Here is a 57,671-nt window from a genome sequence, read left to right on the forward strand (position 1 = left end):
CACTGAGGCAGCCACAACTCCACCCAGCCGATGCCGAACCGCTTGGCCCATTCCAGCAGGACCTCAAGACGATCCTCCTCAAACTCCGTCTCCGACAGTGCGATCCGGGTAAAGTCCATCATGACTCGCCTTCCGGGCTGACCGGCCGCACCGATCCGCGCTCGACGATCGTCGTGGGCACGACCATCTTGACCGCTTGGTCGCGATCCTCGATGATCGCCTCGACCAGCGCCCGTGCGGCCAGGTGGCCCATCGCCGTCTTGCTCACACCGGTGGTGGTCAACGCGCAATCGAACCGCCCTTGCGGATCGAAGTCCTGGCCGCCCATCACGCCCACGTCGTCCGGCACGCTCAACCCGGCCTCGCGAAACGCCCGGATAGCGCCCATCGCCAGGAAATCGTTCTCCGCCAGCAGACACGAAAACGGCAATGCACGCCGGTCGTGCCGGCCCAGATACTCACGGATCGCCCGTTCGCCGTTTTCGATATCGCCGCCGTCGGCCTCGATGACGCACGCGGCAACGTCAGCCGGTAGGTTGGCCCGATAGCCTTCCAGCCGGCCCAGGCTGTGCTGCGAACCGTTCTGATCGCAAAGATAGGCGATCCGGCAATGGCCGAGCTGATGCAGATACGCCATCGCCGCGGTGGCCTCCGCCCGGCCGTCGATCAGCACGCTGGTGACTTCGGGCGAATGCTCAAAGTTCACGCACACAAGCCGCACCCCGAAGTCGACCAGCCGACCGACGTAATCGAACGGCAACTCGCCCAGCAGGATTAACCCATCCACCTTCCGCTGCGAAACCACCCGCGGCAGGCTAAGCCGATCCACCAACTCCTCCTGCGGCAGGGAAAACAGCACATGGAAATCGTGGCGGGCCAACTCCTCGACAATCCCACTATAAATGCTGGCGTAGAAGGGGTTATTCAGAAAAAACCGCACCCGCTGGCGAAGCACCAACCCGATGGTCCGGGCGAGCGCTCGTTCCCGCCGCTGGGCCGGCACATACCCAAGCGACCGGCCGACCTCCAGAATCCGCTCCGCGGTGTCCGGCGAAATCCCCCGCGCCTCCGCCTGTCCCGACAGCGCCGCCGACACCGCCGCTGGCGAAACTCCCGCCGCCTCCGCAATTTGTTTCTGCGTTACCTTTACCACATTTCACCCGGACAGTGCAAGCCTGAAGATTAGCTGAAGTTTAGCATGGTCGCCTTGGGCTGTAAAGGGCGATGCGAAAAATGTCTTGCGATTTGGAATGTAATACTGTAATATCATACACTATGACAGGAGTGATGCCGGGCAAAAGAGTTCCGCTGCACCGCCAGGTGGCGTCGAGGCTTGAGCAGCGGATTCGCTGTGGGGTCTATCCGGGCGGCGGGTTGCTGCCGTCGCTTCGGACGCTGGCGGGGGAGTTTGGGGTCAGCCTGAACGTGGTCCAGCGGGCGGTCTATCAGTTGTCGGAGAAGGGGGTGCTGGTTCCGCACCAGGGCAGGGGGTTGGCGGTGGCCGATCCGGAGCGGTGCCGGCGGACGGCGATCACGTTCGGGTTCATTCAGCCGTTTTCGTCCCGTGAGGCCTTCGAACAGCAGGTGTTCCTGTACGCGGAGGAGGCGTTCACCAATCGCGACAACCTGATGATTATCCGCTCGTCGCAGGGCGACCCGGTGCAGGAGCGTCGGATCGCTGAGCACCTGGCCAATAACGGCGTGCAGGGGATCTTGCTGTGGCCGGTGGCTGACAATCCCAACGGCGGTTTTTTTCAGGAGCTTTCGCGGCGTGTTCCGGTGGTGCAGGTGGACCGGCTGCTGGATGGGGCGCAACTGCCGGCGGTGGTGCTGGATTTCTACGAGGCGGGCCGGTCGATCTGCCGGCACCTGTTCGAGGTGTTGGGCCGTCGCAAGGTGCTGGTGGCGATGGACACGCAGAAGATCAGCCCGAACCGAGATCTGGCGTGGGGATTCGCGGAGGAGGCGCGGGAATTGGGCCGGACGGGCGACCTGACCGTGCGGAACTGGCCGATCATTGAGCTGATCCGCCGGCTGAACGCAGCGGACTTTTCCCAGGTCGACGGCCGCCGGCAGGTGGTGCGCGAGCATCTGATCGGCGAAGGGTACGACGCGCTGTTCTGCATGCATGAGGAGTTTCTCGATTACGTGGTGGTCGAGACGGGCCTGTACGATGAGTTCGCCGACCTGCAACTGGCGTCGATGACCGACCCGATCGTCAACACGCGGACGCGTCGCTACAACGAATCGAACGTGGTGCGGTGGGTGATGGATTTTCCGGGGATGATCTCGACCGCCGCCGACCTGCTTCAGGAGTGGGTGCTGAAGCGCTCATGCGAGCGGGGCGTGGTGAGAATTGGGATGAAACGGAGAGAATAGGGGGAACTGTTGATTGCCGATTGCTGATTGTTGATTTGGGAAAGAGCACAGATATGAATCATCGGGTTCGAGTCTTCGACAATTCGACATCGTTTACGCTGATCGAGCTGCTGGTGGTCGTGGCGATCATCGCGGTGCTGGTGTCGATGTTGCTGCCGGCGCTGAACTCGGCGAGGGAGGCGGCCCAGACGCTGACGTGTCAGGGGATCCTCAAGAACTTCGGCGTGGCCAACGAGATGTACGCCGATGAATGCAGCGATTGGTTGGTGCCGGCCAAGTACGCGAACCGCGAGACGGGAGAGATATGGGCGACGTGGCACAAGAACACGCTGTTCCGGCGTCTCCTGGGTATGGCTCCGGGCACGTACAACTTTCCGGGCGGGCTGATCTGCCCGATGGCTACAGAGACTTTGAAGAATCCCGTCGGTCCAAACGAGTACAATACCTGTTGGGGAGCCAACATCTCGGGCTGCCCGGACTGGGACACGTTCTGGAATGCTTCGGCCTATTACACGCTCGCGCATCAACGTTCCCAGGTTGTCAGGCCGGATATGAAGATATTCTTCGGCGATGCGAACGATTGGGTCCTGCATTCCTGGTGGTCGGATGAGGAACTGCCGGTGGGGCCTTCCCCGGCCTATCGACACAGCGGCAACTTCAATGTCTGCTTCTTCGACGGGCACGTCGGATGGCTGGACCGCTATCGGGCGGGGCGTCTTCATAACGGCGCCTACAACATCTACTGGGACCCCTTTGCCGAATAGCCGGCGCGAACGAGTGTTTTCCTGAAGGGAGTGTTGTCGTGATTCAGCGGATGCTCTTTGTCCTGACGTTGTGTTTTCTTGTCGGAAGCCAGGCTCCGGTGTTTGGCCTGGCCGACGTCGGAGTTCGTCCCGGCGACGTGGTCTATCAGGCTGCCTTTGACGGTGAGAAGGTTGCGGCCGGATGGGAAGGGCCGGGCACGCTGGAGGAGACGCAGGAGAGAGGTCCTGCCCTGAGCATCAGCCGACCCGCGGGTCCGGCTGCGGATGCGGTGGTTTCGCAACTGTCGATTCCCTGCGAGAAGTACCGCGGATGCCTGCTGATGATGACCGCGATGGTCAAGGGCGAGAATGTGACGGTCGGGGTACCGACGGTCAAGAACAAGCTGACGAGCGAAACGATCAAAACGAGTTATCACGCGGTCAAGTTCATGGTGACGGTGGGCGGCGAGACTTACCAAGCCGCGGTGGCCGTGGGCGTGGACTCGCCCCGAGACGACCAGGGCTACCAGGACGACCAAGCGGGCAAGACGGGCGGAGCATTCGACTGGAAGCCGGCCGCCGTTCGCGCGTTTGTTCCGTGGGATGCCGAGCGGATGACGATCGCGCTGGGGCTTGAGGCCGGCGTGAGTGGGAAGGTGTGGTTCGACGACGTGGAGATCCGCGTTCGGCAGGTCGATGCGTTCCCGAAGGGAAAAGTGGCGATGGGACCGTGGAAGTTCCCGCAGCTGCGCGGCACGATGATCGATCCGCGAGGATTGAGTGAAGAGGACTACAAGGTGCTGGGCGGGGAGTGGAAAGCGAACCTGGTGCGGTGGTGTTTCCACGGCGGGCCCGGCTATGCCTCGTCGGCGGATGACGCGGCCTACGACCAGTGGCTCGACGGCGAGATCGCGCGGTTGGACGGCATGCTGCCGGTTCTGCGGAAGTACGGGATCCATGCGGCGATCGCCATGTTCGGCGCGCCCGGCAACGGCGCGGGCTGGTCGGGCAGTCCGCTTTACACCAATCCCGCGTGCCAGCAGAAGCTCATCGAGGTGTGGCGGAAGCTCGCGAAGCACTACAAGGGGGTCGAGGGCATCTATGGATACGACCCGGTCAACGAGCCGTGCGACATTCTGGGGATCGACAACGTCGGATACGACACGGTTCCAGCGGACGTGTACAACTGGTGGGAACTGGCGGATCGGATCGCGCGAGCCATCCGGGGGATCGACTCGGAGCGATTGATTTTGATCGAACCGTCGCCGTGCACGCCTTACGGGTTCCATCGGTACATTCCCCTGAACGTTCCGAACGTCGTGTACAGCCCGCACATGTACATGCCGTACCAATACACCCATCAGCACATTTTCCCGTTCTTTGCCGATACGCTTGGTTATCCCGGATTCGAGTGGGGCGGCCTGATCTGGGACCGGAAGCGCATCCGGGCCGAGCTTGGGCACGTGATCGATTTCCAGCGGAAATGGGGCGCGCGAATCTACGTGGGCGAGTTCAGCGCCGTCCGCTGGGCGCCGGGCGCCTTTGAGTATATCCGGGACGTGATCGACGTGTGTGAGGAGAACGGCTGGGACTGGACGTACCACGCGTTCCGCGAGGCGCAATACTGGGATCCGGAACTCAACGAGGACAAGGACAATCCGGCGAAGGCGTTGACCGAGCGGCAGAAACTGCTGCGGGAGTGGTTCGGAAAGAATGGCGCGGATGAATGATAGCGAGAAGCCAGAATAGAGGCAACGGACCTCACACGACGCCGGGAATGCCGTGGTCGTTGCGGACGGCGATCTGGAAGGGGTGGCAGGTGAGCTTCCTGAGACCGGGATCGGACTGCGGGCCGCAGCCGCAGACGTAGTTGGTGGCGGTGCAGCCGAGTTGATCCTTCATGGCTGACCACATCTTGAAGTTCTCGGTCGAGAGTGAGACGGGCACGTCGCGGTCGTGCTTGCGGATTTCGGCCAGGTGATGCTCGTAGATCCGCTGGCGGGCCTGTTGCGGGAACGGCTTGGTCATGGTGTCTTCGGTTTCCGACTGGCCGGCGCGGGCGGCGTCGAGGAATTCGGGATCGATCAGGTCGGCGGGTACGCTGCGGACCATCGCGTCGTAGGTGTGCCACATGAACACGCATAGGCTGATCACATCCGGGCGGGTGTGTTTGAAGATCAGTTCGGCGGTATAGGCGGCATCGTCGCGCCAGCCGCGGAAGGGGATGATCGGCTTGAACTTGTAGCGGACCGGGTATCCGGCTTCCTGGGCGATGCGGGCGGCTTCGATGCGCTGTTCGGTGGTGCCGGTGTCCGGTTCGATCAGGCGGCTTTGGGTGGGGCCGGAGATGCTCCAGACGATGATGGTCTTGCCGTTATGCTTGAGGCTGCGCATCCAGCGGGTGTTCCAGGTTTTGGTGTGGATGATGAGGTAGCGGTCTTCGAGGGTGCCGAAGAATTCGATCAGTTCGCCGAGGACGCCGAGTTCGGGCTCCAGGCCGGGCGGGTCGGCGTCGTCGTCGAGCAGGTAGGTGGTCTGCCACGGGTGGCGGCGGATCAGTTCGGCCAGGTGGCGGCAGTAGTCCTCGACGTTGACCATGGCCACGAGCAGGCCGCCGAGGCCGCAGTATTGGCACTTGTGAAGGCAGCCTTCCTGCAGGTGAATGCGCCAGCAGGGGCGGCAGACCTTGTCGTGGCGGTGGGCGTCGGTCGCCAGGTTGGCGTCGAACCAGACGAACGCGGCGTCGCCGAGCAAGGCGTCGGTGGGTTTATCCCAGCCGGCCTTGATGAGCTGCTTGCGGCGCGCATCGACGCTTTCGCGGCTGTCGAATCGAAAGGTGTTGAAGAGCAGGATGGGGTCGCGGACGTCCTGGAGAGTACCCATCGGTCTTCGGCCGGCGAAGAGGTTCCGATTCCGGACCATATCGGGCAGGTCGCGGTCGGTGTAGGTGACGATCGGCTGCGGTTCGCGGAGGGCGGCAACGACGCGTTCGACGCGGGCGCGGTAAGTCGGAGTCGACATGACGGATTCGTGGGCATAGACGGCTGGAGGAGCGATGTCATACATGGGAATGGTCCTGTATTTGGGCTTACAGACGAGCCTATCGGCAGGCGGCGGCGGAGTCAAGGTGACAGAGACGACGGCCGCTACTGAGGCGGCTGGGGTGTGAGTTGGATTTCGTTGGGGTCGAAGCCTCGGGCCGCCAGGTCGTCGATGAGGGCTTGGAGGAACTGGTCATCGACCGTGGGCGTGCGGGAGAGGATAAAGAGGGTCGAGCGTCGTGGATCGGAGACGACCGCGTACTGATAGTTCTCCTGATCGAGTTCGATAATCCAGTAGTGGGCCTCGAAGAGGCAGACCGGGAACTGGTTGAACCGGACGGCGAGTCGGGAGTTGGAATTGGGGTCGGTGGTTCGGGCGACGCCGGCGATGGTGGTTTCAGGCCCGTCGAAGTCGCCGACGCGGGCCCGGTTGATCAGGTCCACCCGGCCGTCCTCGCGCAGCGTGTACTGGGCGGTGGTGGCCACCAGGTCCTGATTGAAGAAGGTCGGGTAGCTGGCGATCTCGTACCAGAGCCCTTCGTAGCGCTCCAGATCGACGAAATCGACCGTCTCGGGCGGTGTGACGCAGCCCGAAAGGCCGATCACGAAGACCAGCGAAACCACGACCAGAGACCGCGAAAGCTTGGGCCGACAAAGCGACATGACGCATCCCCCTACACAATGACCTTCGGCCGTCGGTGATCCGTAACGGCTGACATCATATTAGCATCAGGGCACTACCTCGTCCAGCGGGTTGCGAGTTTACCAGTTCATCGGCGGCATCGGCGGGCACTCGGGCGTCCAGGTGCCCAGGCCCTCGCCGCGGAGGTCGGCCATGGCGGCTGTGGGTTCGGCCTCGTAGAGTTTCCAGATCACGCGCAGGCCCTCGATGCTGCTGATCGGGTCGGTGAACGGCTGAGTGTCGTTCTCGATGCAGTCGAGGAAGTGGTTCATCTGTCGCGACATGGGTTTGCCGGGCGGAGTTTCGAACAGGACGGTCTGCTCGCCGCGGACGTGGGCGATGAGCTTGCCGGTGATGATGTCGGCTTCGAGCATGCCCTCGGTGCAGTGGGCATGGAAGGAATAGACGAGGCGGCTGCCGCGTGCGCCCCACGTGCCGAAGTGGTAGCCCATGATCCCGTTTTCGAATTCGATCACGGCGTTGCTGGTGCCTTCCTTTTCCATCCAAGGGGTGCCGCGGTTGGTGCCGAGATGGACGCCGCGGACCGGCCGGCCGAGATACCACAGGAGGATGTCGATGTAGTGGCAGCCGTGGCTGAAGAACTGGCCGCCGCCGAGACGTTTGGCTTCGAGCGCCCAGTGGGGCGCTTTGGATTCGGTGTGCTGTTCGGTCCAGATCGAGACCTGGAAGACCTCGCCGTATTCGCGGTTGTCGATGGCCTCCTTCATCCGGCGGACGAGCGGATGGTAGCGCATGCAATAGGCCACCATGAGCTTTCGGTCGGCAGCCGCGGCGGCGTCGATCATCTGCCGGCACTCGTCCTCGGAGTTGGCCATCGGTTTTTCGACCAGCACGTGCTTGCCCGCGCTCAGGAAGTGCAGCGTGGCCTCGGCGTGCAGGTCGTGAGGCAGCGAGATCAGCACGGCGTCGACCTGGTCGTCGACGCGGCGGTAGTCGGTCTCGACGCAAGCGCCCGGCACCATGGCCGCGACGGCTTCGGCACGATCGGGGAGGATATCGACCACGCAGGTCACCTCCATCCGGTCGGCCAGGTCGAGAATGTTCTCGGCGTGGACCTTGGCGATCCCGCCGCAGCCGATCCATCCCATCCGAATCCTGCCCATGGTCCGTCCTTTCGTGAATAATGGACAAAACAGGCGTCATCCGCCGTGTTCAATTGTGTCATTCTACCCGAAATGGTACGAACAAGGGGCGAAAACGCCAATGGACGCAAAAGGCAAAAAGATGGATAAAGGCTGCGCCTGTTCGCGACGGGACCTCAGCGGGTTGCCGCTCGGACGTCATTGCCGAGGTATTCGAACAGCGTGATCGTTCCCCACCGCCGGACCGGGCGGTAGGCCTCCATACTGGCGCCCAGAAACGTCGGCGGCAGCGAACTGTCTCCCGCCAGGACATAGCGAACGGCGCCGTCGGCGACCATCTCGCGGAATTGCGCATAGTCCACCACCCCTCGTTCGTAGACGATCGTGCACAGGTCGAGCTGCGGCGCGACGCAGACGTCCGGGAGCAGCACCAAGCCGCCGACGTCCAAACAGAGCACCCGCCACTCCGGATGGCCGGCCAGGCGTTGACGGATCCACTCGACGGCTGGAAGTCGCGCTTCGTAGCGCAACGGCGCGGCGACGGTCAGGGAACCGGGCGCCGTGACGGCGATGACCCGTCGGCCGCCCAGCAGCATGGCCGAGGCCGGCAATGACAGGAGCAGGTACAACGGCACGATGTTGGTCGCCATCAACCAGGCGCGGTTGCGTCGGCCGGCTCGTCTCGCGGCGTTCCACCAGAGGCCGACGACGAAAGCCCCGACGATCAGAAACAGGTTGTAGTAGTTTTCCGCCGAACCGAGCTTTAGCGCGGTAAGGGACGCAAACGCCAGCAGTACGACCAGGCTGACGGCCAGCACGGCGTCGTCTCGACGGCGTCTCGGTTTGAGCCACACCAGGGCCGACCAGAGGATCAGGGCGATGGGGAACGCGTGGGCAGAAAGCACCGGCCCGTAGCAGTGCTTGATCGCCTTGGCGAGGTCGACACCGTTGTCCAGACCGTCGATCGCGTTGGCTTTCACCTCGCCACCGAGGAATGTTGTGGTCAGGTGCCACGCGATGCCGGCGATGATGAGCGTGGTTATGACCGCGGTGGCAAGCAACCGCCACCGCCGAAGCCAGAGGATGGACGCGAAGAGGATCATCGTGGCCTGCACCCCGTTCTGCTTGGCGGCGAGGGCCAAGACGGCTGCCACCGCCGCCGCCACCGCCCATGCGTGGGCGGTCCGGTCGCCAGCGGTGGCCATAGCGAGTGTCGCCCCGATGGACGCGAGGATGAGCAGATCGGTCAAGGCGTCGGGCCGGGCCAGGAAGTACCACGGGGCGGAGACGACCACGGCGAACGCGCAGACAGCCAGGGCGGGCCCTGCAGGCATGCGCAGCCGCATCATCGTCCACAGAAGGGCGACAAGGGCCAAGCCACAGATCAGGGACACGCATCGTGCAACCGCGGCGACCGTCGAACCATCCAGTGGCGAGACGTCCAGTATCCGCAGGACTCCGGCGGTCAGGACGTAATAGAGCGGTGAGTATTGCGTCATGTCGAAGGGCGGCGCGTCCGGTGGCGTGTAGATCGGCTGGCCCATCGACAGCGTCTGGACGGTGTGGATCACGTTGTGTTCGACGCCCTGGATGTAAATCAGACCGCTAAAGGCCAGATAGACTCCGATGGCCAGAACGGCCGCCGCGGCGGTCAGCGCCGCGGCGAGTCCGAGGGTCGGTATGGACTTCGGCCACTGGAGGGACAGCGGGAGGCTGGAACATTGATCGGCAAACGTCCGCAACGGTCACACCCCTGGCTCATCCGGTTGCTGCTTCGGCTGCGGCTGCGGCGTGGACCGTGCAGAGTGATCCCGGTTCAACCGCATAATCCTTTCCCATACCAGGACCATCGGCTCCAGTTTTCCACCGGCTCTCCAAGCCCTCCATGGCGAAGACCCGCAGCGGTTGGGTGAACAGGTGGAAATCCCGCGCGGGCAGAAAGCCCATACGGTTCTGATTGTGCAGCATCAGAAATACCGCCGCTCCGGCCATGCCCAGCGTCTGGAACAGCAGCACCGCGGTCAGCCCGAACGCGGCGGTTGCCCAACCGGCGATGGCCAGGTCGGTAAAGAGGCGAATGCCGACGACCGCGCACGCCGCGACGACCATCAACGCCGCTGCCGCTCCGCAGGCGACGAGCAGGCGAACACCCACGATGGGCGCGTAGACCGACATCGCGCTCATCCCGTGGATCAGCAGCGAGACGAAGTTCATCTTCGACCGCCCCGAGAGCCGGTTGCCGCGGCGGGTGGGAATGGTGTCATAGGGGAGTCTCGCCATCACCACGCCGGCGGCGAAGTGGTTCCATATCTCGGAGACGACGACCACCCGGTCCAGCAGCGGCGAGGGAATGACGCTGAAGTTGCCGAAGTCCTGCCAGCAGCCGGTCAGCAGGCGATGGCTCCACTTGTAGCACCAGTAGCAGAAGCGAAAGAACGGACCCTCGGATCGCCGCACGCGCTGGGCGAAGACGATCTGGCGTCGGTTGCGGCGATGAAGCGCCTCGATCAGTCGCGGCACGTCGGTCGGCTGGTCTTCGCCGTCGGCGTCCATGACCAGCACGTCGCGGTTCGGGAAGTTCTTCTGGACGTAGGCCAATCCAATCGCGATGGCCCGCTGGTGGCCGAGGTTGCGCCGCAGCGGCAGGATCATGATCCGCCGCAGCGCCTTGAGTTGGATCGGAGGAAAACCGAGCGGCGCCGGTTGGCACGACGCGTCATCCACGACCAGCACGTCCGCTTCGATGCCGGGTTCGGCCAGCGCCTCGTCCAACTGGACGATAAGGCGGCCTGCCGCCTGCCAGTCGTTGAACACCGGCATGAGGATCACCAGCCGGCTGTCGGTGGGAACATCCCAATCCGCGTGTTCCAGGGCTTTGGAAATCATGGCGTGATTCCTCTATCCGGCTTTGACCGCCGCATCCGGGCGATGCAGCGTGTTGGCGATCAGCGTCTTCGCTCCGCTGGCCATGGTCATCAGATCTTCCAGGCCGCGGACCGACATGATCCGTCGAAGCAGCGTTTTCGGCCGGAAGTAGTATTGCTGATAGGCGCTGCGGTGGAGGGCCAGAAGCTCGCTCTCGGTCATACCGTCCGGCACGTAGATCGGACGATCCAGGAAGTTGAATTCCGGAAGGACCTGGCGCTTCCAGTAGTCGGGATCGAATTGCCCGCTCTGTTGGGCGCGGCGGTAGTCGAGCGAACCCGGCAGGGGGACGAACAGCGTGAACGACGCCAGTTCGACGTCGAGCTTCTTGGCGAAGGCGATCGTCCTGCGGACGTGGTCGGCGGTTTCGCCCGGCAGGCCCAGCATGAAGTACCCGCGGATTCGGATGCCCGCCTCTTTGGTCATGCGCACCACGTCGACCATCTGTTCGATCGTGGTATGCTTGCGAACCCGGTCGAGGATCTCCTGTGAGCCGCTCTCGAAGCCGTACGCGATGTACGTGCAGCCGGCGTCGCGCAGCGCCTGCAGGACCTCGCGCGTGATGCAGTCGACGCGGGCTTCGACCGACCAGGAGTGATCGAACCCTCGGGATCGAAGACGGTCGCACGTCTCGATGGCCACCTCCGGATCGGCTGGGAAGTTGTCATCCCAGACGGCTACGTCACGCGCCCCGTAGCGGTCGCGGAGTTCGAAGAATTCATCGACGATCCGCCCGGGCCCAAAGTAGCGGACGCGGGTGCCGAAGGTCACGCGCGAGCAGAAGGTGCACAGGCCCGGGCAACCGCGGCTGGCGAGCATGGAGTGCGACGGCTGATGGCTCGAGCGCGCGATGCTGGTGTGATACCGGTCCATGGGCAGCAGGTCTCGGGCCGGCAAATCGAGTTGGTCCAGCGGGTGGATAAGCTCACGGCGGCCGGTGGCGACCGTCCGGTCGCCCGACCGATACGCGATGCCCTTGACTCCGGGCAGGTTCGGCCGGCCGGTCGCCAGCTCCTCGACGAGCTGGCACATCGTCAGTTCACCCTCGCCCACCACGGCGACGTCGGCCCCGCAGGCCAGCAGCGAGTCCGGCAAAGCCGTCACGTGAGGGCCGCCGACCACGATCGGGGCGGAGCACCCGCTCGCTTTGATCGCCCCGATCAGCTCGATGGCGCGGATGGCGTAGGCGCTGACCACGGACATGCCGATCACGTCGAAGCGTTTGGCCTCCTCGCACAGCGTCTCGACGGGCTGAGGGTCGGCAATCCCGTCGATGATCCGGCACCGGTGGCCGGCCCGTCGCAGATGGGCGGCGATGTAGGCCAGCCCGAGGGGGGGAATCAGGCTGGCGGAACTGCCCGATCCGCGGACGAATAGTTCTTTCGGCGTCAGTGGCGGGACCATCAGCAGTACGTTAGCCATTGACGCCTCCGCATTCTGTAGTTATCGGACGTAATAGTCATGTGAACATTCCCATTATCGTCAGACTCGGGAGGCACGCTTGAGACTTTGCTGCCCTCCCTCCGGTCGGCTGGAGGTTCGAAGTCCGCCGCCGTCGTGGAGGTTCGGGCGAATACTGGACGAAACCGGTCTATGGCCGGAAACATCCGATTGTGACAATCCAGCGTATACGGTAGCATACAGATGTTGTGGATTGCATGCGTGGAGTCAGATGGAGATGGATAAAGACTGCGCTGCTGTGGAAAACGTCATTGCCCTGGCGGAACGGTCCGCGGCGCTGCCGCTGGTGTATGTGGGAACCGGCAGCGGCTGGGCGACCGCCCCGGCGCCGTACCTGGAACTCGTCTACATGTTCGAGGGCGAGTGTTCGGCGCTGCGGATGGGGCCGGAAGTCTTCGCGTTTCCGAATGGGCATGTGGGGCTGCTGAGCGTGCATCACGGCAACTACGCGGTCGGCCCGCAGCGGTTTCGCGGATGGTGCGTGTTTCTGGACGTCGCGGAATCGCCGGAGTTCGCGGGCTGCCGGGAGACGCCGCTATTTGGCACCTGGCCGGTCGAGCATCCGCAGCGGATGGTGGCGGCGTTCGAGCACCTGGCGACGGAGTGCGGGCGCAGCGGGCGGGTCTCGCCGGGCTATCCGCCGCGGGCGGAGTTCGCCGGCGGGCGAGGTCGGAACGCGGACCGGCCGGCGGAAGTGTTTATGAAGGCAGCGTTCCTGCACCTAACCGCGTGCGTGCTCGAGGAGGCCGGCGGACCTTCGTCGCACGCCCCGTTGCCGGAGGCGGTGCGCGAGGCGATGCGGTTCGTCGAGCTCAACTATCGCAGGCCGGACGTGGACCTGGCCCGGATCGCCCGGGCGGTGCATCTGAGCCCGGACCATCTTGGACGGCTCTACCGGAAAGCGACGGGCCGGTCGCCCGTGCGCTATCTGCGGCAGGTGCGGATAGACCGGAGCTGCTTCCTGCTGCGGCAGACCACAACGCGGATCGAGGCGATCGCGCGGGAGGTTGGCTTCGAGGACCCGTATCATTTCTCGCGGGTCTTTCGGGCCGAACGGGGAATTTGCCCGCGCGAGTACCGCCGGCGCGAGAGCGGCCGCGAATAGTCGGCGGATCGGCTACCGCGATTCGGCGAATTCGCGCAGGGCCTTCTCGACCGGCTCCATCTCCAAGCGGCACGTGCCGTCCGGCTGATAGCGCAGGTACGTACAGGTCTCATAGAACACGAACGCGCAGAACCGTTCGTCGTCGCGGACGCGGCGAAGCTCGCCGGCCAGATCGTTCCAGTGGACGTAGCGGTTGACCGTCAGCGGAATATTGCGGCTGCGGCAGCGGTCGATGATTTCTCTGGTGACGTCATCGTTGTAGAGGCACTCGAAGGGGCAGGAGAAGAAGCGTGGAATGGCCTCATCCAGCAGGCCTTCGTCGATCCATCGCCGCCACTGGAAGTCAAGGTTGAACGGGTAGGCCAGCCATCGTCCGGCGGGCGGGTTCGGCCGGAGAAAATCGACCTGGAAGTTGATCCGCATCCGCTTGCCCGCAGCGGCGAGTTTGGCCTTGGCCTTTCGGTAGAATTCGGTCCACGCATCGCCGCGGACGGCCGCGACGGCGGCCGGTGAGATCCCGCCGCGACGCCGGCATTCGGCCAGAACCACGTCATTGTAGCCGTAGTCGTGCGGGAAGTCGGTGTGGGTGCTGTGGTTCTCATCCCGAAAATCGACGCCGTCAACCCCGGCGGCGATGATCTCGTCGAGGCATCGGAGCCAGAACTCCTGAACGGCGGGCTCGGTCTCGCACAGGGCGCCGGGCAGGTAGTCGTTGCGCCCGCGGGCGAAGGCGATCAGGCCCGTCTTGCCCGAGGCGTTCGAGACATCGAGGGTGATGGTTCTCCGGCCGTAGCCATGGTCGAATCCCAAACCCCAGTTGCGGAAATCGGATTCCTCCGAGAAGTAGATGGCGTGGCCGGGGGCGAAGACGCAGGGGATCTCGCCGCCGTCGGCGTCCAGCGGCCGGAGGATGTCGTCGCCGCTGTTGGTGAAATCGCCCGTCTCGTCCTCGAAGTCCGTGGTGACCAGGATGTACTTGTCGGTCAGCGAGAAACCCGAAAGCGTCAGCACGCGGACCGGATCGCCCTTCCGCGTGAGGACATTATTCTGGATGTCCACCACCTCGTGCGACGACGGTTCGACGCTCTCCTGGAGGTCGAATTTGACGCGGAGCGGCTTGTACCGGTAGTTGTCCGGGCTGGTCCAGATCTGCAGATGCTCAGCGGTGATGCGGGTTGGAGTGTCGTCCTTCTTGATCAGTCGGATGGCGCAGACCGGTCGGGTCGCCACGTTGGCGGGCAGATCGTCGGTGCGGCGTTTGATCCGCAGGTGGGGATTCTGCACGACGAAGGGATCGAACCAGCAGAGTCGGCCGCCGATCTGGTCGACCAGGCCGAATTCCGCCGCCTCGGGCGAACCTTCGGGCAGGGCTGCGGCTGGGCCGGTCTCGTAGGGCTTGTAGTAGGCGTAGATCTCCAAGCCGTGGCGATGGGCGGCTTCGGCGGCGACCTTCAGCGGATTGCCCAATCCCTGATAGGTCCGAGTGATGTTGTGCCAGTCCGCAAAGGGTCCCCCCGTCTTGCCGGGTCCGCGATAGCCCCCGCGTGCGTCGGCATAGTAGCCCCAACTGACCCGCCGGATGCCACGCGCCTTGAGCAAAGCCATCATCGAGTCGAGATGAGCGGCGGTGAGGGGAAACGGTGTGACGATCGCGTCGTCCAGGAAATCCACCAACGCTTCCAGTCGAAAATCGCGGGACATGATCGCGGTCCTTTCATTCGGCGGGCATCATCGCCGCAGCCGGCGCGGAATGATTATGATTGAGCAATCTGCCGTTGGCAACCGTCTTTCCCGCGGAATTCACTCTTTCTAAGTCTTTGTTTACTAACGCATTAAGGCAATTACCGGCTGGGACTTGCATTTTTGGGGGCTGACTGTCACAATAAATACAATTCTGATACAGGAGCGATGCGGGATGCTGACGACATCCGGAGATCGAACGGCGGCGCTGCGGCGGTATGTCCAGCGGCGTCTGGTGGGGCTGCGGGAGGGTGAGGCGCTGCCCTCGGTGCGGTCGATCATGCGAGTGTGCGGGGCCAGCCAGGCCAAGGTGGACCAGATACTCGGGGAATTCAGCGCCGCCGGCTTGATCGAGCGGGTGCCGCGGCGCGGGCTCTTCAAGAGCGGCAAGGCCGGGACGACGTTGCCCTCGCCGGTGATCGACCTGATCTACTGCGGTGTGCCGGAGGGCCGGGCGCTGCGCGAGGTCAGCTTCCATTCGGAACTCGTGGACCGGCTGGCCCGTCGGGCGACCCAGCGGGGCCAGGCCATCCGCGTGCATGAATTTCACATCGGCAGTTCCTACGAGGGTCTCGGCGAGTTGTCTGGCCGGCCGGAGATGATGTGCTGCATCATCGTGGGCGAAAATCATCCGGAGATCGTCCGGGCGGCTGAGACGCACCACGTGGCGTGGGTGAGCCTGTTTCCCGAGCGGAGCCTGACCGGCCGCCAGACGATCCTGATCGACGCCGAAGCCGTGGTGCGGCTGCAGTTGGAGCACCTCTGGTCGTTGGGCCACGAGCGGATCGCGTATTTGCACGTGGTGGACGAGCGGGTGATGCACCGGGACCACGTGCTGCGGCGTGAGGCGTTCTACAAGTTGATGGCCGAGCGGGGACTGACGGTGCGCGACGGCTGGGTGGCCTACGGCGACTACTTCGAGACGCCGTTCAAGCGGGCTTTCGCGGCGGTGCTGGACGGCGAGGACCAGCCGACCGCGGCAATCGTTTCCGACCCGCATCTGCCGTGGGCCTACGCGGTGCTCCGCGAGCGTGGCCTGGCGGCCGGTCGGGATTTCTCACTGGTGGGCACCGACGATCTGGCGTTGGCCGGCCATATCGATCCGCCCGCGACCACCGTGCGGGTCTGCCGCACCAAAGCCGTCGAGATGGCGATGGAAATGCTCGACGAGGTGGCCGCCGGAACGGCGATCGATGAGCCGCGCTACCTGCCGGTGGAACTGGTGATCAGAGGATCGACGGGGGAGTTGTTGATTGCCGATTGCTGATTGCTGATTTGGGAAAACGGACATGAGCCGCCGAACTGCCTCTTCCGCAAATCCGAAATTCGAAATCCGAAATCCGAAATCGTTTACGTTGATCGAGCTGTTGGTGGTGGTGGCGATCATCGCCGTGCTGGTCTCGATCCTGCTGCCGGCCCTCGCGGCGGCGCGGGAGCAGTCGCGGGCGGTGGCGTGCATGAGCAATCTGCGGCAGGTGGGCGTGGCCACGCAGAGCTATCTGTACGAGAATTCCGACTGGTTCCCAGCGGGCGGAATGACGGGAAACGCCAATCTCTGGAAGGTGCTGCTCTCGAAGTACCTGGCGGCGACGGCCAAGAAGCTCAACAGCCCGTGGATGGGCGATAACTGGACGCCGGTGTACGCGTGCCCGTCGGTGCCGGGTCCGACTGGGAGCTATGGGTATCATCAGAACGACTACAAGATCGCCTATCACGGCAGTCAAGGTTCGAACTACGGCATCGCGGGCTATTCGGGCGCGATGCCGGTGTCCGAACGGCTGGCGTCGATCCAGCGTCCGCTGGGTCTGGTGGCGTGGGTGGCCGACGGCGAACCGACCTCATCGGACTCGTTTATTTACATCCAGTGGCTGCCGGAGTACCCGGTGTTCTACCGGCACATTTCGACGCGGCATCGCGGCGAAACGAACATACTGTGGGTCGATTGGCACGTGGCGCCGGTGTATCCGACGCCGCGAGATTTCTTCATCTGGTAGATACGGAATCGGAGTCGTATTCGATGCGGCGGAGAATAGTGATTGCGGCGATTGGCGCCCTGTTGGTTCTGTGCGGCCGCGCGACGGCGGGGCAATTCCGATTCTGGATCGCAGCCCAGCGGGATTGGGCGAAGAATACGGGATTCTGCCTGGCCTTCGAGGACGCCTCCGCGGAAGGGCCCTGCCGGCTTGACGACGGCATGCGGTTCGTGCTGGCGGTCGCGGACGGCGGGCGGTGGAACTACGCGTTTTACGACGGCCGGCTCGAAGCCGATCACACCTACCAGGTGAAAGCGACGATCGGGCCGAAGAGCTTCGGATTCTGGATCGACAGCCAGTGCGCCAAGGAGATCGAGGCGGGGTTCGCTCCGACGAACGACTCATTGCTGATCAACCACCGCCCGCAGGGCTACACGGACGAGGCCGACTACATTTTCGTGCCGATCGCGATGACGGTCACGCACAACGAAACGGTCTTCAGAGATATAGAGTTCCCTTCAGCCGAGCGCACGGTTCCGGAGTTTCTGGTGGCCGACTACCTGCCCTCGGAGAGCCTGAGCCTTCCGCTGGAACTCGCGGCGGACGACACGCTGGTGATCGAGTCTCGCATCAAGATCATCCGCCGCCCGTCGCTCGCCGACCATGCCCCTTACGTCGACGCCTACGGCCAGTGGCGGCACGATGACTGGCCGGGCAAGGTCCGATCGGACGAGGACCTGCGAAACCGGATCGCTGAGGAGGAGAAGGTTCTGGCCGACTGGCCCGCGCCGAGCGGCTACGACAAATACGGCGGCTGCGTCGAGGCCGGATGGAAGCAGGAGGCTACGGGCTTCTTCCGTGTCGTTCGGCGAGACGGGTTCTATTGGCTGATCTCGCCGGAGGGCCATCCGTGCTTTTACGTCGGTCTCTGCGGCGTGGGCTTGGATGCGGACACACGCTGGCCGCCGACGTCGGTGACCGGACGGGAATCGTTCTTCGAATGGCTGCCGCCGCGGGAGGGGCCGTTCGCCGAAGCGTGGATGCCGAACGCCTGGGGACACGAAGGGGTGGATTTCTTCCTGCCGATTACCGCCAATCTGATCCGCAAGTACGGTGAGCCGTGGCGGACGAGGAAAAACGAGATTACGTTCCGTCGGATGAAGGCGTGGGGTTTCAGCGGCGGCGGCAAATGGGCGCGGCAGAACCCGGACCCGATCGCGTTCTCGTGGATGGTGGTGCTGAACCGGGCAGGCATTCCGGTGCTGGTGCGCCACCCGGACGTCTTCGATCCGAATGTGTGCGAGGTCTTCGAAAAGCATTTGGCCCAGCAGTGCGAGCAGTATCGCGAGAATCCGTGGATCATCGGCCTGTCGCTGGGCAACGAGGATGAGGAACTGATCCATAAGGGCGACGTCGAGAAGATCCTGGCCATGGCGGCGGATGTGCCGGCCAAGCGCGCCTTGGTGGACCACGCCCTGACAACGTTGTACGGAAGCGACATGAGCAAGCTGGCTGAGGCGTGGAAGGTTCAAAACGCTGCGAGCATCGAGACGCTCTACGCCGCTGAACCGTCGGTCTCGCCCGGCGACGCCGAAACCTTGCGCCAGTTCTACGCCGACCGCTACTACGCGTTCGTCTACCAGACGATCAAGAAGCACGATCCGAACCACCTGTACTGCGGATTCTGGATTCCCGGATGGCGGGCGATCTGGGGATACTCAGCCGACTGGAAGATCATCTCGCGGCATTGCGACTTGATCGGCTACGACCACTACGCCCACGACTTCGCCCACGAGACGCTGGTGAAGATGATGGCCGAGACGGACAAGCCTGTGCTGTGCGGCGAATTCGGCTACGCGCCATCCTACGACGCCCGCCGCGGTTTCGCCGTGCGGACGAACTGGGGCGAGGTCCGGACCGACGAACAGGCGGGCCGCGAGTATCAGCGGTGGATGGCGCTGGCGGCTGAAAACCCGCACTGCGTCGGCGCATTTCTGTTCTGTCATCACGACCAGTCATGCCTCGGCCGCTCACACGGAAAGGAGCTCGCCCTGCAGTACGGCGAAGCCTACGCGTGGGGTCTGGTCGACGTGACCGACACGCCCAAATGGGACTACGTCCGGCGCGTCCGCGAGGCGAACCTGACGGCGACCGCCCAGCGTTTGGCCGCGACGAAGGCGGCTGCGGGAAACAAGTAGCGAAGAGGCAAACGCCGCGGCGGCCCGGTGCGTCTCACACCTCATCCGGCGACGTGGGTCCAGGCGGGGAAGACCTCGGAGAGCCCCTCGGTAATCAACTGGGCGGCGACCGCGGCCAGGATCAGGCCGTAGACCCGGGTGAGCACCCGTGGAATCGTCTCGCCGAGCATCTGATAGATCGGATGGGCGAACAGCAGGGTCAGGAGCGTTATGAACATGACGACGCCGAGACCGACGACGAGCATCGCCTGGTCGAGCCACGTCTGGGCGTTGGAACCGTAGATGATGACGGTGGAAATCGAACCGGGCCCGGCGATCATGGGAATCGACAGCGGAACCACCACCTCGCGGAAACGGACCTTGGCCTGCTGGTAGGCGGAGCCCTCCTTGTCCTGCGTCTCGGGATCGATGAAGATGAGCCGGCCGTAGAGCATATTGATCCCGACGATCAGGATGACGATGCCGCCGCCGATGCGAAAACTGGGCAGGTCGATGCCGAACGCGTCCAACATCGGCTGACCGCCCAGAAGAAAGATCAGCAGAATGGCGGTTCCGGTCGCGATGATCAGCAGGGCAAGCGTCCAGCGGACCTTGCGCTGCTCAAAGTCGGCGGCTTGGAACCAGACCGGGATCTTGCTGAGCGGATTGACGATCGCCAGCAGCGCGACAAAGAAGTTGATGGCAAAGGTCCAATGCATGTGACTGTCTCCGGCTAACTTACCCGATTCCTTCAAGCGCCGCATCGACGCTTGTTTGTTATTCTCGGACCCGACCTGCGGGATTTCAAGGCTTGCCGACGGAAGTCAATCGGCCACAATAGCATGCTTCGTACCGCGGTGGCGCGGGATATGTGGTAGAGAGCCTTTTCCAGACAAGACTCGTGCAGGAGACATCAGGTGAAAGACGCCGTTTCGTTCGATGATTTCGTCAGGCTGGACATCCGGATCGGCCGGATCGTCTCGGCTGAGAAGGTCGAGGGCGCCGACAAGCTCATCCGGCTGCGGGTCGATCTGGGAGATCACACGCGGCAGATCGTGGCCGGGATGGCCGAGTTCTTTTCGCCCTCGCACCTGGAGGGCAAGCTCGTGCCGGTGCTGGTGAACCTGGCCCCCAGAACGTTTCGCGGCCTGGCCTCGGAGGGCATGATCCTGGCCGCCGACGTGGCCGGCTGCCCGATCCTGCTGCATCCGGAATCCGACGTGCCCCCCGGCAGCATCGTCCGCTGAGCGTCCTTCCAACGGCCGGCACGATCTGGTATCCTCGCGAAGTACGCTTCCGCAGCGGCTTGTTCAGGAGGATTGCAGTGACTGACAAACCCGTGGCCTTGGTGACCGGCGGGTCTCGCGGCATCGGCTGCGGCATCGCCGAGATGCTCGGTTCGATCGGTTACCGCGTCGCCGTCAATTACCGTCGCTCAGCCGACGAGGCGAGGCAACTGGTCGATCGGATCGTCGCCGCCGGCGGCGAGGCGGCTGCGTTCCAAGCCGACATCGGTCTGGACGCGGACCGGCAACGGCTGGTCGAGGAGCTCCGTTCGCGGTTCGGGCGGATCGACCTGCTGGTCAACAACGCCGGCCAGGCCCCATCGGTGCGGGCTGACATCCTCGAAGCATCGCAGGAGAGCTTCGACCGGCTGATCGAGACGAACCTCAAGGGCCCCTACTTCCTGACCCAGGCGGTGGCGAACTGGATGCTGGAGCTGAAGGGCCGCATCGGCAGCTACCGGCCGAAGATCGTCTTCGTCACGAGCATCTCAGCCGAGGCGGCTTCGATCAACCGCGGCGACTACTGCATCAGCAAAGCGGGCCTTTCGATGGCGGCCCGGCTGTTCGCGGTCCGCCTGGCCGCCGAAGACATCGGCGTCTTTGAGATCCGACCAGGTATCATCGAAACGGACATGACAGCCGGCGTGAAGGACAAATACAACGCCCTGATCGCCGACGGCTTGGTCCCTCAACAGCGATGGGGCACGCCGCGGGACATCGCCCAAGCGATCCGCGCGATCGCTCAGGACCTCCTGCCATTCTCAACCGGCGCCGTGATCAACGTCGACGGCGGCCTGACCCTGCCGCGACTGTAGGCACTTCATGTACACTTTCTCAAATGGCTCAGGCTGGTAGTCGCACCGGCGGACGGAAATCCGTTCGGTTCGGAAGAAATGAGAGTGGTTTGGATCGAAGCGGGTGGCGAAGATACAGCCGCGCAGGTCCTGGTTCTCCGGGACATAGCGCCACGGCCGACCATCGGGATCGGTGAGCTTTTCGTGGATCGGTTTGCCTTGGTCGGATCGGACCAGCGCCGAGCCGCGACTGCCGCCGCCGGCCTGCAGGTAGGCCAGGATGTTCTGAAGGTACGCGATGGCGGTCAGCAGCAGGTTCTCCGCCCGGAACGCGTCGCGGGCCGCTTCGGCGCTGTCGCCTCGCCAGCCGTCGGTCCGGGCCTGGCGGTAGAGCCCGCTCAACTCGTCCAGCGTCCGCTCGACCTGCCCCCGTTCGCGCATCACGCGGGCGGCGCGGTCCATCGCCAGTTGCACCCGCCCGATCACTTCCCGGCCCGAAAGCTTGCCGTCGAGTTTCCGGCTATAGCGGCCACTCAACTCCTGCGAATCGATTGCCGCCGATCCGCCGTCCTTCATCTGCCGCAGCCTATCGAAGATCGCCCGCGCCGCGCGGTGCGCGCCGACCTGGCCGGCGTTGAGGGCCGATCCGCCGGGCCGGCGGACGCCGTGCGTGCCCGCCAACTCGCCCACCACGTACAGGTCCGGCAGGTCGCTTTGCCAGTCGAGATCGACCTGAATGCCGCCGTTGTTGTGCTGGGCGCAGGCGGCGATCTCCAGCGGCTCGACTCGCAGATCGACGCCATGCTCGCGGTAGAACTCCACCGCGGGCGGATTGATCGCCGCCAGCCGTTCGTACGGCGTCTCGTGTGTCGCGCTTCGCGACTGGAGATAGTCGCGGGCCTCAGGCTGGAGCGCTTCGATGGCGAAGCGTCCGGCGTCGCTGCGCGGATTGGCTCGGAAATCGAGGAAGACCCGCCGGCCGGCAAGCTGCTCGCGATAGACAGCCAGGTCCACCAGCGACGAGGCGTCCGGCAGGTGGTCCACGTCGAACGGCCACTGGTAGCCCTTCAGGAAAATCAGCGACGCCTGGCGCTCGATCCGCGGCAGGCAGTCGTTGAGGAAATCGCGTTCGGCACCATGCTCGTCCACGCTGAAGAGTCGCGGGATCGCCTGGAGGTAACTGCCCGAAACGTTCCATCGCGGCCTGACCGACGCCAATCCAAACTGCCACTCCGAAAGATTCACGCCCGCCGCGCCACGGGCCAGCAGCAGCCCGTGAACGCTGAAGATGCCGGGCGGATAGACGCGCGTGGCAAACAGCATACCCGGTCCGCCGGTGGCCACGACGACGAACCGCGAGTCGATGGCAACCAGCCTCGTCTCGCCGCTGCGGGCGGCGTTCAGGTCGAAAAAGACGCCAACCCACCGATCGCCACGGCGCTCCAGGTCCACCAGTTCAAGGCCATCGCGCCGAGGCACACCGAGCCGCTCGGCCTTGGCCTCCAGCGCTTCGCTCATGTACCGGCTGGTCAGCGGACCGGCCGACGTCGCGCTCTGATAGGGGTCGTTGTCGGTCTGGTACCCAGCGAACGCCCCGAACGCATCGTGCGGAAATGGCACGCCAAGATCGACCAGGTGATAGAACTCCCGCAGCGAACCGACGGCTTCGACCAAAGCCGTATCGTGATGGCAGCACCCGCCTCGCGTCAACGTCGCCGCCCACTCGACCGCCGCAACGGCTGCCGTCGGCGAGGTGCCCAGCTTGTAGTACGTCTGCTTGTCCGACCCGCTGCAACGCGACGTGCCCCAGGCAAAACTGTTGCTGACCCACAACACCCGCTTGGCAAGATCCTCTTCGCCATCCTGCCGCAGCCGCTCGGCCAGACGCACCACCGCATTCCCGCCAGCCGCGCCGGCCCCGATCACCAGCACCGACGCCGAACCCGCCAGATCCACCTTCAAGTTCACCAGCCTCTGCTCCTGAATGCCTCTTTAAGGCTCGTCGTAGCCGCCCTTGCAGAACGGGTTGCACCGAAGAATCCGGTAAAGCCCCTTGAGTGCCCCTCGCCACGGACCGTACTTGCGCACGGCCGTCACGAAATAGTCGCTGCAGGTGGGCACGAACCGGCACTGGCCGCCCAGAAGCGGGCTCAGGGTGGCCTTGTAGACCCGCACCAGTCCGATCAGCAGCCGTGAAACGGCCCGGTCCATCCAATTCATCGCCGTGCCTTCAAGCAACGCTCAACTACTTTTCAACTCGTGCGGCGGCGTCTTTTAAAATCCGGGCCACCTGATCCACGGACTCCGGCACGCTCCGCGGCACACAGACGATGTCCATCGCGCCCAGCTCGTGCTGGCTGAGCCGGAACGCCTCGCGGATCATCCGCTTGACCCGATTGCGGACGACCGCCCCGCCCAGCCGCTTGGGGGCTGAGATCCCCAGACGCGGATGACCCAGACGGTTGGGCTGCAGGATCACCACCATCGGCCCGAGCTTGACCCGCCGTCCGGTCCGGTAGACCTCGGCGAACTCCCGTTCGGCCCGGATGCGCATCCGAGGTCCAAACCTGTATCGCCGTCCGGTTTCCGTCATCGACTTGCAGCCTATAATCTCCGTGCGTATTATATAACATTGGATTAGTCTTTGGCTTGTGAAACCATGACACAGGAGCAGGAAAAACCGACCGCGGTGGACGAAGCGCGTCCACAGACCCACACGCCCCCTCCCTACAAGGTGATTCTCCACAACGACGACGTCAACTACATGGAGTATGTGGTCGAGACGATCGCCAAACTCACGCCGCTTTCAACCGAAGAGGCGGTCATCAAGGCGCTCGAAGCCCACAACGCCGGCTTGGCCGTGCTGCTGGTCTGTCACAAGGAGCGGGCGGAACTGTACCAGGAGCAGTTCCAGTCGGCCAGCCTGACCGTGACGATCGAACCCGACTGATCCGCAACAGTACCTTCCACCGCATTCTTTGACTCCAGGGAAGTGAATCTGAGTACGAACGGCTTCGTAATCGGCGGGCAAAAAAACACTTGGGAAAGACTTTTACTCTCTCTCCCAAGTGCTCTCGAACTACTCTCTCTCCCAGACTGAAGACCTATGTTACAGGAAAAGGCAGGCCCTGTCAAGGGGGAAAATCGCCGCGGCCCAACGAGTTCGAACTCCACTTTAACGCACGTTCGATTAAACACTTGCGCAAAAAAACCGGCCCCGAACGTGGGTCCGGGGCCGGTTTTTTCTTCGCAAACGTCGGCTGAGTCCTACTTGGCCGCGGCTTTCGCCTCGCGAACCACGTCCTCGACGCTCAGGCCGCAGTAGGCCAGCAGGTCTTCCGGACTCTTGCCCGACTTGGGCACCCGCTCGACGAACATCGACTTGACCTTGATATTGCCGACCGCAGCGGCGATCTCCGCCACGTTCGAGGCCAGCCCGCCGATGTAGTTGTCCTCGAGGGTCAGGATCTTGCCGCCGGAAGCCTTGGCCGCCGCCAGGATCGGCTCGGACTGCAGCGGGAAGCTGTAAGCATCGACCAGACCGGCCTTTACACCCTGCTCCTTGAGCTTGCCGAGCGCGGCGCGGGCCACGTGGACCATATAGCCGGTGGCCACGATGGTCAGGTCCGAACCCTCATCGAGCACCTTGGCTCCGCCGATCTCGAAGGTCTCAGCCGGCTTATAGAGCAGCACGGTGTCCGGCCGCATCGTCCGGATGTAGACCATGCCCGGATAATCAGCGGCCATCTGCACCATCTTGTAGGCGCTGACCGCGTCGCTGGGGTTGAAGATCACCGCCAGCGGCTTGCCGTTTTCCTTGGCGCTGCTCAGGGAGCGGAAGAACGTCATGTCCACCAAGCCCATCTGGCTGGGACCGTCAGCGGCCAGTGAGATACCGATGTGCGACCCGGCGATCTTGATGTTCGCACGGGTAATCAGCGCCATCTCGATCTGATCGTAGGCCCGGACCAGGAACTTCCCGAAGCTGGACGCGAAGGGGATCGCACCGCCCGCCGCCATACCCGCCGCCACCGAAATCAGGTTCTGCTCGGCGATCTTGCCCTCGAAGAAGCGGTCCGGGAAGACCTTAGTCAGGTAGTTGGCGAAGGTCGAGTTGCTCACGTCGCCGTCGATGGCCACCACGCGGTCGTCGAGCTTGGCCAGTTCGCGAAGGGCCAGACCGTAGGCCCGGCGGCTGGCGATCTTCTTCTTGGCCTGCCAGCTCTTGAGGAAACCGTCGCCCTGGAGGAGCTGGTCGAAGTCCGGGTCGCCCAGCTTGCCGGTCGCGCCCTTGAACTGCGGCTGGGCGGCCTGGGGCTTGGCGGGCCTAAACTGCTCGCTCTTGACCTCGGCGGGAACCCCGAGCTTGGCCCGCATGGCGTCCAGATCGCCGTAGACTTTCTCCAACTTGTCTTCCGGCAAGGGCTTGCCGTGATTGGACTTGTCCTTGAGCTCGTCGGTGCCCCAGCCCTTGACCGTCGCAGCCAGGATCACGTACGGGGTCTTGGTCTTACCGACCTCGGCGAGGGCCTCATCGAGCTGTTCGACGTTATGGCCATCCACCGTGGCTACCTGCCAGCCGAACGCCTTGAACTTGGCGGCGAGGGTGGACTGGGACTGCTGGGGTGATACGTAGTCGGCCTGGCCCTGGCCGTTGCAGTTGACGATGGCGCAGAGGTTGGTGATCTTCTGATCGACGATGAAATCGGCGGCCTCCCAGATCTGCCCTTCGCGGGACTCGCCGTCGCCGCAGATCACGTAGATCTTCTTGTCGAGCTTGGCCAGCCGGGCGGCCAGAGCCAATCCGGCCCCCGCCGAAAGCCCCTGCCCCAGCGAGCCGGTGGCGGCGTCGAAGAAGGGGAACCCCTCAGCGGGGTTGGGATGGCCGTCCAGGACGCTGTCGATCTCGCGGAGCGTATCGACGTCGCCGATCACCAGTTCGCGGGCCGCCGACTTGGACTTGCCCACCACGCCCGCCAGGTCGGCGTAGGCGGCGTAGACGATCGGCACCGCGTGGCCCTCGGAGAGCACCAGGCGGTCGCTGGCCGGGTTCCACGGGTCCTTCGGATCGTAGCGCATGTGCTTGTACATCAATAGGCTGACGATGTGGGCCAGGCTCAAAGCCGAACTGGGGTGTCCGGATTCGGCCTTGGTGGTCATCCGCGCCGATAACTTGCCGATTTCGATTGCACGATCGTGCACGAGGGTCTTGAGGTCCATGCATCAACTCCTATCACTTGGCTTGAATACTGCCGGAATACAAATCGCTTCGCATCCACTCGATTGGGCCGCGACGGCCGCGGCCGCTGAGCCGACTAAGTATAAGGAAGACCCCTCTTTCGCACAAGCGTCGGAAGGAAAATTCACGGGCCGACGACTGCTCGGGAATGAGGCATGGCGGGTGGAATTCCCAGGCAACACGATGCATGGAGCACCACCGAATCCTACGGATTCTCGCCGGCGCGCCGGAGGACCTCGCAAAAGAGGGCGTCGGAAAGATGGAAACCCGCCATATTCCGCAGGTTCTCCAACTCCTTCTGCAGTGAGGAAATACGCCGCTCCCGATAGGCTCTCAGAAGAACCCCAACGGTGCCGGTCATCCTCAACCCCAGTGACTTGGCCGCTTGGCGTCCTTCTCGTTCGTCCAGGAGGACCCAGGGCGCGGATGTCTGGCAGGCCAAAGCGATGGCTTCCGCCTCTCCCTCATCCAGATCGCGGATCAGGGACTGGACGAGACATCTGTCTGCGACGTCTTGAACCCGGATCCACTTGTCTTGGAAGGCCGACGCCACTTCAGGGACGCCCGGCAGGTCCTGGTCCAGTCGCAATTCAGAGACGACGGCGGGAGGGACAATGATCTGAGAGAACTGGTGACGCAGCAGGGACAGGCGTCCGATGATGGCCAGGTTCAGGATGGGCGAGGTGTTACTCACCGCCGGCATAGGTCAGATCGTCCTCCAGTTCCTCCGAGCCATAGTGCCTGGAAATACCCCGTTTGCCCACAAGGCTGCCGAATTCCACCTTGCCCATTCCGGCCATCTCCCTTGCCTTGCCGAAGGACAGAAAGCCATGTGCATAGAGAGTCAGTGCAAGCTCCACCAGAAGCTCTTCCTCAATCCGGTCTTCCGGCAGACGAATGGCCTGAGCGACCCTGTCCGGGATGTTGATCTGAATGCCCATACTCCAATCTCCAGCCTCTTTGATAAGTATACCTCAAATCCATCAAAAAAGGCAAGATAGGGTGTTTTCCGTTCCCATGACCTCACGTGGTTTCTCCTTGACCCTCTGCGGCTGGGGCGGTATTAACGACGGGAAGTAACTCCAGGCTCCGGGAACGCTTTTCCGGGCGAGCAGATAGGGAACACGCATGATCGTCGATTGTCACGCCCACATCTGGGAGGCCACCAGCCAGCTCGGCCGCTGCGCCGAACCGGCGCGGACCCGGATCTATGCCTCGGCGGGCAAGTCCGCGGGCAGCCATGATTTGCAGATCGCCAGCGCGCCGGTCGACGTGTGTTTCGTGCTGGGCTTTCGCTCGCGGGCGCTGGGCGTCGATATTCCCAACAAGTTCATCGCCGACTGCGCCTGCCAGTACCAGGACAAGGTGATGGGCTTCGGTTCGGTGGACCCGGTGCATGACAATGTGCCCGCCGAAGCCGATCGCATCCGACGCCAGTTGCACCTGGCGGGTTTCGTGGTCAGCCCAGCCGGGCAGGGCTTCCACCCGACCAGCACCGATGCCATGAAGCTCTACGACTACGCCGCCGACCACCGGATGCCCGTGATCGTCCACCAGGGCCCGCCGTTCGGCACGCCGTTCTGTGAGTTTTCCAACCCGGTGCTCTGGTCGAGCGTGTGTCGTGAGTACCGGGACCTGCGGTTCGTGTTCACCGACATGGGATGGCCGTGGACCGACCAGAGCCTGCTGATGGCGGCTGAGTACGAAAACGTGTATATCGATCTGGCCGGACTGGTGCATCGGCCGTGGGTGGCCTACGACCTGCTCGTCAAGTGCTACCAGATGGGCTTGGTTCACAAGCTGCTGCTGGCCAGCGACTACCCAGCCGCCGGAGCGGCCGCCGCCATTGAGGCGATCTACAGCATCAACCAACTGGTGGGCTCGACCAACTTCCCCTCGATCCCCCGCCAGAAGCTTCGCGACATCGTCGAGTCGAACACGTTGGAGAAGCTCGGCTTGGAGAACAAGTGGCCTGGACATGTGCAAAAGAGGTAGCATGGTGTTGAATCCCGGCAATCGGCACAGGGGCGGCGCCGCCAGGGTGCTGGCGGTGATTCTGATCGGGCTGTTGCTGCCGCTCGGCGCGGGCTGCCAGCAACACTACGGACGGCTGACGGTGGTCAGCTACCGCGACCCCGGCCGGCCCACCACCTATTATCAGAGCTTCCCGGACGCCTGGTTCAGCCAGCTTCCTTCCGGCGACTACCAGATCCTGCTGGCCAGCAGCGAGCCGATCAACTCGCTGGACCGCGACGTCCTCGAGCAGACGATGTTCATCCGGGTGTTCTGGACGCCGATTCCGGGCAAGACGTTCGCCGAGTCCTCGCAGATCAACGCGGGCATCGACTATCGGATTCGCGTGGCCGACCCGGCTGACGCACCGGTCGTCTCCCAGCGGCCCAAGACGATGATCTGCTACAAGGGCAGCGGGTTCGTCAGCTTCTCGCCCGACCCTTCCGGCCGGGGCCTGAAAGCGACGCTCGAACACGCGGTGCTGCGGCCGGCGGAGGAATCCGACGAGCCGGCCCTGGGCCGGCTCATCGTCAAGGGGCAGTTCCGGGCCCGCAAGGCGGAGGGACAGATCGCCGACTATCGAATTCGCGCCGCTGAGGCGTGTGACTGATCTTGTTCTTTATCAGGCGCATTTGACCTGTTACAATGTTGGGGCAGTGAAACCGAGGGTGTAGGTTAAGGAGACGGCCATGGCCAATAGTGGATCGGAGAAGAACAACGGTTTTTCCCTGGGTGGGATCAACTGGTCGGAAGCGTTTCCGTTCACCAACTTGTTCCGGACCTTCCGCCTGGCCATCCATCCCAGCAAGCTGTTCCTGGCCCTGCTGGCGGTCCTGGTCTGCTACATCGGCGGGCGGTTTCTCGACGGGCTGGCGGGCTGGGTCTCCGACTCCCACGTGGTGGTCACGGAGCGGACGGATATTCCGTATCAGCCGGCCGATGAAATCATGCAGTTCATTCAGGCTCCGACGGCTGGGGCGTTCTGGCAGTGGCGAGATCAGGCGATCGCGGAGAATCAGCGTACCGTGGCCGGTATGCTCAACCGCGACCTGAACATCAAATCGGATGAGGCGCTGGAACTGGCCAAGGAGAATAGAGCGGTCGATCGCCTGTGGGACCGGCTCAAGGAACAGCGGGCGGACGCCGCCGAGTTGCTGGAAAAACGCGTGGAAGGGGCGCGGCGGGCCCTGGCCGACCAGGAGGAAGCGGGCCAGCTCGAACGGGCGGCGAGCTATCTGCGGATCGCCCTCTGGAGTTCGCCGCGGATCGCGTCGAAAGCGGTGGTCGGGATGACCCCGCAGGAGGCCGTCCAGGCCGTGGTGGTGGCAGACCCGGAGGCGGCGAATGCGACCGAAGAGCAGAACGATGCCCGCGAAGACCGTCAGACAATCCTCCAAGCCGTCCAGTTGGCTGACGACTACGCCAAGGCCGAGGCCCTCGAAGGGCTCGGGGTGTTCCAAGCGGCCCTATCGTACGGCATTCTGATGTTCAACTCGGCCATCGATTCGGTGCTGGCCCTCGAACCGTTCTACAACGCGGACTTCCGGGGCTTCGAGCAGACGCCGACCGAACCGCCGGGCTTGGTCCGGACGCTCCGACTGGCCGCACAGGGTCTGGTCTGGTTCGCGTGGGTGCACAAGGTCTACTTCATTATCTACGGTCTGTTCTGCCTGCTGGTCTGGGCGCTGGCGGGCGGGGCGATCTGCCGGATCGCGGCCCTGCACGCGACCCGGGACGAGAAGATTCCGCTTTCGGAGGCGGTGGCGTTCGCGGGCGGCAAATTCGCGAACTTCTTCGCCGCCCCGCTGGTGCCGGTGCTCTTTATCCTCGGCTGCTGCGTGTTCCTGCTGGTCGGCGGGCTGGTGGGGGCGATCCCGGTGATCGGCGAGATCATCGTGGGCATCCTGTTCGTGCTGGCCCTGCTGCTGGCGTTCGTGCTGGCGCTGCTGGTCGTCGGCGCGGTCGGCGGGGTCGGCCTGATGTATCCGGTGATCGCGGTGGAAGGGTCCGACGCGTTCGACGCGTTCAGCCGGTCGTACAGCTACGTGTACCATCGCCCGTGGCGGACGATCTTCTACTACATCGTGGCGGCGATCTACGGCACGTTGTGCTTCGTGTTCGTCAAGCTGTTCGTGGGGCTGATCTTCATCGCCGCCTCGTCGGTGGTGGGGACGACCATGAACCTGGATTCGGCGTCGCTGGCCTCGCCGCTGGGCAAGCTGGAGGCGATCTGGTACTCGCCGTCGCTGGCCGGTCCGTTCTTCGGGCAGTTCTTCGTATTCCCGCTGGGCTCGTTCGAGTGGATCGGGGGCGTCTTCATCGCGTTCTGGGTCTATCTGCTGGTCGGGCTGGTGATCGGCTTCGCCATCAGTTTCCTGTTCTGTGCCCTGACCATCATGTACCTGCTGCTTCGGCAGAAGGTGGACGCGACGGACCTGGAAGAGGTGTACGTGGAAGAGTTCGAATCCGAGCCGGTGGGTGCCGAGGCGCCGCCCGCGACGCCGGGCGAACCCGAAGCAGCCCCGGAGGCGCCGAAGGCGGAAAACCTGAAGATCGAGGGACCCGAGACCGAGACGCCCAAGACCGAACAGGAGCCCCAGGCCCCGCAGCAACCGGAAGAGAAGTCCGACGATGAAGGCCTCCAGAAAGGCGAATGACGCTTTGGAAGGTGATCGAAGACAAGGCTAGAATAGTAGTGGCAAACGAGCGGTGGGTGGCCTCGGCGAACGCGAGCCACCCACCGAGTGCTTTGGCGGTAGCGTAATCAGCTATGGCGCAGGGATTTAAGGAAACACTTGGCGGCCGGTTCATCGTCCTGGACGGACCCGATGGCTGCGGCAAATCGACCCAACAGCGGCTCTTGTCCGAGGCCCTGGTGCGCGAAGGGCTGGAAGTTTCGTGCATGCGCGATCCGGGCACGACGACAGCGGGCGAGAGCATCCGACAAATACTGCTTTCGGGCGACCACGGGTCGCTGGATCCGCGGTGCGAACTGCTGCTGTTCATGGCGGCCAGGGCCCAGATGATCGCTGAGTGCATCCGCCCAGCCCTGGCGGCGGGGCGGGTGGTGCTGGGCGACCGGTTCGTCTCAGCCAGTTGCGCCTACCAAGGGGCCAGCGGCTTGGACCCGGCCCAGATTGTACAGATCGGTCACTTTGCCATTGGGGGCCGCTGGCCGGACCTGACAATCGTCCTGGATGTCCCAGCCGAGCTGGGCATGGAGCGAATCCGCAAGACCGAAAAGGCGGCGGCCCTCGACGCGATGGAGCGGCGGCCCCTCGATTTCCACCGGCGGGTCCGCGAAATATTCCTGAATCTGGGGAGAGTCTATCCCGCCCCGGTGGCCGTAATTGATGCAACAGTTGCACCAGAGGTGGTTCACCAGCGGATCCTGGAGGTGCTTGATCGTGTCGATCACTGAGGTCAAGCATCAGGACCAGGCGATCGAGGCCCTGCAGCTCGGGCTGCAGTGCGACCGGCTGGCCCACGGGTACATCTTTGCCGGACCGGCCGGCGTGGGCAAGCGCACCGCCGCCCGTGAGTTTGCCAAAATCCTGTTGTGCCTTGACTTGCAGAAACTCGACGCGCCAGCCGAGCGGCAATCCCCCTACGGTCCCAAGCAGTGGTTCGACAGCTGCGGCCGATGCCAGAGCTGCCGCCTGGTGGATGCGGGCACCCACCCGGACTACCACCCGATCTATAAGGAACTGGTCACCCTGTTACCGGGCAAGGAGCGCCACAAGGCAACCGAACTGGGAATTGACGTGATTCGCGAGGCCCTGATCGAAAAGGTGGCGCTGCATCCGAACCTCGGCAATTCCAAGGTCTTCATCGTGCATGAGGCCCATCGCCTGAGCCGCTCAGCCCAGAATGCGATGCTCAAGACATTGGAAGAGCCTCCAAGTGGTACTTATATTATCCTGATAACGGAGCGATTGAGTTCGCTGTTGCCGACGATTCAGTCGCGGGCTCAAGCGGTCCAGTTCCGTCTACTGCCGGATGGTTTCGTACGATCCCGGCTGGCGGAGGCGGGAGCTGAGCCGCGCGACCAGCGGTTTTTCGCCCATCTGGCGCCGGGTCAGTTGGGTCTGGCGTTGGAATTATGGGAGTTGGGGGTATATGATCTAAATGAGCGGCTTGGAAAGGACCTTGCCTCGCTTGACCTTACGGGGTCGGACAATCTGGCCCAGTGGATTGTGGACCAGGGTAAGGAGCTTTGCGAGCGGGCCAAGTCCCGCACGCCGCCGGAGACGATGGCCGGTCCGTCCGAAAGCGAATTGGGGCGCACCGCCTTACGTCGGATGTTCGGGCTGATCGCCGGTTTTTACCGGGACGCCCTGAGGCAGAAGCTGGGCTTCGACAACGAGTCGTTGATCAACGTCGGGCAGCAGGAGTTTGTTGACCGCTTGGCCGGAAGGATGAGCGTGGAGCAGTTGCAGGACAAGATCGAGAGCATCCGCGAGGCCCAGGGGCAACTGGACGCGAACGTCAACCAGAACTTGCTGGTCTCCAACCTTCTGGCCCGCCTGTCCGGATAACTACGAGGAAACCACCATGCCCGAGGCCAACGAGGAACAACGCCCCGCCGATCAGAACCCCGCGTCCGGATCGGAGGGCTCCGCTCCCGAGGCATCGCCGTCCGCTCCCGCGCCGTCGGCCCGCATATCGCCTGCTCCGGAGCCGCCCGGGCCGAGTCGCCGGCCGCGGCGGATGATCGTCCGCTACGGCTACCTGGGGTTTGTCGGAGAGTTCGAGTACGACGGGGACGACTGGCTCAGCCCGCAGAAGGCTGTGTTGGTCGAGACCGACCGGGGTCTGGAACTGGGCTACTTTGTCGGCTACATCGACTCGGAGAAGGGGGCCTTTGTCCTCAATCCGCGGGACGTACAGAAGTACCTCAAGAACAGCGGCGACGACTACCTGCGGTCTCGGACGGGCAAAGTTCTCCGTGCGGCGACCGCCCAGGACCTGCGCGAGCAGGAGCACATCAAGGCGGACACCCGCTCGAAGATGAACTACTGCCAGCAGTCGGCGGAGCAGTTGAATCTGCGGATGAAGATCGTGTGCGTCGAGCACCTTTTCGGCGGCGAGCGGATCATCTTCTACTTCACCGCCGACGGCCGGGTCGATTTTCGCGAGCTGGTTCGCGACCTGGCCCGCGAGTACCAGACGCGGATCGAGCTTCGGCAGATCGGGGCGCGGGACGAGGCGCGGCTGCTGGCCGATTACGAGATCTGCGGGCGGCAGTGCTGCTGCAAGAACTTCCTGAAGATTCTTCGTCCGGTGAACATGAAGATGGCGAAGCTGCAGAAGGCGACGCTGGACCCGTCGAAGGTTTCCGGTCGCTGCGGTCGGCTTCGCTGCTGCCTGGCCTACGAGCACAAGTGCTACGAGGAGTTGGCCTCGCAGCTTCCGCGGATCGGCTCGTGGGTACAGACGACGGCTGGGGTCGGACGGGTGCGCGACCGGCAGATTCTGACGCAACTGGTGCAGGTCTCGCTGTCGGACGGGCGTCTGGTGGCGTTTCCCGCCGACGAAGTCAGCCCGTCGCGGCCTCCGAGCCATCGGCCGGAAGAGCCGGTCGTGGAGGAGGAGGCGGGCGATCCGTCCGAGGCGGCGGCGGACGGTCCCGATGAGGGGGAACTCGGTTCGCTCTCGGAGGTGTCCGACCGTCAGGGCGACGGGACCTCTTCCGAGCAGGATCCGTCCAAAGCGCGGCGGGGCCGGCGCGGGCGGCGGAGGCGCCGCTAGCCATGGACGCGACCAGGCCGGAAAAAGCACTGGAACAACTGGCCCGCGAGAGCGGGCGGTATCCCGTCGAGGCCTTTCACTTCATTCGGGAAGCGCTGCAGTTCACCGTCGATCGGCTGTACGGCCAGGAGATCACCGAGCAGCGGCACGTGACGGGGCGGGATTTGTGCTGGGGCATCCGCGACTACGCGATCCAGTGCTGGGGTCTGATGGCGCCGTCGGTCCTGCGAAGGTGGAACATCGCCCGCACCGAGGATTTCGGGCGGCTGGTGTTCACCATGGTCGAGGCCGGCTGGATGGCCAAGAGCGACGAGGACACGCCCGAGGACTTCGCCAACATCTACGACTTCCGCTCCGCCTTCGCCACGCCGCTGAAGCTCGAAGAGAAGAAGATGAAGATGACCTGAGGCGATCCTCCCGCTGGGCCGCGCGATCCCCTTCTTCTTACCAAGCCGATTGACTTTCCAGCCGTGGGTGCTATCGTACTGCCTTTACATCGGGACGAGGTGTGTTGACGGTTGATTTGTTGGAGACGGGCGATGGCCAAGGTGCATGCGAACTGGCATGAGGACGTTTTTTTCGGGATTCACTACGATCTGCACGCATCGGCGGACGATACGGTGCTGGGCAAGGAGTTGACGGCCGAGCACCTGCGCGAGCGGCTGGACCGCGTGCGGCCCGACTGGATCCAGTGCGACTGCAAGGGTCACGCGGGCTATACGAGCTGGCCGACGCAGGTGGGTTCGACCTCGCCCGGCGTGGTCAAGGACGCGCTGCGGATCACCCGTGACGTGACGAAGGAACTGGGCATCCGGCTTGGCATGCACTATTCGGGCGTCTGGGACACTCGCGCCGTCGAGTTGCATCCGGAGTGGGGCCGGATCGACGCGAAGGGCGAGCGCAGCCCGCACATGACCTGCCGGATGAGCGGGTACACCGACGAACTGCTGATCCCGCAGATGCTGGAACTCGTCGAGAAGTACGACGTGGACGGGTTCTGGGTGGACGGCGAGAACTGGGCATCCGCGCCGTGCTGGTGCGAGAAGTGCCAAGCCGAGTTCACCCGCCGCACCGGCATCAAGGACATTCCCGCCGAGGCGGGCCAGGCCAACTGGGATGCGTGGCTGGCCTTTCACCGGGACCTGTTTATCGAGCACGTGACCCGTTACGCCGAAGCCGTGCATGCGAAGAAGCCCGAGTGCCTGATCTGCAGCAACTGGATGTACACGGTGCGCCAGCCCGAGCCGGTCCGGTGCCCGGTGGACTATCTCTCGGGCGACTACGACTGGCGATGGGGCGTGTACCGGGCGGCGGTCGAGGGACGGGTGCTCGACTCGCGCGGGCTGCCGTGGGATCTGATGGCGTGGGGATTCACGAAGGGCGGCGAGATGGACGGCACGCCGCCGTGGGTCGAGAAGACGGCCACGCACCTGTGCCAGGAGGTCTGCGAGGTGGTGGCGTTGGGCGGGGCGGTGATGGTCTACAACCTGCCGCAGCGGACCGGTTGGCTGACCGGCTGGCACCAGGACCTTCTCGGCGAGGTCGCCCGTTTCTGCCGGGCGAGGCAGGACGTGTGCTTCAAGTCGCACACGCGGTCGGAGGCGGCGGTGCTGCATCTGGCCGACCACTACTACGCCCACAACGACCCGCTGTACAACTACGGCGAGGCGGTCCGCCCGATCGAAGGGGCGCTGCACGTGCTGCTCGAGACTCAGCGGTCGACGGACATCCTGCTTCAGGAGCACCTGGATCGGCTCGACCGCTACAAGCTGGTGGTGGTGCCGGAACAGACGCGGCTGTCGAAAGAGACCCTTGCGGCCCTCGAGACGTTCGCCCGCAACGGCGGCTTTGTGATCGCCAGCGGCGACCATCTGGCCCGCGAGTGTTCGGAGCTTGTCGGCGTAGTGGCGGACGGTGATCCGCTTCGACGCGAGAGCAGCCGTAAGAAAGACTCGATCTTCTATCTGCCGGTTGACGGCCGGGCGGTCGGAACGGGCGGCCCGTGGAAGCCGGTCAGACCGGCCAAAGGAACCGAGGTGCTCTGCTGCCTGATGGAGGAGCAGGAATCGGAGAAGGACACGACGGACTGGCCCGCCGTCACCCGCCGCAAGGTCGGCCGCGGTGCGGTCATTGCCATTCACGGGCCGGTCTTCCGCGACTACTTTGTGGGCCACTATCCGCTGTTGCGGCGGTTTGTGGCGAAGCTGATCGACGGCCAGCCGATTGACTGGACGGTGACGGCGCAAGGGCCGTCGTGGCTGGAGATCGTGGTGCGGGAGAAGGACGAGCGGCTGCTGGTGAACCTGGTCAACCGCGGTGCGGGTGAGACGCTGTATCCGAATCGGTTGATCATCGAGCAGCTTCCGGCGATTCCGAACGTGACGATCCGCATTCGGCGGGAGAGCCCGCCGCGGCAGGTCGATCTGGCGCCGGACCACATGCCGGTCGAGTGGCGGTTCGCGGACGGCGTGTTGACGGTCGAGGTGCCGCTGGTCCACATTCACAACATTCTGGTCGTCCAGTAGACCGGGAGGATCGACGGTTGCCGGCGGACGCAGGCCAATTGGCTGAGGAGTTGATCGGTCGTTTGCGGGAAGCACCGGGCCGGTATCTGCTCGGGCTGACCGGCATTCCGGGCAGCGGCAAGAGCACGCTGGCCGCCCGGCTGCAGGACGCGATTGCCGAGCGATTGGGCCCGGACCGGTCGGCGGTGGTGGCGATGGATGGCTTTCACTGGCCCAATCGGGTGCTTGAGATGAGGAACCTGGTCGGCCGGAAGGGATCGCCGCCGACGTTTGACGCCGCCGCGTTCGCCGAGTTGCTGCGGCGGCTGCGCGAGGTTCCGCCACAGACGGTCATGGCTCCGGTCTATGATCGGCGGCTCCACGCACCGGTCAGCGACGCGATCGAGATCGGCCCGCGGGTCGAGCTGGTGATTGTCGAGGGCAACTATCTGCTGTTGTCCGAGGGACCGTGGGCGGCGATCCGAGGGCTGCTCGACCAGGTGTGGTTCATCGATATCCCGCTGGAGATGTCCATGCAGCGGGTCCGCGACCGTCACATCGCGGGCGGCATGGCCCCTGACGCCGCGGATGCCAAGGTGGCGGCCAACGACCGGCTGAACGCCGAGTTAATTCTCTCGACGCGGTCCCTGGCGGACGAAACGATAACTGCTGATGTATAACAAGAAGTGATAGTTGATCATGGACTTTCGGCAGGCTTTATGGTCTTGACTTTTTCAGCTTATCGGACTATTAGATTCTGCATTGTTGTGGATAAGCGGATAGGGACACTGATTAGGGGATCAGAGTCGGCATGATGGAAAAAGCGATCAGTTCAAAACAGGTATTTCGGTTCATTTTGTTTCTGTACGGGTGCTGGCTGGCCTTCCTGGCCTCGCTGGTGATGTTGCGGCATCTGGGGTACTAGGCTTTTTCGGCGAGGCGGCAGGGAGATCTTCCATGACGCGGTACAACTGGAACCGGCTGATCAATCTGGTTCTGGCGGTGCTGGTGGTGGGGATCACGTTTAGCGGGGTGGTCATGAAGGTGGTTCTTCCGCCGGGCAGGGGCGGGCGGCACCTTGGCGGTGGTCGCGGACAGGGGTGGGGACGCGCGATGCTCGAAGGCGGCGAGCCGGAAGGGCCGCTGACGCTATGGGGTCTGGGGCGGCACGATTGGGGCGAGATTCACTTGTGGCTGGCGACGGTGATGATCGTGTTGGTGGTGGTGCACATCTGGCTGCACTGGGGCTGGGTCAAGCGGGCGTATTTCGGATCGCCGTGTCCGCCGCAGGATGAGGTCGAGTCGTCCGGTTCCGATGAACCGTGCCCGGCCGATCGCTCGGCGTCCGAGTGAGGCTATTCGTACCGCAGGGCTTCGACCGGGTCGAGGCGCGAGGCCTTGTAGGCCGGGTAGATCCCGCTGACGATCCCGGTGATGATCGCGACGCTCAGGGCGGTGGTGATGACGGTGCTGGGCGTGTAGGGGCTGAACAGCCCGCGCGAGAGGTCCTCGATCGCCTTGCCCAGGCCGATTCCCAGGAGCACGCCGATCGCGCCGCCGATCAGGCTGATCGAGCTGCTCTCGGCGAGGAACTGGGAAAGGATGTCCGTCCGTTTGGCTCCGACGGCCATGCGGACGCCGATTTCGCGGGTCCGCTCGGTGACCGAGACCAGCATGATGTTCATGATGCCGATGCCGCCGACCACCATGCTGATGCCCGCGATGCTGTAGAAGACGATGCCGAGGATGTCGGCGTAGTCCTTGACGCCTTCGAGGAGCTGCTCCTGGCTGAAGAGTCCGAAGTCGGCCTTTTCGCCGGGTTTGATCTTGTGGCGCTTGCGGAGGAGTTTGGTGACCTGCCCGCGTCCCTCCTCGGTCAGGTCGGTGCTGCGGGTCTGGACCGAGATGGAGTGGACGCTTCGGTAGCCGAACAGGCGTTTCATGGCGGTGCTCAGCGGGACCACGACCTGCTCGTCGACGCGGGTAAAGCCCAGCGTGCCCTTCTTCTCCATCACGCCGACCACGGTGAAGGGCTTGCCCTTGATCTTGACCAACATGCCGACCGGTTCGGCGCGGCCGAAGAGTTCCTCCGCGACCTTGTGACCGAGCACCACCACGTAGGCTTCGGACTGGACGTCGCTGCGGCTGATGAACCGCCCGGCCCGGACGGTGTAGTTGCGGATGGATGAGTATTCCGGCGTCGTGCCGAGCACGCTGCACGCCATGTTGCGCGAGAAGTATTTGACGGAGGCCGCTCCGAGGACCTCAGGGGCGGCGCGGAGGACGGCGTTGCACTGGCGGACGATGGCGTCGGAGTCGGCGATGTGGAGGGTTTCGACGTCGCCGGTCGCCCGTCCACCGTTGCGGGCGGCGCCGGGAAAGACGATCAGGACGTTGGAGCCGAAGCTGCTGGCGGTTTCAAGGATTTCCTTGGTCGCGCCCTTGAGGATGGACATGGCGGCGACGACCGCGGCCACGCCGATAATCACGCCGAGCGTCGCCAGCAACGAGCGGAGCAGGTTGGTCCGGAGGGCCCGGATCGCAGCCAGGATGATTCTGAGATAGAACATGGTCACCTGTTATTCAAATCGAAGGCGGGCAGCGCCCACCCAACATTGCTTTCCGCATCCTATTCGGTCTTGGCGGCGGTCTGTCGGACCAGGGCGGCGGTTTCCTCCATGGCGGCTTGGCGCTCGCGCGGATCGGTGGGACCGTCGTGGACGATCTTGCCATCCCGCATCTGCACGATCCGCTGGGCCTGGACGGCGACGTCGTGCTCATGGGTCACGATCACCACGGTGACGCCCTGCTGGTGCAGTTGATGGAAAATCTGCATGATCTGGGCTCCGGTCCGCGTATCGAGGTTGCCGGTGGGTTCGTCGGCCAGGATGACTTTCGGGTTGTTGACGATGGCCCGGGCGATGGCCACCCGCTGGCGTTCGCCGCCGGAAAGTTCAGCCGGGACGTGGCGGGCCCGTTCGGCCAGACCGACCTTTTGCAGGGCGGCCATGGCCGCTTCGTGCGTGCGGATGCGCCGGGCGTAGAACAGGGGCACCGCGACGTTCTCAGCCGCGCTGACCCGCGCGAGCAGGTTGAACGTCTGGAACACAAAGCCGATCCGCTGATTGCGGGTCTCGGCGAGTTGGCTTTCGGAGAGTTTGCCGACCAGCAGGCCGTCGAGATAGTAGCTGCCCTTGGTCGGGCGGTCGAGGCAGCCGAGGATGCCCATCATAGTGCTCTTGCCGGAGCCGGAGGGTCCGGTGATGCTGACAAACTCGCCGGCGCCGATCTTCAGGTCCACCCCGTCCAGGGCGCGGACGTCGGTCGCTCCCATATGGTAGATCTTGTGCACGTCCGCCAGTTCGATCAGGCATTTGGCGGCTACGCGGTCCGATTCGCGGCTGCGGCTGGCCGTTTGGGTCTGGGGCACTAGTCCTTGTCTCCCTCGTCCTCTTTCATTTTCTGGGGCAGGCGGATGTAGACCTCCTGGCCTTCCTTCAGGTCGCCGGTCTCGATCTCGATCCGTTCGGGCCCGGCCAGGCCGAGCTTGACCGGCATGAACCGCGGTTCGTCGCCGTCCTTTTCGCCGGGCACGTAGACGCCGTGCTGCTCGTTCTTGATCTTGATGGCCTCGATATCGACCAGCAGGACGTTCTTGCGGGTCCACGCGGTGAAATCGACGTTGGCGTGCATGCCGAGCATGAGTTTTTCGCGGGCGGCGGCTTCGAGTTCGATACGCACGGTGTAGGTCACGACGTTGTTGGCGACCTGCGGGTGCGGATAGATGCGTTCGACGGCGCCGGAGAAGGTTTCCTCCGGGAAGGCGTCGACCGTGACCTTCACGTTGCTGGCGGACTGGAGGATATTGACGTCCTCCGCGGTGGTGTCGCGTTGGGCCCCGTCGGCTGGGCGGGTGGCCAGGTGCGCGCCGTCACTGGAGGGGGCGAGATCCCGCACGCGGCCGATGTCCGCCTCGTCGACGTCCGCCTCGACGTAGAGCCGGCTCAGGTCGGCGATGGTCATCATGGTGGTCCCGCCGGTGACGGTGGTGATGCCGCTGGCAATGATCTGGCCTTCCTGGACCAGCACCTGCTGGACCTGGCCGTTCATCGGGGAATAGACCTTGGTTTCGCGAAGGCGCTTGTTTGCCTGGTCGAGGGCGACGTTGGCCATTCGCACGCCCTGCTCAGCCAGTTTCACGCGGGTCCGGGCCTGCGAGACCAGCAGGCTCTTGTTGAGCGCCTCGCGGATGCGCCCGGCCTGGAGCAGGATATTGGCACGGGCCTGCCACATGGTCATCAACGCGGTCTGGTACTCCACCCGGCCGGTGTAGCCCAGATCGCCGCCGTTCGACTCGTTCGAGAGCACCTTGGTTCCTTCATCCACGAGCCGGCTGACCGCCAGGGCCTCGGCTTCGGCCAGGGCCACGGTTCTCTCGCAGGCCCGCACCAGCAGCTTGGCCCCGTCGCTGACCAGTTCGAACTCGGGGTCCAGCAGCGGCGCGGGCTCGATGGCGTCTTCGGCGACGATCGGGAAGGCGGCCAGCACGCCGGCCTTTTCCTGGCGATAGAGTTCCTGCTGGCGGAACTCGAGGGTCACCCTCCGCAGTTCGGCCCGCGTGGCGTCGAGGCTGGCCAGGGCCAGTTCCATCGCCGTCAGCCAGTCCTTGTGGATCTGGGCCGCCGCCTGCTGCTCAAGCTGAAGACTTTCATCGGTGCGGGCCTTCTCGGCGGTGGCGTTGCTGACCACCAGTTCCTCGTCGGACGGGTCCAGTTCGATCAGCAGATCGCCCTCGCGGACCATGTCGCCGGGCTCGAAGAAGACCTTCAGCACGGTGCCGCTGGCCTTGGACTTGATCTCCCGCGGCTTGGAGGCCGGTTCGATGGTGCCGGTGGCCCCGATCGGAATCTCCAGGTCGCCGACCTCGATCTTGGTGATCAGAGGCTTTTCCCAGGAAAGTGCCGTGCTCTTGCGCTTCTGGTACCAGCTATAGACCAGAAATCCCACCACGAGCAGAACGACCAGCGTGATGATATGTTTCTTCCGCATTATGCTCCCTGTGCTGACAACGTGGAGTCCGCAGGCCGGTCAAGCCGCCTTGCGGGTCCGGCGGGTGATGGTCGCGCCGCATGCGGGGACCGCTCGTTCGCCGACTGTCTTCAGGCGTAACGCACAATTATAATACTCACGAATCCGAATGGACACAAAATTACCTTTCGCTTGCGCAGCCGGATCCGCATCGCAACGACGGCTCTACCTCTTGTACGTCGTCACGGGGTTCTGAAGTTTCATGAGTTTTTCGCTGATCCGTCCTGGTGCGAGATTGAGTCCACGTTTGCGGCTGCCATCACCGCACCTCTGTATGGCGACGGCCATGGCGAGACCGTCGGCTTCGGCGGAGCAAAGCAACGGAAAGGTGTACCCGCTGATGTCCTCCTCGGCGGTCGGTGCCTTGGGACGGCCTCGAAAGTTGTAGAAATGTCGTATGACTGAGACACCTGCCGCAAGGATGTCCGCCTGAACTCCAGCCGATGACTGTGCCTCGGCAGGGGCGCACTGCGGACGATTGGCGGAGGGGGTTTGGCCGTCGTTGGTGCTCAGAGCTGCTTGGATCAACGTCCGGCGGATATAGTACCGGTACTAGCTGCCGAGCTGGGCTGGGACGGGCCGATTCCAGGCAGGGTGTTGACTTTCAGGTCTGGTTCAGGTATGGTGCTGGTATGACGCAGATCGGGTCGGACAGGTCGGATTTGCTGGTGGTGGACCGCGTCGAGCGGGAGTTGCGGGGGGCGCTGCGGGATTTGTCCGGGCCTTCGGGCGGCAAGCTGCCGGAAGAGCGGGAGTTGGCTCGGCGGTACGGGGTCAGCCGCGAGTCGGTCCGCCAGGCGATGGCCCGGCTGAAGCGAGAGAACCTGGTCCGGTCGATCCGGGGCAAGGGAACGTTTGCCATTTCGCCGCGGCGGACGGCGACGGTGGTCCACCTGGTGACCTCGGGGCCGCTGGAGCAGTACAACATGATGGCGGCTGGGGTGCTCAGCGAGGTGCTCAAACGCCGGGGACTGACCTCTCATCTGGCGTGCTCAAGAGACCCAGCGGCGGAGTGGGATGCAATCATCAACGGCTTTCGGGACGGACTGGGCATGATCCTGGTGGGGGCGTTCGAGCGGACGACGGTCGAGGCGCTGATCTCACGCTGCGAACTGCCGGTGGTGCACGTCTCGGACCTGCGGGAGCCATTCCGCAGCTCGCCGGTCTGTGACGCGGTGGTCAACGACAACGTGGCTCTGGCCTGCGGCGCGACGGAGTACCTGATACGTCAGGGGCACCGGCGGATCGCCCTGCTTGGGTGGGATTCTGACTGCTGCTGGGATCGGGAGATGATTCGCGGTTACAGCGATACCCTGCGGGCGCACGGCATCGATCCGCGTCCGGAATGGCGGCTTGAGATGCCCTCGTCCAGACGGAACGAGGACGATCCACAACGCAGGCTGGCCCAGGCGGAGCGGGTGCATCGCACGGTGGCGGGTTGGCCGGTGGGACAGGAGCCGACGGCTTTGGTGCATTTTGGAGCCGATGAGATCGGCATGCGCGACGCGATCGACGAGTATCTGGGCAGCCGCTTTGCCGGGCAGGTGATGGCGATGACGTACTGGGAACTGTTGCTGATGGGCTACCGGGGCACATCGGACGCCACGGCGGCGGCGGTCCGGTTCGAGGATATCGCGGAACGGGCGGTGGAAGTGCTGCTGAACCGACAAGAGGATACAGGTCCGCCGGTGCGGGAGATCCGCGGCCGGGCGTTCTTGTGCGAACGGCGAGGCGGAGTGTGGAGGCCACAGCGATGATGATTTCGAATTTCGGAAGGCGTTGTCGGTGGGCTGGTTCGCGGCGATCCACCACGGCCGGTGGCACAGTGAGGGCCTCGGGTTTCACACTGATCGAGTTGCTCGTGGTGGTGGCGATCATCGCGGTGCTGGTGTCGATGCTGCTGCCGGCGCTGGCGTCGGCCCGCAGCCTTGCCCAGCGAACCGCGTGCGCCTCGAACCTGCGGATGATCGGCGTGGGGTACATGGCCTACGCGCAGGAGTACACGTTCTTCCCGACCGGGCTGATGATCGAGTGGGTTCCAGGAACGAACAACCGCACGTTCCTGCTGGATGTCATTGAGGAGGAGCCGGCGCGGGCGCTGAATCGCCTGATCGCTGACGAACCCTGTGCGGAGGTGTCGCAGGACATCAAGGCTGAACCTCTCAAGCAATCGGTGTGGCGATGTCCGACGATCGAGGCCACAGATTGGACACTGTACTGGGAAGCATGGAATAAGAGAATAGGTTTTCGTCCGCCGGGTTTTGGCTACATGTTCCAGGCCGGGCTGAACACAGGTCCGGGCTATCGATACTTCGGCTGGAGTTCGCCGTCGAAACCGGAAGACCCGATGGGTCCAATGGTGGCGGACCGGTTGACCAGCGGCTGGGTGGTGCCGCCGACGTACTGGAACAGCAACCACAGAGGGAGCGGCACGCAGGGCGTGGCGGGCATCAATCAGTTGTACAGCGACGGCCACGTGAGGTGGCACGATTCATCCGAGTTCTCGTCGGGCGCGCCGGCTTCGGGCTGGACGTACGCCCACGGCCACGACTGGCCGCACTACTACTGGGTCGAGCGTCCGTAGAACGCGTTTGCGACTTTCCTGAATTTGGAGCACAATTGATGAGACAATGGTGGCTATCCGTGTCGGTTGCGCTGCTTGCCTCGTTGCCGGTCGCAGCGGAGAAGACCCTGCCGATGATTACGATCGAAGGCGACAAGTTCGTCGCCGACGGCAGGGAGTTCAAGATATGGGGATTCAACCAGGGCGGCGGGCTGCACCTGGGCGACCTGCACCTTCAGGAGCAGGCCGATCAACTGGAGTTTCTGGGGGTGAACATGCTGCGGCTGCACGCGATCGACTGGACGACGTGCGGCGATTCGCCCGGGCCGAACAATGAGCCGCTGGAGACCGGGCTGCGGCCGTGCGGGGCGAACCTCAAGAGCACGCGAGGCCTGGTGAACGTCGATAAGTTCTACCGGTTCCTCGACGCGATGCGCGAGAAGGGCATCTATGTAGCCATCACGCTCAGCGTGTGCAGCCACATCGGGCCGGGCGACGTGAGCATTCTTGAGACCACGCCCGAAGACGCCAAGGCCTGGGTCGATGCGATCAACAAGCTGAACACCCCCGGGCCCGACCTTCAGCTCTACAAGAGCCTGCCCGCGATCGACGAGCGGGCGCTGCTGCTCCGCAAGGAATGGGCAACCGACCTGCTCTCGCTGCGGAACCCCACCACGGGAGTGAAGCTGGCTGAGGACACCCAATTGGCCTTTTTCAACACGGCCAACGAAAATTCCTCGTGGGGCACGTTCTATCGCAACGCATTCTTCAAGAACCTCCCGCCGTACTTCATGGCCAAGTTCGTCGCCAAATGGAACGAGTTTTTGCGGGACAAGTACGGCAGCGACGAGCAACTGGCGGAGGCCTGGAAGCAGGAGGGCAAAAAGGGTCTCCTGCCCGGCGAATCGCTGGTCGACGGAACGGTGCGGCCTCTACCGGTTGACGCCATCGCCTGCACGGAGGAAGAACTGCCGGAGAAGTCTTTCGGCGTGTTCTGCGAAGCCCGGCGTCTGGATTTCGTCCGGTTCACCTTCGAGCTGGACGCCGCCCATCAGCGGATCATGCGCGACCACTACCGCTCGCTCGGCTGGACGCGGCCGACCATCTACAGCGACAACGCCATCGGGATCGGCCCCGACACCGGCCACATGTGGCTGGCCAGCGATCTGATGCCGTACATCGAGGAGCATCCGTACGACGAGGCGTATTACGACGTAGTCCGGGCTGAGAAGGTCCGGATCTGCACCTACTGCGGTTCGAATTTCCTGACCGCCGACGGCGCGGACCGGCCGATATGGGGCAGCGAGTTCCGCGAAGGGACAGGCACGCTGAGCTGGACGCGGATTCCCATGCCCATGTACGCCGCGATGTACCACAGCCTGCAGGGTCGCGACGGGCTGACCTGGCACGTGTGGGACATGATGCGGTACCGGATGCTGGATGACCCGATGCCGATCTTCGAGAACAGCGGCTGGCACTGCAACTGGGATTACGCGTGGCAGTTCAGCTACCGGGCGGCCGGTCGGCTGTTCAAATCGTGCGAGATCGAGCCGCTGCCCAAGGGCAGCCCGTTCCTGATCACGTTCATGGACTGGCAGGGCAACGTCAACAACGACCAGGTCTACCGCCGCGGCGGCGACGATCAGACCGCGATCCTGCGGATCAACACCGAACACTTCCGTACGGTGGTCTCGCCGATCGCCCGCGCGGTGGACTTCAGCGACGTGACGGTGAACCTGACCAGCGATCAGATCAACACCGTCTACGTCGAGAAACTCTCGGACGACGCCTACGAAGTGACCGCGATCGGCACGACCGGCGGCATGGTCCAGGGCCAGAACAGCGCGCTGCACCCGCGGCTGTTCGTGACCGGCGACGTGACGTTCAAGGGCCGCGCGATCGACCACATCGAGCACATCGATCGCCTCGGACGGCTGATCGAGACGGTGGCGGGCACCGGCGCCGCGATGCCGTTCGTCAACGGCGTCCGGCTGTACCGGGTCCACCTGCGGTAGTTTTCCAGAAGGAGCATCCGAATGAACCGAATTCTGATCGGCGTCGTTGTCCTTTTCTGCACGGCCTGCGCTTCAGCCGAGCCGCCCACCGTCGCGCCGGTGCGAGAATTGCCCATGATCACCATCGACGGCGGGCGGTTCGTCGCCGACGGCAAGGAGTTCAAGATATGGGGGTTCAACCAGGGCCGCGGCCTGAACCTCTCGGACTATCATCTGCGGAAATCGGTCGATCAGCTCGAGTTTCTCGGGGCCAACGTGCTGCGCCTGCACGCGATCGACTGGACGTTCTGGGGCGAGTCCGACGCGAAGGGGAACGCAGTGTCCTCGGGTCTGCGGCCGTGCGGGACGGATCGCACGAACACGCGCGAGCTGGTCAACGTGGACAAGTTCCACCGCCTGATGGACGCGCTGCGCGAAAAGGGCATCTACGTGGCCATCACGCTGACCGTCTGCCAGAACTTCGTGCCGGGCGACGTATCGGTGCTCGAGACAACGGAGCCGGATGCCCAAGCCTGGTCGCAGGCGGTGGCCGAACTCAACGCCATGGATGACGGTTCGCAGATCCACGTATTCAAGGTCCTGCCGGTGTTCGACGAGCGGTCGCTGGCCCTGCGCAAGGAATGGGCGGCGAACCTGCTGAACCTGCGGAATCCGACGACCGGGCTGACACTGGCCCAGGACCCGCAACTGGCGTTGCTGAACGTCGTCAACGAAGGATCGAGCTGGAGTACGTTCTTCCGCAACAACCACATGGCGCACATGCCCGAGTACTTTCTGGACAAGGTCAAGGCGCGGTGGAACGGATATCTGAAGGACAAGTACAACGGCGATGAGCCACTGGCGGCTGCCTGGGCTCAGGAGGGAAAAAAGGGACTGCTCGACGGCGAGTCGCTTGGGTCGGGCACGGTGAGACTGCTGCCGCTTGACCCGGTCTCGCTGCCGAAGGAAGAAGTGGAGGAAAAGGGTTTCCCCGGTTTCTCGGATGCCCGGCGGACGGACTACATTCGGTTCCTCTGGGAAATGGACGCCGAGCACCAGCGGACGATGCGCGAGCACTTCGCCGCCCACGGCTGGACGCGCCCGAGCAGCTACTGCGACACGGTGGGCATCGACGGGACCACCGGCCAGTGGTGGATGGACAGCGACCTGATGCCGTACGTCGAGGACCATCCCTACGACGAAGCCAACATCGACATCTTCCACTGGGGCTGGATCCGCCTGTACAAGTACCCGGGGGCGACGTTTCTCGTCCCGCGCGGCGGAGCCGACCGGCCGCACTGGGCCAGCGAAATCCGCGAAGGGTCGGGCTGGCTGAGCTGGACGCGGATTCCGTTTCCGCTGTTCATCGCCGCGTATTACTCGCTGCAGGGACGCGACGGAGCGACCTGGCATGTCTGGTCGATGGACCGCGAGCACTACCTCAACGAGACGACTATGGCCGACGACCTGAGTTGGTGTCACTGCAACTGGGACACCCCATGGCTCTACGTTTACCGGGCGGCCGGACGGCTGTTCAGATCGTGCGAGATCAAGCCGTTGCCGGCCGGCCACGAGGCCCTGGCCCGCTTCGCCGACTGGGATTGCCAGGACGCCAACTTCCAGAACGAGCGGGTCGTTCGCATCCACGGCGAGAACCGGGCCATCCTGACCGTCAGCACCGATCATTTCCGGGCGGTCACCTCACCCTATCCACAAAAGAAGGAGTTTTCCGACCTGGCGGTCGATATTACCTCCAGGACGATCAATACGGTGATTGTCGAGAAGATCAGCGATCGGCTCTACGAGGTGACGGCCGTCGGCAAGGCCGGCGATATGAAGCAGGGCGAGAACATCATGTTCAAGCCCATGACGAGCGTGGCGGGAACGGTGACGTTCAAGAACGGAACCATCGCGTCGATCGAACACGTCGACCACACGGGCGTGGTCTACGAGACGGTCGAGGGCGACGGCTCGGCCATGCGGTTCGTGCCCGGCGTCCGGCTGTACCGGGTCCACCTGCGGTAGCGCCGCCTCCAAAGGAGAGGAAGTCGGCATGGACGCGAACGGTCAGCCGTGGTTCGGGTTCTCCTATTACGCCTACGTGCCCAGCGAGCTGGAGCTCGAGGACCGCGACGGTTCGCTTCGCCGCCGGTTGTTCACCACGGCGTGGGAACTGATCCCCGACGACCTGAAACCCTACTCGCGGATGATCCCGTTCTTCATCGGCTCAGCGGAAGGGTTCCTCAGCTTCGGCGGCGCCAGCCGGCAACAGATCCGCCGGGAAATCCTCGAACTCTCGGACCAGCACGCGATCCCCATCCACCCGTACATCCGCATGGCCTTCGACCGCAACTGCCGCGAGTGGCACGCCGACATGGAGGTGCCGCTGGGCGACCTGGAGCGGATGTTCGGCGAGCACGAGCACCTGCTCGGGGTCCATATCGGCGAGATGGCGGGCGAAGCGGGCTTCTTCGCTGAGGAACGGGCCTACCTGATGCGGACGATCGAGCTGGCCGCCCGCTACGGCAAGACGGTGAGCCTGTGGGACCACGCGAACCTCTGGCAGGTGCTGCTGCTGGATGAGGAATTCGTCGACCTGATCCGGCGGTGTCCGAAAACGTTCGTGCCGCTCTGGGAGACCAACGGGGCCAAGACCGCCTACGCCGACCAGGGCATGCCGTTCGGCCTGTGGGCCTCCGGTTTGGTCGAGCGCTGGGGCGTCAACCCGCAGGCCGGCTGGTACTGGTTCGAATCGGGCTTCCGTGAGATGTGGAGCGGGCGGTCAATGTCCGGCAGCGAAGCCAAGGCGCCGGACGTGCTGTGGAGCTTGATGTCGGCCCTCGGCGCGTCGGCGGGAGCCCAAGCCTACTTCTTCGAGGGAACCGAGGGGTGGTTCTGGAACTTCCGCGGCAAGTTCAACGAGTCCGCAGATGCCGAGTGGGATCCGGACGTCGGCTCGATCAAGAAGGTCAAGCTGCCGCAAACGCTCGACCTGACCGAGACGTTCAAGCGGGCGATCCACCCGACGCTCAAACGGCTGCTCGAACCGGGTGCGATCCCAACCCGGCAGCAGGTCCTCGAACAGGTCAAGGTCATCTACCGCACCAAATGGCTGCCCGACGACACCACGCCGGTATGGAACCCGGAGATGTTCCGCCGGATGAGCTGGGCCACCGGCATGTACGACGACCTGGCCACGCTGCCGTCGTTCTGGTCGCTGCCCGCCGAACAGAAGAAGTTCTACATGGGCCATCTTTACCCAGCCACCTACGGCGTCACGCACGGCAGCGACCTGGTGCCCAAGACCTCGCGATACTACTGGATTCCCGTCGTCTCCAAGTATGCCGACCCGTCGCTCCTGCCGCCGGACAAGCTGGTGGTCGAGTCCGGGCAGTTCAAAAAAGAGGACGAAGCCAAGCGGTTCTTCGACCAGAATGTGCCGCGCCAGGACAGCGGTTCGGCGTGGGTCGCCTGCGTCGGCCGAAGCGTCTATGTCTTTAATCGCCACGAGAACCAGCCGGTCGACGATGAGTTTCACTGCCGGATCGGCGGGTTCCAACTGTCCGGCCGCATTCCCGCCCTCGCGTTCCTGCTGGCCACGGACGATGGGACGGGCCTGTCGATTTACGTCAACAACTTCATCGGTGTGCTGGACGAGCGACAGATGGAAATCCAGATTCGCTCGCCGCGACCCTTCGAGGTCTCACTTGCGCCGGCGGACATCCGTTCCGACGTGAAGACCTCCCCTGACCACACGACAGCCGAGTTCCGCCTGACGTTCAACGGATCGGCTGAACTCCGGGTCGCCGTCTGCTGACGGACGTTGCCGCTCCTGCCGAACCGGTCGGACCGTTTTCAGTAAATCTTAGCCCGGGCGCCCAGATCGCCGTTTCGGTCGATCATTCCGTTGCTGTTCCAGGAATCGGCGTCATAGTCGAAGCCGCGGCTGTAGCCGCTGTAGCTCGCGCAGCCGCCCAGCGTCAGCAGGGCCAGAAGCAAACCCCCGCCCAACCATCGAATTATCCCCCTCACGCCTCGCATCGCACACCTTCCTCGGATGGGCGTCTCGAAGCACTGTTCCACTCATCCAGTTAATTGTATGCGTCGCGGTATGTGCCGCGACCCCTTTCAAAACGTCACTTCTCTTCGAATAGCGTTCCTGCCAACAGCTTTGTTTGTTATACTATTCATGCAATCCAAGCCATTCTGTACCCGGGAGAGAATGTATGGCTGTACTCATTCTGGGCTTGATCGGTTTGCCATGCTTCTGCAGTTCCGCCGCCGCAGCGGACCAGCCCGTGGTGCGATGCATCTATCTGGTGCCTGCCGATCGCAAACCGTGGCCTGAGTTTCCGGAGCGGCTCGATGCATGGATTCAGTATGCCCAGTGGTATTTCGCATGTCAGTTAAGGGGACACGGCCACTCATGGCGGACTTTTCGCTTTGAGAAAGATCGCAAGGGGCGAGCCAGGTTCAGCCTGATCCGTACTCAGCGTTCCATGAAAGAGTTGATGACATGGAATGCCTCGAAACAGGCATACGCCGAGTTCCTTGATGGAATGGCGGAGTCCAGCCGAGTTGCATGGCGGCGATCTATTGTGGTTATTTTCCGTGAAACACTGGAGATGGAGTCGGATGGAGCCTTGTACTGGGGGGGCACGAGAGGCGGAGGAGACCTTGCGTACGTGAGTACCGCATCGCTAAGGCTCGGACGGCCGGAACGGTTCAACAGCAATGAGGAGTACGCTGGCAGAGTCTTGCCGGAACTTGCGGAGGCGGTCAAACAGGGGCATGGCGACAGAGAATTACTGTCGCGTCCACTCAAGGAGCGTGCATTGCCGGCACACCTGGGCTCAACCCTTGGGTCGATCAGTGGAGACTGTTACGGCGCTCTTCTCCACGAACTCGGCCATGCATTTGGCCTTCCGCATACTGGGGAACTGCCAGTGGTTCCTGATCTCCAGAAAGAGGTCAGTTTCAGAAATGCAGGATGGTTGATGAGAACCCACTGGAGGCTTCGAGGCAATCTCGTTCGTGGAGTCCGCGACGCGTGCGCCGGGCTCACGGGTGAAGAGGCAGATGTACTGGCCAGAAGTCCCTTCTTCAACAAGATACTTGATCGAAGGGAAGTGAAAGAGCTTGACCGAGGGTGTGGAGACATGAGTGTCGTGTCCCGCAGGCCGGCGATTGGCCTGGATGGTCGCGTCATGCACGATGAAGGAGGGCAAGTGGTGATTCAGAGCGTGAGCGGCAGTGGCGCCGAGTGATGCCACACGGCGAAGACGGCGGGTGAACCTGACGTTGCCCGTCAGAACCACCGGCCCTACGAGAGCGTGGTCCGGTCAGATTTCGCGGTCGACCGCCTCAGCGACGCGGGCGAGCTGGTGCATCAACTCGGCGAAGGCGTCGCTCTTGACGGACTGGGCGCCGTCGGTCAGGGCGTGCTCCGGATCGCTGTGAACTTCGATGATCAAGCCGTCCGCCCCCGCGGCGATCGCGGCCCGGCACATCGCCGGCACCATGTAGGCGTGGCCGGTGCCGTGGCTCGGGTCGATGATGATCGGCAGGTGGCTCTCCCGCTGCACAGCCGGGATGATGCCCAGGGCCAGCGTGTTACGGCAGTATTCCTCGAAGCTGCGGATGCCGCGCTCGCAGAGGATCACGTTCGGGTTGCCCGCCGTCATCACGTACTCCGCGGCGAACAGGAGCTCTTCCAGCGTCGCGCTCCAGCCTCGCTTCAGGAGCACCGGCTTGGGCTGCTGGCCGACCGCGCTCAGGAGCCGGAAGTTGTGCATGTTCCGCGCGCCGACCTGAAGGATGTCGGCGTGGTGGGCGACCCGGCTCACGTCCGTCTCGCTGAGCACCTCGGTCACGATCGACAGGCCCGTCCGCTCGCGCGCCTCAGCCAGGTACTCCAGCGCCTCTTCGCCGAGCCCCTGGAACGCGTACGGGTTGGTCCGCGGCTTGAACGCTCCGCCGCGCAGGGCCGTCCCGCCCGCCGCTTTGACCGCGTCGGCGATTTCGATGATCTGGCGGCGACTCTCGATGCTGCACGGCCCGGCGATGACCGCGAGCTTGTGCCCGCCGACGGCGAAGCCGGTCTCCTTGATCTGGACCACCGTCCGTTCCCGCTTGACCTCGCGCGAGGCGATCTTGTACGGAGCCAGGATCGGAACGATCCGCTCGACCATCGGCGCGGTCTCAAGCCGGCCCTTGTCCGCCATCCGCTTGTCGCCGATCGCCGCCACCACCGTCCGGTCGGTGCCGCGTATGACGTGGTCGCGCAGGCCCATCTCGCGGAGAAGTTGGACCACGTGCTCGATGCTTTCCGGGCTCGCCCCGGGTTCCATGACGATAATCATGCCGCGTCCTTTCCTGAAGTCCGATCCGCAATTATAGTCGGCGGCGGAGGGTCTGCAAACGGTGCAGTTGACAGAGGCGGCGTCGCTGAGGCGGCCGAAGGCGGATCATTCGTACCCGCACTGGTACTGGTCGTAGTTCTCGGCGTACTCGATCAGCCACTCGTCGGTCGATTCGTAGATCTGCGCGAGATAGTCCATGCATGGGTAGCGAATGGGAAAATGGAGAAAACTGGGCGATAGCTGCTGCATGGCGGTGGCCCGGTCGTCGCCGGCGATCAGCATGCGGTAGACCGCCGACACCCCGCCCGTCCGGTCGGCCCCGCCGAGGCAGTGGATCAGGATCGGGTACTGGGCCGTCTGGAGCGTCTCCACGATCGCCTCGAGCAGCTCCGGCTCGGGCAGCGAGCGGCCGCTCATCCGGAAATCGACCAGCGTAACACCCATCTCCTGACAGATTTGGGCCTCTTCATCGTACCAGGGATCGCCGGCGTGGTACCCCCGCAGGTTGATCACCGTCTTGAGGTCGAGCAGGTCGATCGCGTTCTCCAGCTCGAAACCGGTCGGCTGAGCGCTGCGGTAGGCCTTGCCCGGATCCAGCTCGTGCAGATTAAACGGCAGGTCCAGCCCGGAAAACAGAAACCGGGCGTCGGTGCACCCAACCAGCGTCGCCGCCAACAAAAGAACGACCGGAAAAGTGCGCAATCCACGACGGCTGACGGAACAGAATTGGGATCCCATACTCTCTGCGTAGCTCCTGTGTTTCCTATCCGGCGTCGCCGCCCGAAGCGGCGATCGGGGCCTGTCATTATTGTAACCTTGATTGGCTGCGTGTCTACGGGCATGAGGTATTCGAGTTGTCGGCGTGCTGGAGGTTTGCTATGATCGAAATCGCGTGTGGGAGTTGAACTATGCCCAAGCTGACGCTGAGCATGGACAACGAGACGATCGCCCTGGCCCGGGAACTGGCCGCCGCGAGCGGCGTCAGCGTCTCGAACATGGTGGCGCGAATGATCCACGCAATGAAACGGCCGCCGCTTGGCAAGATCAGGATCGGCCCGATCGCACGACGGGCTTCCGGTCTTATCCGGATGGCGCCCGATGAGGATGAGCGGGAAACCCTCGCCGACGCCCTGATCGACAAGTACGAGTCGAGCAAGTGAACGTTCCAGAGGACATGAGTTCCTTCGTGTCTTGTACGAACCAAGCGGTTTGCGGTGCGTCTGATCCTGGATCGCCATCCGTGCAACGGAGCCCATCCTGGCTTCTGACTTCTGTATCCTTCTACCCGCGCGGTTCGATCTTTTCCATTCCGCCCATGTACGGCCGCAGAGCCTGCGGCACCGTCACCGAGCCGTCGGCGTTCTGGTAGAGCTCCAGCAGCGGGATCAGGATGCGCGGCGAGGCGATCACCGTGTTGTTCAGCGTGTGGCAGAAATGAATCTTGCCGTCGGCGTCGCGGTACCGCATGTTCAGACGCCGGGCCTGGAACTCATAGAATCGCGAGGCGCTGTGCGTCTCGCTGTAGGCCTGGCGCGACGGCATCCACGTCTCGATGTCGAACTTCTTGACCTGCCCGATGCCCAGATCGCCCGTGCAGACCGCCACTACGCGGTACGGCATGCCGAGCGCCTGGACCACCGCTTCGGCGTTGGCCAGGATCTCATCATGGAACGCGACACTCCTGCCCTCGTCAGCCGGCCCCACGATCACCTGCTCGACCTTGTCGAACTGGTGGATGCGGTAGATGCCCGCGGTGTCCTTGCCGTACGTGCCGGCTTCGCGCCGGAAACAGCTCGACAGGGCCACGAACTTCTTCGGCAGCGCCGCCTCGTCGAGAATTTCGTTGGAGTGATACGCCGTGACCGGGACCTCAGCCGTTCCGACCAGGTAGACGCCGTCACGCTCGCAGGCGTAGGCCTGCTCCTCGCCCCCGGGAAAATACCCGGTGCCGCGCATGACCTCCTCGCGGACCAGCAGCGGCGGGGAGATCGGCAGATATCCGCGGCTGATCATGTGGTCCATCGCCAGCCGCAAGACCGCCCAGTGCAGCATGGCCCCAGCCCCGGTGAGCATGTAGCTGCGGGTGCCCGCCAGTTTGACCCCGCGCTCCACGTCGATCAACCCGAGCTTCTCGCCAAGCTGAACGTGGTCGAGCGGCTCAAAGTCAAACTCGCGGACCTGGCCCACCCGCCGCAGCTCGACGTTCTCGGTATCGTCCTTGCCCAGCGGCACGTCCTCGGCCGGGATCTGCGGCACGCGAAGCATCAGCCGATCGAACTCCGGCGCCAGTTCCTCCTGACGGGCGGTCAGGTCCTTCTCGCGCTTCTTCAATTCGCTCATCTCGTCGATGAGCCGCTTCTTATCCTCAGCCGGAGCCTTGGCGATTTGCTTGCCCGCGGCGTTTTTGGCCGTCTGAATGTCCTGAAGATCCTGCTTGATTTGCTTAAGCTGCGAATCAATCTCCAAAAGCCGATCCACGTCGCACTCGATCCGCTTGACCTGCGCCGCCCACTTCACCTTGTCCGGGTTCTCCCGGATAAACCGGATGTCCAGCATGTCTGATCCTCGTTTCCTAAAAAAGGGGACATTCTACTTTTTCGTCCCCGTTTCTGTGTTTCCAACACTGCCAAGGGGTCAAAAAGTAGAATGTCCCCTTTTTTGGTCTGAGTTATTATCGGTCATTATCGCTTGGATACGTCGGCGAATCTCGGGCGACGCGAGGCGGTCGAGGAGCGATTCGAGTGTTTCCTCGCGGCCGTCGGCGCGGGCTTGGTGGTGCAACTGTTGCATCATTCGGTCGCGGCGGCGGGCGAAGGCGGCGAAGTGTTGTTCGAGCTGGTCGGCTGAGAAAGTGGCCAGGGGGTCCTTCTCGCCGAGTTGGGCGACCGCCCAGTCGAAGATGCCGCGGGCATCGGGTGCGAACCGATAGAGGGCGGCGAGGGCGGCGACCCGCTCGCCGAGGCTTGCCAAACGGTCGTAAAGTGTCTCAGGTAAAGCGGTTAACGCATCGACACGGGCCCGATCGGCGTCGAGCTTTTCCTTGAGCCGCTGCTCGTCATCAGCCGGCGCCTGACCCGGTCGGACCAGCCGGGCGGGGGGGATGACCATGGTCTTAACGCCAATGCCGGCGAAGTTGATGCGGATGCGCCGGGCGGTCTGTCCGGGGTATAATTCAATGCCGATGATCCGGCCGATGCCCCATTCGGGCCGAACCGGATTGGCCACCGCGTCGCCTTCTCGCCAAGGCTGATCCATGGACTATCCTGTGCTGCAACCTCTGAAATTTCCCCGACATACGGCGTTTAACGGCCGTCGCAGGGGGTTGGGAATCATTTAAGTTTTCCTTCGTGTACGTCCGAATAAATTCTAATCAAGGAAATCGTTTTTTCAGGGCAAAAATGGCGCGAAAATCAGCTATTGCAGCGATATCGGTGCTCTGCGGCCTGTTTGTGGGCTGTCAGCAGGTCAACCAGGATCTCGCCGAAGGGGTCCGTCGGGGCGAGAGGTACTACCGTCAGGGCAACTACACAGCGGCTGAGCAGACGCTGACGCAGGCGATCAACGCCGACCGCAGCTCGCCGGTGGCGGCTGAGGGGTACTATATTCGTGGCTTAACTCGGCTTAAGCGGGGGCAGATCAACAACGCCGAGAGCGATTTCGTCTGCGCGATCGAGTTGGGCGACCGGGACGAGATCAAGACCAACTGCCAGGTGTGTCTGGGGTCGATCGCCTACGAGCGGGACAACTTCAGCAAGGCCTACGCCTACTACATGCTGGCCAGTCAGCACCTGGTTCAGATGAGCCCGAACGACTGGGTGCTCTACCGCCTGGGTGACGCGGCGCAGAAGGTGGGCAAGTGGCAGGAGGCGCGGAAGGTTTTCGCCCGTTTGATTCGGGATTTTCCGGACAGCGAGGCGGCCAAGTCGGCCCGTAAGCGCTTGAACTACAGCTACTTTACGATCCAGGCGGGGGCGTTCAACAAGCACAGCAATGCCTCGGACCGGCTGGATCAGCTTCAGCGGGCGTCGATTCCGGCGCGGGCCGAGGTGATCCCGCGGGGGGCGTCGACGCTGCAGGTGGTCTACGTGGGCAAGTACAGCAACTTCAAGTCGGCACAGGAAATGCTGGATAAAGTAAGAATGGTCGTACCCGATGCGCGGATCGTGCCATAATCGATCGCCATCAGTGTTATTTATAAGCTGGGATGCAGCGTCATGAAATCGAAAGTCTTTTCCCTGTTGACGGTCTGTTGCGCGATGGGCCTGTTGTGGGGCTGCCAGGAGAAGGGTTCGGCGGTCGAGCAGCGGCAGCCGGAGCCTACGTCGGCGTTCTATCAGCCGTTTGGTCCGGGTGGAGAGATCCCGGCGATGCAGGTGAGTTTGCCGGATTACCGCCTGAACGTGGGGGACATGCTGGAGATCATCTACCACGTCAAGCACCTGGTGACGGATGAATACCGGTTCCACACCGAGGACACGATCAGCATCATGTTCCCGTACCACCCGGAGTTCAACCAGACGGTGACGATTCCGCCGGACGGGACGATCCGGCTGATGCTGGTCGGGGAGGTCAAGGTCTACGAGGCCCAGGAGGTGGAGGGGGAGACCGTCGTGAAGGGCAAGACGGTAGGGGAATTCGAACAGGAGTTGAAGGAGAAGTATTCGAAGTTCTTCAAGGACAACGACTTGACGGTGACCTTCACCGCCGCCAATACGAAGATCGAGGAGCTCAAGCGGGCGATCACCACC

51 protein-coding genes and 1 pseudogene (1 of these 52 running past the window's edge) are annotated in these 57,671 nt (G+C 63.6%); 29 read left to right on the top strand and 23 right to left on the bottom strand.

Annotation, left to right across the window (positions count from 1 at the left end; genetic code table 11):
• Positions 1–118: 118 nt before the first annotated feature.
• On the bottom strand, positions 119–1,153 hold the full coding sequence (locus GXY33_19375) for a LacI family transcriptional regulator (protein NLX07306.1): 1,035 nt from the start codon (positions 1,151–1,153) through the stop codon (positions 119–121).
• A gap of 134 nt (positions 1,154–1,287) precedes the next feature.
• Here GXY33_19375 and GXY33_19380 point away from each other — a divergent pair, with 134 nt between their 5' ends.
• From GXY33_19380 to GXY33_19390, 3 genes are read left to right on the top strand one after another with little or no spacing between them, the layout of a single operon-like run.
• Positions 1,288–2,379: a GntR family transcriptional regulator gene (locus GXY33_19380; GenBank protein NLX07307.1), complete on the top strand. Its 1,092-nt coding sequence runs from the start codon at positions 1,288–1,290 to the stop codon at positions 2,377–2,379.
• Positions 2,380–2,432: 53 nt separating this feature from the next.
• Positions 2,433–3,143, top strand: coding sequence for a prepilin-type N-terminal cleavage/methylation domain-containing protein (locus GXY33_19385; GenBank protein ID NLX07308.1), 711 nt, complete (start codon positions 2,433–2,435; stop codon positions 3,141–3,143).
• A 38-nt stretch (positions 3,144–3,181) separates the two neighbouring features.
• A complete protein-coding gene (locus GXY33_19390) occupies positions 3,182–4,852 on the top strand; it encodes a glycoside hydrolase family 5 protein (GenBank protein NLX07309.1) in 1,671 nt (556 codons plus the stop codon).
• A gap of 31 nt (positions 4,853–4,883) precedes the next feature.
• Here the strand turns inward: GXY33_19390 and GXY33_19395 are convergent, their stop codons facing one another.
• The 6 genes from GXY33_19395 to GXY33_19420 all read right to left on the bottom strand — a co-directional run bounded on the left by GXY33_19395 (position 4,884) and on the right by GXY33_19420 (position 12,295).
• The gene (locus GXY33_19395; GenBank protein NLX07310.1) at positions 4,884–6,188 is read right to left on the bottom strand and encodes a hypothetical protein; all 1,305 of its coding nucleotides are present in this window, start codon (positions 6,186–6,188) and stop codon (positions 4,884–4,886) included.
• An 80-nt stretch (positions 6,189–6,268) separates the two neighbouring features.
• Positions 6,269–6,826, bottom strand: coding sequence for a lipocalin family protein (locus GXY33_19400; protein NLX07311.1), 558 nt, complete (start codon positions 6,824–6,826; stop codon positions 6,269–6,271).
• 99 nt (positions 6,827–6,925) lie between these two features.
• Positions 6,926–7,969 carry a Gfo/Idh/MocA family oxidoreductase gene (locus GXY33_19405; protein ID NLX07312.1) on the bottom strand — a complete coding sequence of 348 codons (1,044 nt, stop codon included), beginning with the start codon at positions 7,967–7,969 and terminating at the stop codon, positions 6,926–6,928.
• Between the two features lie 155 nt (positions 7,970–8,124).
• Positions 8,125–9,690, bottom strand: coding sequence for a hypothetical protein (locus tag GXY33_19410; GenBank protein NLX07313.1), 1,566 nt, complete (start codon positions 9,688–9,690; stop codon positions 8,125–8,127).
• Positions 9,691–9,706: 16 nt separating this feature from the next.
• Positions 9,707–10,834, bottom strand: a complete 1,128-nt coding sequence (locus GXY33_19415; protein NLX07314.1) for a glycosyltransferase — start codon at positions 10,832–10,834, stop codon at positions 9,707–9,709.
• A gap of 12 nt (positions 10,835–10,846) precedes the next feature.
• Positions 10,847–12,295, bottom strand: coding sequence for a radical SAM protein (locus GXY33_19420; protein ID NLX07315.1), 1,449 nt, complete (start codon positions 12,293–12,295; stop codon positions 10,847–10,849).
• 256 nt (positions 12,296–12,551) lie between these two features.
• On the opposite strand from GXY33_19420, the gene GXY33_19425 reads away from it, so the two are divergent.
• Positions 12,552–13,439 carry a helix-turn-helix transcriptional regulator gene (locus GXY33_19425; GenBank protein ID NLX07316.1) on the top strand — a complete coding sequence of 296 codons (888 nt, stop codon included), beginning with the start codon at positions 12,552–12,554 and terminating at the stop codon, positions 13,437–13,439.
• 12 nt (positions 13,440–13,451) lie between these two features.
• Here the strand turns inward: GXY33_19425 and GXY33_19430 are convergent, their stop codons facing one another.
• The gene (locus GXY33_19430) at positions 13,452–15,140 is read right to left on the bottom strand and encodes a hypothetical protein (GenBank protein NLX07317.1); all 1,689 of its coding nucleotides are present in this window, start codon (positions 15,138–15,140) and stop codon (positions 13,452–13,454) included.
• A gap of 214 nt (positions 15,141–15,354) precedes the next feature.
• On the opposite strand from GXY33_19430, the gene GXY33_19435 reads away from it, so the two are divergent.
• Genes GXY33_19435 through GXY33_19445 form a run of 3 tightly spaced genes read left to right on the top strand, consistent with a single transcriptional unit; the run spans position 15,355 to position 19,350 of the window.
• Positions 15,355–16,446 carry a substrate-binding domain-containing protein gene (locus tag GXY33_19435; GenBank protein ID NLX07318.1) on the top strand — a complete coding sequence of 364 codons (1,092 nt, stop codon included), beginning with the start codon at positions 15,355–15,357 and terminating at the stop codon, positions 16,444–16,446.
• A 22-nt stretch (positions 16,447–16,468) separates the two neighbouring features.
• Positions 16,469–17,173 carry a DUF1559 domain-containing protein gene (locus GXY33_19440; GenBank protein NLX07319.1) on the top strand — a complete coding sequence of 235 codons (705 nt, stop codon included), beginning with the start codon at positions 16,469–16,471 and terminating at the stop codon, positions 17,171–17,173.
• Between the two features lie 23 nt (positions 17,174–17,196).
• Positions 17,197–19,350, top strand: a complete 2,154-nt coding sequence (locus GXY33_19445) for a hypothetical protein (protein NLX07320.1) — start codon at positions 17,197–17,199, stop codon at positions 19,348–19,350.
• A gap of 41 nt (positions 19,351–19,391) precedes the next feature.
• Here the strand turns inward: GXY33_19445 and GXY33_19450 are convergent, their stop codons facing one another.
• A complete protein-coding gene (locus GXY33_19450; protein ID NLX07321.1) occupies positions 19,392–20,048 on the bottom strand; it encodes a MarC family protein in 657 nt (218 codons plus the stop codon).
• A 198-nt stretch (positions 20,049–20,246) separates the two neighbouring features.
• Between GXY33_19450 and GXY33_19455 the strand changes: the two genes are divergently transcribed.
• Together GXY33_19455 and GXY33_19460 are read left to right on the top strand one after the other, a co-directional pair.
• Positions 20,247–20,576: a methionine--tRNA ligase gene (locus GXY33_19455; GenBank protein NLX07322.1), complete on the top strand. Its 330-nt coding sequence runs from the start codon at positions 20,247–20,249 to the stop codon at positions 20,574–20,576.
• 77 nt (positions 20,577–20,653) lie between these two features.
• Positions 20,654–21,430 (top strand): 3-ketoacyl-ACP reductase, encoded by a 777-nt coding sequence (locus tag GXY33_19460; GenBank protein ID NLX07323.1) that lies wholly within the window; start codon positions 20,654–20,656, stop codon positions 21,428–21,430.
• Here GXY33_19460 and GXY33_19465 read toward each other — a convergent pair.
• From GXY33_19465 to rnpA, 3 genes are read right to left on the bottom strand one after another with little or no spacing between them, the layout of a single operon-like run.
• Positions 21,377–23,377: an FAD-binding protein gene (locus GXY33_19465; protein ID NLX07324.1), complete on the bottom strand. Its 2,001-nt coding sequence runs from the start codon at positions 23,375–23,377 to the stop codon at positions 21,377–21,379. The genes GXY33_19460 and GXY33_19465 overlap by 54 nt on opposite strands.
• Before the next feature lie 24 nt (positions 23,378–23,401).
• Positions 23,402–23,620 (bottom strand): membrane protein insertion efficiency factor YidD, encoded by a 219-nt coding sequence (yidD, locus tag GXY33_19470; GenBank protein ID NLX07325.1) that lies wholly within the window; start codon positions 23,618–23,620, stop codon positions 23,402–23,404.
• A gap of 34 nt (positions 23,621–23,654) precedes the next feature.
• Positions 23,655–23,963 carry a ribonuclease P protein component gene (rnpA, locus tag GXY33_19475; GenBank protein NLX07326.1) on the bottom strand — a complete coding sequence of 103 codons (309 nt, stop codon included), beginning with the start codon at positions 23,961–23,963 and terminating at the stop codon, positions 23,655–23,657.
• 105 nt (positions 23,964–24,068) lie between these two features.
• Between rnpA and GXY33_19480 the strand changes: the two genes are divergently transcribed.
• A complete protein-coding gene (locus GXY33_19480; GenBank protein ID NLX07327.1) occupies positions 24,069–24,359 on the top strand; it encodes an ATP-dependent Clp protease adaptor ClpS in 291 nt (96 codons plus the stop codon).
• A 317-nt stretch (positions 24,360–24,676) separates the two neighbouring features.
• Here the strand turns inward: GXY33_19480 and GXY33_19485 are convergent, their stop codons facing one another.
• The 3 genes from GXY33_19485 to GXY33_19495 form a co-directional block, all read right to left on the bottom strand.
• A complete protein-coding gene (locus GXY33_19485; protein ID NLX07328.1) occupies positions 24,677–26,629 on the bottom strand; it encodes a transketolase in 1,953 nt (650 codons plus the stop codon).
• A 224-nt stretch (positions 26,630–26,853) separates the two neighbouring features.
• A complete protein-coding gene (locus GXY33_19490; protein ID NLX07329.1) occupies positions 26,854–27,351 on the bottom strand; it encodes a DUF3368 domain-containing protein in 498 nt (165 codons plus the stop codon).
• A complete protein-coding gene (locus GXY33_19495; GenBank protein NLX07330.1) occupies positions 27,335–27,589 on the bottom strand; it encodes a UPF0175 family protein in 255 nt (84 codons plus the stop codon). The genes GXY33_19490 and GXY33_19495 overlap by 17 nt, the downstream gene beginning before the upstream one ends.
• 187 nt (positions 27,590–27,776) lie before the next feature.
• On the opposite strand from GXY33_19495, the gene GXY33_19500 reads away from it, so the two are divergent.
• The 10 genes and pseudogenes from GXY33_19500 (at position 27,777) to GXY33_19545 (ending at position 38,269) form a co-directional block, all read left to right on the top strand.
• Positions 27,777–28,643: an amidohydrolase family protein gene (locus GXY33_19500; protein NLX07331.1), complete on the top strand. Its 867-nt coding sequence runs from the start codon at positions 27,777–27,779 to the stop codon at positions 28,641–28,643.
• 1 nt (position 28,644) lies between these two features.
• The gene (locus GXY33_19505; GenBank protein NLX07332.1) at positions 28,645–29,271 is read left to right on the top strand and encodes a hypothetical protein; all 627 of its coding nucleotides are present in this window, start codon (positions 28,645–28,647) and stop codon (positions 29,269–29,271) included.
• 79 nt (positions 29,272–29,350) lie between these two features.
• A complete protein-coding gene (locus GXY33_19510; protein NLX07333.1) occupies positions 29,351–31,318 on the top strand; it encodes a hypothetical protein in 1,968 nt (655 codons plus the stop codon).
• 152 nt (positions 31,319–31,470) lie between these two features.
• The gene (gene tmk, locus GXY33_19515) at positions 31,471–32,082 is read left to right on the top strand and encodes a dTMP kinase (GenBank protein ID NLX07334.1); all 612 of its coding nucleotides are present in this window, start codon (positions 31,471–31,473) and stop codon (positions 32,080–32,082) included.
• Positions 32,069–33,199 carry a hypothetical protein gene (locus GXY33_19520; protein ID NLX07335.1) on the top strand — a complete coding sequence of 377 codons (1,131 nt, stop codon included), beginning with the start codon at positions 32,069–32,071 and terminating at the stop codon, positions 33,197–33,199. Before tmk ends, GXY33_19520 begins: the two co-directional genes overlap by 14 nt.
• Positions 33,200–33,215: 16 nt before the next feature.
• Positions 33,216–34,100 (top strand): annotated as a pseudogene (locus tag GXY33_19525) (hypothetical protein).
• A gap of 314 nt (positions 34,101–34,414) precedes the next feature.
• Complete coding sequence (locus tag GXY33_19530) at positions 34,415–34,819, top strand: hypothetical protein (GenBank protein ID NLX07336.1); 405 nt, start codon at positions 34,415–34,417, stop codon at positions 34,817–34,819.
• A gap of 132 nt (positions 34,820–34,951) precedes the next feature.
• Complete coding sequence (locus GXY33_19535; GenBank protein ID NLX07337.1) at positions 34,952–36,937, top strand: hypothetical protein; 1,986 nt, start codon at positions 34,952–34,954, stop codon at positions 36,935–36,937.
• Positions 36,938–36,954: 17 nt separating this feature from the next.
• The gene (locus tag GXY33_19540; GenBank protein NLX07338.1) at positions 36,955–37,596 is read left to right on the top strand and encodes a nucleoside/nucleotide kinase family protein; all 642 of its coding nucleotides are present in this window, start codon (positions 36,955–36,957) and stop codon (positions 37,594–37,596) included.
• A gap of 277 nt (positions 37,597–37,873) precedes the next feature.
• Positions 37,874–38,269: a DUF4405 domain-containing protein gene (locus GXY33_19545; GenBank protein ID NLX07339.1), complete on the top strand. Its 396-nt coding sequence runs from the start codon at positions 37,874–37,876 to the stop codon at positions 38,267–38,269.
• Between the two features lie 2 nt (positions 38,270–38,271).
• Here the strand turns inward: GXY33_19545 and GXY33_19550 are convergent, their stop codons facing one another.
• Genes GXY33_19550 through GXY33_19560 form a run of 3 tightly spaced genes read right to left on the bottom strand, consistent with a single transcriptional unit; the run spans position 38,272 to position 41,965 of the window.
• Positions 38,272–39,486 carry an FtsX-like permease family protein gene (locus GXY33_19550; GenBank protein ID NLX07340.1) on the bottom strand — a complete coding sequence of 405 codons (1,215 nt, stop codon included), beginning with the start codon at positions 39,484–39,486 and terminating at the stop codon, positions 38,272–38,274.
• 59 nt (positions 39,487–39,545) lie between these two features.
• The gene (locus GXY33_19555) at positions 39,546–40,286 is read right to left on the bottom strand and encodes an ABC transporter ATP-binding protein (GenBank protein NLX07341.1); all 741 of its coding nucleotides are present in this window, start codon (positions 40,284–40,286) and stop codon (positions 39,546–39,548) included.
• 59 nt (positions 40,287–40,345) lie between these two features.
• On the bottom strand, positions 40,346–41,965 hold the full coding sequence (locus tag GXY33_19560) for an HlyD family efflux transporter periplasmic adaptor subunit (GenBank protein NLX07342.1): 1,620 nt from the start codon (positions 41,963–41,965) through the stop codon (positions 40,346–40,348).
• A 671-nt stretch (positions 41,966–42,636) separates the two neighbouring features.
• Between GXY33_19560 and GXY33_19565 the strand changes: the two genes are divergently transcribed.
• The 5 genes from GXY33_19565 to GXY33_19585 are packed head-to-tail and all read left to right on the top strand — an operon-like array spanning position 42,637 to position 50,378.
• Positions 42,637–43,761, top strand: coding sequence for a GntR family transcriptional regulator (locus tag GXY33_19565; GenBank protein ID NLX07343.1), 1,125 nt, complete (start codon positions 42,637–42,639; stop codon positions 43,759–43,761).
• The gene (locus tag GXY33_19570) at positions 43,761–44,588 is read left to right on the top strand and encodes a prepilin-type N-terminal cleavage/methylation domain-containing protein (GenBank protein ID NLX07344.1); all 828 of its coding nucleotides are present in this window, start codon (positions 43,761–43,763) and stop codon (positions 44,586–44,588) included. Before GXY33_19565 ends, GXY33_19570 begins: the two co-directional genes overlap by 1 nt.
• A gap of 59 nt (positions 44,589–44,647) precedes the next feature.
• Complete coding sequence (locus GXY33_19575; GenBank protein ID NLX07345.1) at positions 44,648–46,582, top strand: hypothetical protein; 1,935 nt, start codon at positions 44,648–44,650, stop codon at positions 46,580–46,582.
• 21 nt (positions 46,583–46,603) lie between these two features.
• Positions 46,604–48,586, top strand: a complete 1,983-nt coding sequence (locus GXY33_19580; GenBank protein NLX07346.1) for a hypothetical protein — start codon at positions 46,604–46,606, stop codon at positions 48,584–48,586.
• A gap of 28 nt (positions 48,587–48,614) precedes the next feature.
• The gene (locus GXY33_19585) at positions 48,615–50,378 is read left to right on the top strand and encodes a hypothetical protein (GenBank protein ID NLX07347.1); all 1,764 of its coding nucleotides are present in this window, start codon (positions 48,615–48,617) and stop codon (positions 50,376–50,378) included.
• Between the two features lie 38 nt (positions 50,379–50,416).
• Here GXY33_19585 and GXY33_19590 read toward each other — a convergent pair whose 3' ends face one another.
• Entirely contained in the window at positions 50,417–50,602 is a 186-nt protein-coding gene (locus tag GXY33_19590; protein ID NLX07348.1) for a hypothetical protein, read from the bottom strand.
• A gap of 185 nt (positions 50,603–50,787) precedes the next feature.
• On the opposite strand from GXY33_19590, the gene GXY33_19595 reads away from it, so the two are divergent.
• Entirely contained in the window at positions 50,788–51,828 is a 1,041-nt protein-coding gene (locus tag GXY33_19595; GenBank protein NLX07349.1) for a hypothetical protein, read from the top strand.
• Positions 51,829–51,903: 75 nt separating this feature from the next.
• On the opposite strand, the gene aroF is transcribed toward GXY33_19595, so the two are convergent.
• Together aroF and GXY33_19605 are read right to left on the bottom strand one after the other, a co-directional pair.
• Complete coding sequence (aroF, locus tag GXY33_19600) at positions 51,904–52,923, bottom strand: 3-deoxy-7-phosphoheptulonate synthase (GenBank protein ID NLX07350.1); 1,020 nt, start codon at positions 52,921–52,923, stop codon at positions 51,904–51,906.
• A gap of 105 nt (positions 52,924–53,028) precedes the next feature.
• Positions 53,029–53,598, bottom strand: a complete 570-nt coding sequence (locus GXY33_19605) for a dual specificity protein phosphatase family protein (protein ID NLX07351.1) — start codon at positions 53,596–53,598, stop codon at positions 53,029–53,031.
• 233 nt (positions 53,599–53,831) lie between these two features.
• Between GXY33_19605 and GXY33_19610 the strand changes: the two genes are divergently transcribed.
• Positions 53,832–54,083, top strand: a complete 252-nt coding sequence (locus tag GXY33_19610; protein ID NLX07352.1) for a hypothetical protein — start codon at positions 53,832–53,834, stop codon at positions 54,081–54,083.
• A 121-nt stretch (positions 54,084–54,204) separates the two neighbouring features.
• On the opposite strand, the gene serS is transcribed toward GXY33_19610, so the two are convergent.
• Complete coding sequence (serS, locus tag GXY33_19615; protein NLX07353.1) at positions 54,205–55,479, bottom strand: serine--tRNA ligase; 1,275 nt, start codon at positions 55,477–55,479, stop codon at positions 54,205–54,207.
• Between the two features lie 78 nt (positions 55,480–55,557).
• Complete coding sequence (locus GXY33_19620) at positions 55,558–56,178, bottom strand: DUF3553 domain-containing protein (protein NLX07354.1); 621 nt, start codon at positions 56,176–56,178, stop codon at positions 55,558–55,560.
• Positions 56,179–56,354: 176 nt separating this feature from the next.
• Between GXY33_19620 and GXY33_19625 the strand changes: the two genes are divergently transcribed.
• Together GXY33_19625 and GXY33_19630 are read left to right on the top strand one after the other, a co-directional pair.
• A complete protein-coding gene (locus GXY33_19625) occupies positions 56,355–57,095 on the top strand; it encodes a tetratricopeptide repeat protein (GenBank protein NLX07355.1) in 741 nt (246 codons plus the stop codon).
• 42 nt (positions 57,096–57,137) lie between these two features.
• Positions 57,138–57,671: the beginning of a hypothetical protein gene (locus tag GXY33_19630; GenBank protein NLX07356.1), read on the top strand. Its footprint extends 672 nt past the window's final position; 534 of the gene's 1,206 nt are visible here — the first part of the coding sequence; it begins with the start codon at positions 57,138–57,140; the stop codon falls past the right edge of the window.

It is taken from the genome of Phycisphaerae bacterium, from assembly GCA_012729815.1.
Lineage (GTDB): Bacteria > Planctomycetota > Phycisphaerae > JAAYCJ01 > JAAYCJ01 > JAAYCJ01.

Excerpts from the sequence above, each read along its gene's own strand:
- GXY33_19530 (NLX07336.1), top strand. The coding sequence starts at position 34,415 with ATGGACGCGACCAGGCCGGAAAAAGCACTGGAACAACTGGCCCGCGAG.
- GXY33_19565 (NLX07343.1), top strand. The coding sequence starts at position 42,637 with ATGACGCAGATCGGGTCGGACAGGTCGGATTTGCTGGTGGTGGACCGC.
- GXY33_19620 (NLX07354.1), bottom strand. The coding sequence starts at position 56,178 with ATGGATCAGCCTTGGCGAGAAGGCGACGCGGTGGCCAATCCGGTTCGG.
- GXY33_19545 (NLX07339.1), top strand. The coding sequence starts at position 37,874 with ATGACGCGGTACAACTGGAACCGGCTGATCAATCTGGTTCTGGCGGTG.
- GXY33_19380 (NLX07307.1), top strand. The coding sequence starts at position 1,288 with ATGCCGGGCAAAAGAGTTCCGCTGCACCGCCAGGTGGCGTCGAGGCTT.
- GXY33_19480 (NLX07327.1), top strand. The coding sequence starts at position 24,069 with ATGACACAGGAGCAGGAAAAACCGACCGCGGTGGACGAAGCGCGTCCA.
- GXY33_19400 (NLX07311.1), bottom strand. The coding sequence starts at position 6,826 with ATGTCGCTTTGTCGGCCCAAGCTTTCGCGGTCTCTGGTCGTGGTTTCG.
- GXY33_19435 (NLX07318.1), top strand. The coding sequence starts at position 15,355 with ATGCTGACGACATCCGGAGATCGAACGGCGGCGCTGCGGCGGTATGTC.
- GXY33_19405 (NLX07312.1), bottom strand. The coding sequence starts at position 7,969 with ATGGGCAGGATTCGGATGGGATGGATCGGCTGCGGCGGGATCGCCAAG.
- yidD (NLX07325.1), bottom strand. The coding sequence starts at position 23,620 with ATGGACCGGGCCGTTTCACGGCTGCTGATCGGACTGGTGCGGGTCTAC.
- serS (NLX07353.1), bottom strand. The coding sequence starts at position 55,479 with ATGCTGGACATCCGGTTTATCCGGGAGAACCCGGACAAGGTGAAGTGG.
- GXY33_19590 (NLX07348.1), bottom strand. The coding sequence starts at position 50,602 with ATGCGAGGCGTGAGGGGGATAATTCGATGGTTGGGCGGGGGTTTGCTT.
- GXY33_19485 (NLX07328.1), bottom strand. The coding sequence starts at position 26,629 with ATGGACCTCAAGACCCTCGTGCACGATCGTGCAATCGAAATCGGCAAG.
- GXY33_19415 (NLX07314.1), bottom strand. The coding sequence starts at position 10,834 with ATGATTTCCAAAGCCCTGGAACACGCGGATTGGGATGTTCCCACCGAC.
- GXY33_19425 (NLX07316.1), top strand. The coding sequence starts at position 12,552 with ATGGATAAAGACTGCGCTGCTGTGGAAAACGTCATTGCCCTGGCGGAA.
- GXY33_19440 (NLX07319.1), top strand. The coding sequence starts at position 16,469 with ATGAGCCGCCGAACTGCCTCTTCCGCAAATCCGAAATTCGAAATCCGA.
- GXY33_19495 (NLX07330.1), bottom strand. The coding sequence starts at position 27,589 with ATGGGCATTCAGATCAACATCCCGGACAGGGTCGCTCAGGCCATTCGT.
- GXY33_19510 (NLX07333.1), top strand. The coding sequence starts at position 29,351 with ATGGCCAATAGTGGATCGGAGAAGAACAACGGTTTTTCCCTGGGTGGG.
- GXY33_19585 (NLX07347.1), top strand. The coding sequence starts at position 48,615 with ATGGACGCGAACGGTCAGCCGTGGTTCGGGTTCTCCTATTACGCCTAC.
- GXY33_19535 (NLX07337.1), top strand. The coding sequence starts at position 34,952 with ATGGCCAAGGTGCATGCGAACTGGCATGAGGACGTTTTTTTCGGGATT.
- GXY33_19560 (NLX07342.1), bottom strand. The coding sequence starts at position 41,965 with ATGCGGAAGAAACATATCATCACGCTGGTCGTTCTGCTCGTGGTGGGA.
- GXY33_19430 (NLX07317.1), bottom strand. The coding sequence starts at position 15,140 with ATGTCCCGCGATTTTCGACTGGAAGCGTTGGTGGATTTCCTGGACGAC.
- aroF (NLX07350.1), bottom strand. The coding sequence starts at position 52,923 with ATGATTATCGTCATGGAACCCGGGGCGAGCCCGGAAAGCATCGAGCAC.
- GXY33_19550 (NLX07340.1), bottom strand. The coding sequence starts at position 39,486 with ATGTTCTATCTCAGAATCATCCTGGCTGCGATCCGGGCCCTCCGGACC.
- GXY33_19490 (NLX07329.1), bottom strand. The coding sequence starts at position 27,351 with ATGCCGGCGGTGAGTAACACCTCGCCCATCCTGAACCTGGCCATCATC.
- GXY33_19595 (NLX07349.1), top strand. The coding sequence starts at position 50,788 with ATGGCTGTACTCATTCTGGGCTTGATCGGTTTGCCATGCTTCTGCAGT.
- GXY33_19450 (NLX07321.1), bottom strand. The coding sequence starts at position 20,048 with ATGCATTGGACCTTTGCCATCAACTTCTTTGTCGCGCTGCTGGCGATC.
- GXY33_19570 (NLX07344.1), top strand. The coding sequence starts at position 43,761 with ATGATTTCGAATTTCGGAAGGCGTTGTCGGTGGGCTGGTTCGCGGCGA.
- GXY33_19500 (NLX07331.1), top strand. The coding sequence starts at position 27,777 with ATGATCGTCGATTGTCACGCCCACATCTGGGAGGCCACCAGCCAGCTC.
- rnpA (NLX07326.1), bottom strand. The coding sequence starts at position 23,963 with ATGCGCATCCGGGCCGAACGGGAGTTCGCCGAGGTCTACCGGACCGGA.
- GXY33_19420 (NLX07315.1), bottom strand. The coding sequence starts at position 12,295 with ATGGCTAACGTACTGCTGATGGTCCCGCCACTGACGCCGAAAGAACTA.
- GXY33_19445 (NLX07320.1), top strand. The coding sequence starts at position 17,197 with ATGCGGCGGAGAATAGTGATTGCGGCGATTGGCGCCCTGTTGGTTCTG.
- GXY33_19385 (NLX07308.1), top strand. The coding sequence starts at position 2,433 with ATGAATCATCGGGTTCGAGTCTTCGACAATTCGACATCGTTTACGCTG.
- GXY33_19580 (NLX07346.1), top strand. The coding sequence starts at position 46,604 with ATGAACCGAATTCTGATCGGCGTCGTTGTCCTTTTCTGCACGGCCTGC.
- GXY33_19395 (NLX07310.1), bottom strand. The coding sequence starts at position 6,188 with ATGTATGACATCGCTCCTCCAGCCGTCTATGCCCACGAATCCGTCATG.
- GXY33_19610 (NLX07352.1), top strand. The coding sequence starts at position 53,832 with ATGCCCAAGCTGACGCTGAGCATGGACAACGAGACGATCGCCCTGGCC.
- GXY33_19505 (NLX07332.1), top strand. The coding sequence starts at position 28,645 with ATGGTGTTGAATCCCGGCAATCGGCACAGGGGCGGCGCCGCCAGGGTG.